The sequence below is a fragment of the Mesorhizobium sp. G2-6-1 genome (assembly GCF_055809095.1).
Genome location: NZ_CM147896.1, coordinates 1439953 through 1497623 on the forward strand (window position 1 = coordinate 1439953; position 57671 = coordinate 1497623).

Here is a 57671-nt window from a genome sequence, read left to right on the forward strand (position 1 = left end):
AGAGCTTCGGACATCTCGCCGAATTGCGATCGCTGTGTTCCGGCATGGATAAGCGCGGTCTCCGGCTTCCAATTGCGTTTGTTACCTGTTGTCATCGCTCAGTCCTCAATACAAAAAACCGGCCGCGAAATCGCAACCGGTCCAAAAGGCTTGTAGCCAGACGGCCCTTTAGCGACTTGTTTAACGTGGCTGCAAGCCGACCGGCCAAATCACCACGGGATAAAGTTCCTTTAGACCTCGCTTCGGCTTGCGTCAATTGCCCGGCCTATTAAGAGATTGATGCAGGGCATTGGAGCCGACTTTTGCGCCATACAGGAATTCTTCCAGATCAGGACATCGCCGCGCTGTTCCAATCCGGTGCGCTCAAGTCGTCGCGCGCACTGGATGACGATCAAATCCAGCCGGCAAGCCTCGATCTTAGATTGGGTGACAAGGCCTGGCGCGTGCGTGCAAGTTTCCTGCCGGGGCCACACCACACTGTTGCAGACAAGCTTGAACGGCTCCAGCTGCATGAAATAGACCTCAGTGCCGGGGCGGTGCTGGAGACAGGGTGCGTTTACATCGTTCCGCTCCTGGAAAGCCTCGCGCTGCCGGATGCCATTTCGGCTTCCGCCAATCCCAAGAGCTCAACCGGGCGGCTCGATATTTTCACGCGCGTCATGACCGATCATGGCCATGAGTTCGACAAGATCGCGGCAGGCTACAAAGGCCCGCTTTTCCTCGAAGTCAGCCCACGCACGTTCCCGATTATTGCGCGCACCGGATCGCGCCTGTCGCAGATCAGGTTTCGTACCGGCAAGGCGGTGTTGTCGGAAAGCGAACTGCATGAACTACATCGAAATGAAATGCTGGTCGCAACCGAGCCCCCCAATATTTCGGGCAATGGCATCGCACTTTCAATCGACCTGATCGGTGATGAAACCGGACTCATCGGTTATCGTGGCAAACACCATACCGGCCTCGTCGATGTCGATAAGCGTGCAGCGCAGGACGTCCTGGATTTCTGGGAGCCGCTTTACAGGCGCGGTGCCGGCGAACTCGTTCTCGATCCAGATGAATTTTACATTCTAGCAAGTCAGGAAGCCGTGCATGTGCCACCACTGCATGCTGCCGAAATGACACCATTCGATCCTCTGGTCGGCGAATTTCGTGTTCACTATGCTGGTTTCTTCGATCCCGGCTTTGGCCATTCGGCAGCGGGCGGCACTGGTAGCCGGGCGGTTCTGGAAGTCCGCAGCCACGAAGTGCCGTTCATCCTCGACCATGGTCAGATCGTCGGACGCCTCATCTATGAACATATGTTGAAACGCCCGAAGGCGCTTTACGGCACAGATCTGGGTTCCAATTATCAGGCTCAGGGCCTGAAGCTTTCCAAACATTTTCGCGCCGCGCGTTGAAGGTGCGCACTCGCATGGAAGCCCTTTGATGACGAATTATGTGCAAGGTGCGGGTTAAAGCGCCTTGACGATTACTTTCGTCGGCGTGGCTATTTCCAGCCGATTGCGCAGAGGTAGCCCGAACTCACTTGCTTCGATCTCAAACACATCGCCTGCTTGCGTGCCAATGCCATCCGCGAATGAAAGCGTCGCTGTTCCAAACATATGGACGTGCACGTCACCTGGCTGGCGAAACGCTGAATATTTGAAATGATGATGCTCAAGGTTGGCGATGCTGTGCGACATGTTCACTTCGCCAGACAGAAATGGCTTTTCCCATAGCGTTTTGTCCGCACGGATGATGCGTGACATGCCATGGATATCGGCAGGCAAATCTCCGATGAGGATTTCAGGGCCGAACGATGCGTTTCGCAACTTGGAGTGGGCAAGCCATAGGTAATTTGCACGCTCGGTGACATGATCTGAAAACTCATTCGACAGGGCAAACCCCACACGAAAAGGCACTCCATCGTCGCCTATCACGTAAATGCCTGCGATCTCTGGTTCCTCGCCTGCATCCTCGGCAAACTCCGGTGACACAAGGGCGGAGCCAGGTGCCACAACCATTGTGCCATTACCCTTGTAGAACCATTCTGGCTGTACCCCGGATTGACCCGCAACCGGCTTGCCGCCTTTCAGCCCCATGCGAAACATTTTCATGGAATCGGTGAGTTGATCCTCGCCAGCAGCGTCTATGGTTTTATGCATGGCATCGCGTGTGGCTGCGGAACCGAGATGGGTAAGCCCCGTGCCTGTCAGATGAAGGTGTGCCGGGTCTGGATGGTTGATCGGAGACAGGATGCGATCTTTCTTGATCGCAGCCTCCAGATCGATGGCTTCGCCAAAACCCTTGCGCTCGATCAGTGTTTCCAAGCCCGTACCGGTTCGTGCCGATTCCATGGCAAGCGAGTAGACACTGCGCGCATTGTTGATGACACGCACCTTGCCATTGGTACGGGCGACAACCTTGATGATGTCGGCATCGTCAAGAACTTGGGAAATCAGCATGTTTCCTACCTTTTCATGTCTCCCCGAAAGAGACCTGAACTGTTGCCATCGCGGCGTGGGACGGCCTGCACAACTGGGTCAAAATCCCAATCGTTCTGCCTGCAGGGCTTACCTGGTGTCCTTATCGAATCTGAAATTCGCACAGCGCCACTCGAAGCCGCTCTCTAGCTTTTGTTCTTGTTGTAGACGTCGAAAACGACGGCTCCCAGTAGCACCAGTCCTTTAATGACCTGCTGCCAATCAATATTGACGCCCATGATCGACATGCCGTTGTTCATAACACCCATGATGAACGCACCGATCACCGCGCCAGCTACCTGCCCGGCACCTCCGGCCATCGATGCGCCACCAATGAACACGGCTGCAATGACATCCAGTTCGAAACCCAACCCAGCCTTGGGTGTCGCGGTGTTCAGGCGTGCTGCAAAGATCAGCCCGGCCAGAGCCGCCAGCATGCCCATGATGATGAACACATAAAATGTCAGCCGCTCGGTCTTGATGCCCGACAAAGATGCAGCCTTTGCATTGCCGCCCACGGCGTAGATGCGCCGCCCGAATGTCATCCGCTTGGTGACGAAGACGAACAGTGCAATCAGGACACCCATAACGATCAGCACGTTGGGCAAACCCTTGTAGGATGCCATCATGTAGATCAGGAAAAGCACGATTGCCGATATGAGAGCATTCTTGACAACGAACAGTGCAAACGGTTCTGCCTCGTAGCCGTGGCTTTCACGATTGCGCCGGCTTGTCAGGCTGAAATAAAGCATGGCTGCGACGATCAGAATACCTATGGCCAAAGTCGTTGAATGCAGCGTTGTTCCAGCAATTGTCATCGGCCCGATGATGTCGGGTATGAAGCCAGCGCTCAGCAATTGGAACTCACGAGGGAACGGTCCAACGGACATGCCTCCGAGCAACCAGAGCGCCAGACCCTTGAACACAAGCATTCCTGCCAGCGTAACGATGAATGAGGGAATTTTGAGATAGGCGATCCAGTACCCCTGAGACGCCCCGATAATACCGCCGGCAATCAGGCAAAGCAGACCTGCCAGGAAGGGGTGCATATGATATTGCACCATCAACACAGCGGCGATAGCGCCGATGAAACCGGATACAGAGCCGACCGACAGGTCGATATGACCGGACACGATGACCAATAACATGCCCAAGGCCATGATGATGATATAGCTGTTTTGCAGGACGATATTTGTCAGATTGACCGGCTTGAACAGCACGCCATTGGTGAAATACTGAAAGAAGAGCATGATCAAAATCAACGCTATCACGAGCCCGTAATCGCGCAGGTTTTCCTTGAGCGCCGTGGCAGCCGAAGCACGGGCATTGCGCTTGGCGTTTGTCATCGTTTCCGTGCTCATGATGCTGCCTTCCCTCCGCGTGGACGATTGCCCGCATGATCTTTTCCTGCGAGGCTTCATGACCGGCCAACTCGCCGACAATGCGTCCCTCGTTCATGACGTATATGCGATCACAGATGCCAAGAAGCTCTGGCATTTCCGACGAGATGACGAGAATGCCTTTTCCTTCGTCAGCAAGTTGATTGATGATCGTATAGATTTCATACTTTGCACCCACGTCGATGCCGCGTGTCGGTTCATCGAGAATGAGCACATCGGGCCCGGCGAACAGCCATTTGGACAAGACGACTTTCTGCTGATTGCCGCCGGAGAGATTGCCGGTGATCTGATACACGCTGGATGAGCGAATATTGGTCTTCTTGCGATATTCGTTTGCGATGTTGAGTTCGCGCATATCGTCAAGAACGCCGACTGACGACACGTTGCCAAGATTGGCAATGGTGATGTTATGCTTGATGTGATCGATGAGGTTTAACCCATAGGTCTTGCGATCCTCGGTCGCGTAAGCAATGCCGTGCGCGACGGCTGCGTCAACGCTGGATGTGTCGATCTTCCTGCCGTCAAGGTAGACCTCCCCGCTGATGCGCTGGCCGTAGCTTTTACCGAAAACGCTCATGGCGAACTCGGTGCGTCCTGCCCCCATCAGACCGGCGATACCGACGACTTCTCCCTTTTTCACGGCAATGTTGACATCCTTGATGATCTGGCGCTCGGCATGAAGCGGGTGGTAAACCACCCAATTCCTGACCTCAAAGAGGGTGTCGCCGATTTTCGGTGTCCGCGTCGGGAAGCGATCTTCGAGCGAGCGCCCTACCATCGAGGTGATGATGCGATCTTCACTGATGTCATGGGTGTCGAGCGTTTCGATGGTACGCCCGTCACGCAGGATCGTGATACGGTCGGCGATCTTGCTGATCTCGTTGAGCTTGTGCGAGATCAGGATCGAAGAAATGCCCCTTTCCTTGAAATCGGCAAGAAGCGAAAGAAGTGCGTCGCTGTCCTTCTCACTCAATGAGGCTGTTGGTTCGTCAAGGATCAATAATTTGACTTCCTTGGAAAGCGCTTTGGCGATCTCGACCAGTTGCTGCTTTCCTACGCCGATATTGGTGATCAGTGTATCCGGGTCTTCACTCAGCCCGACACGCGCAAGAAGCGCGGCCGCGCGTTTGCGCACAAGGTTCCAGTCGATTACGCCTAATTTTGCCTGCTCATTGCCAAGGAAGATATTTTCGGCGATCGACAAGAGCGGAACAAGGGCCAATTCCTGATGAATGATGACAATGCCAACGCGTTCGCTGTCATGGATGCCGCTGAAATGACATTGCTTGCCAAGAAAGTGGATATCGCCTGAGTAACTACCATGCGCATAGACGCCGGAAAGAACCTTCATCAACGTCGATTTGCCGGCACCATTTTCACCTACGACCGCATGGATCTCGGCTTCGCGGACATCAAGGTTTACATCCTGAAGCGCCTTGACGCCCGGAAATGTCTTGGTGATGCTTCGCATCTCCAGAATAGTTGTTTCCATCGTTGAACCCCAGTTCGGCGAGAACGACACCTGCGGGTGCTTCAGGATGCTATGCTACAGAATGGCGAACGCATTCAATAGCGGCCCCGCGCAAGCAAAGCGCGGAGCCTGCAAGTCAGTAGCCTATTGAAGGTCTTCCGCCTTGATGTAGCCGGAGTCGACCACCTTTTCCTTGTAGTTCGACTTGTCGACCTCATAGGGGGTCAAGAGGATCGACGGGACAACCTTGACGCCATTGTTGTAGGTTTTGGTGTCGTTGATCTGCGTGGGCTCCTTGCCCTGCATCACTTCATCCACCAGATTGGCTGCCACCTTGGCCAGTTCGCGCGTGTCCTTGTAGACCGTTGAATACTGTTCGCCAGCGATGATCGCTTTGACCGAGGGAACCTCTGCATCCTGCCCGGAAATGATAGGCCACGGCTGGTCGGCAGTACCGTAACCCACACCACGCAGCGAAGAAATGATACCGCGCGACAATCCGTCGTAAGGCGACAGGACCGCATCGACACGTCCACCATCAGAATAATTGGCCGAGAGCAAATTATCCATTCTGGCCTGTGCAACCGCACCGTCCCAGCGCAGTGTTCCAACCTTGTCCATTCCCATTTGGCCAGATTTCACGACAAAATCACCCTTGTCGATCAAAGGTTGAAATACCGACATGGCGCCGTCGTAGAAAAAGAAGGCATTGTTGTCGTCAGGCGAACCGCCAAACAGTTCAAGATTGAACGGGCCTTTCTTTTCAGGGTAGCCGAGGCCCTTCAAGATCGAGTTGGCTTGCAGTACGCCCACCTGAAAATTGTCGAATGTCGTATAGTAGTCGACATTCGGGCTGTCACGGATAAGACGGTCATATGCGATGACCTTGACGCCATTGTCTGCAGCCTGCTGCAACACAGCAGAAAGCGTGGTGCCGTCGATCGACGCGATGATCAGAGCTTTGGCATCCTTGGTCACCATGTTCTCGATTTGGGCGAGCTGGTTGGGGATATCGTCTTCCGCGAACTGGAGATCGGTCTTGTACCCCTTGGCTTCGAGCGCCTTGACGAGCTCGTTGCCGTCGCTGATCCAGCGCAGCGATGACTTGGTCGGCATTGCGATGCCAATAAGACCCTTGTCCTGCGCTTGCGCCGAATAGGTAGTGGCAGCAAGGCCGACCGACATAACGGCCAGGAGTGTTTTGAGTATTTTCACGTCTGTTCCTCCATGATTAATAGTATCGGCCCGCAAGCCTTGCGGGCTAAGCGATTAAGGCACGAGCGCGAGCGCGCCGTTGCCGCAATAATATCTGCTATCCTCCCATACGCCCCGACGCCTGCTTCAATCGACACGATCATTGATCGGCGAACCTCCCAAAGCGTCAGGCACGTAGAGGTTGTGACTCTTCGCCATAACTGTCAAATGCCAACTGCGACGGTTGATATATCGAAACTGGTATGCCTATTTCTATCCCGCATCATGCCATCGGATTGCCAATATTATCGATCCTCGAAGTGAACTGACGGACGAGCGGAGGCTGAGAAATGAGTGACAGCGGTGCCATTCCAAGAGATTTGACAGACCGGTCAGGCAAAGGCGACCACCTGCTGCGCAGTGGGCTCAGCCTGAGGCATATGCGCATGATGGCGGCACTTGACGAGCATGGCCGTGTCAGCGCTGCCGCGCAGGTGATGAACATTTCCCAGCCGGCAGCTTCACGCATGATTGCCGAGATGGAGGCCATCCTCGACATTTCGCTTTGTGAACGCCTGCCACGAGGCATCTCGCTTACCCCCTATGGCAAGGCACTGGCGAGGCGCGCCCACAGCATCCTGCTTGAAATGCGCGAAGCCGACCGCGAAATTGCGGAGCTGAAAGCGGGCAAGGGTGGCGCGGTTTTTCTCGGCGCCGTCACCGCACCCGCGATCGAACTTGCGGTGCCCGCGATTCGTGAAATCCGCCGGCTTTATCCCCGCATCGAAATTACCATGCAGGTGGAAACCAGCAATGTGCTTGCGCGTGAACTCGTCGCCACGCGCCATGATTTCATCATTGCGCGCATACCCGACGATCTCAATCCGCGCCTGTTTGAAAGCCGCGTGATCGGCATAGAGAAAGCCTGCCTGATCGTGCGCCGTGGCCACCCGTTGCTGCGAGGAAAAACCGTGGCCCTGGAGGAAACGGCGGGCTACGACTGGGTTTTCCAATCGGGAGGTTCACCTCTTAGGCAGGCGATGGAAGCCAATTTCCTCAACCGCAACATTGCGTTGCCGGATCGCATCCTGAACACGAGTTCGCTGCTGCTGACGCTGGTCATGGTCGCGCAATCCGATGCAATCGCACCTGTATCGATTCAGGTCGCGCGATTTATCCAGAGTCCGGAAGGCATGTCGGGTGCCATCGACATTATCCCAACCGAATTCGACATTGAGGTCAGGCCCTACAGCCTCATAACAATCAAGAATCGTGTTTTATCGCCAGCAGCCAAAATGTTGCATGACTTCATCCTGCGTGAAGTCGGCTAAATTTATTTCAGGCGCTGTGAAGTTGGAGCCGGTGTCCGCCCGATGCTTTAAGCGATGCGCAGAATATGGTTGTCCCATACATAGTCAGGTTCCGATAAGGTTTTTCCGCCGGGGCTAACTATATTGCCTGCCCCCGTTGTCGAGACGAACCCCGGCCCATCAGGTGCGATACCGCATACTTCTACAAGCGACTTTGTCGAAACAATATTGCCGCTGCCGGCATCGATCACGGCAAGAGAATTTCCCTGCGGAGACGAAACTGCCACAGTACCCGCAAAAGGATTGGCAGCGACAGAACCGATATAATTGCGAAAACCGGACAACACCTTTTGCGGCATGTCCAACAGTGCCAGATCCTCACCGCGCGCGGCGCGCCCAACCAGCAATGGCTGATCGATCCCCGGCCCTTTGTACTGGCAACCGAACCAGATAGTGCCTGAGGCATCGGCATCCATATGCCGGATCGAAAGTTGATGAAGGCTGGACGGCAACTCATGTTTTTCGATCAGATCGCCATTTGTGCGGTCGATCAGAACATAGGATGGTTTCATGGTCGCAAGGTTGAGTTCTGCGCGGCCATAGTCCGGATGGGTTTCAATACCACCATTGGCCACCGCAATCGTCTTTCCATCGCCCAGCAACAAGAGCTCATGCGGCCCCATGCCATAAGTCGGGAATTCTCCGACCCGTTCGAAATCGGCGCGGGCATCATATATTCCGACCATACCAGCGGCATTGTCGAAGTCGTTCTCGGTGGCATATAGCAGCGTGCCGTCCGGCGAAAACACGCCGTGGCCGAAGAAATGGCGGCCGGGAATGCTGGCAATGGTGTGCGGCACTTTGTGGCCTGTATGGTCGAACACGACCGCAAATGTACCGGGCTGTCGGGCGAAGACGACGGAGCGGCGTGATACCGGATCAAACGTCACGTCATGGCCACGATCAGGCAAGCTGATCGTATGCAATATCTTTCCCGCTTCGGAGAGAACGGCTGCTCCATAGCTTCCATCATGTTTGACGAATGCCGTGGCAAAGACAGCATCTGATGCAAGTGTGCCGGCCCATGCCGCCGGGGTCATGGCTGCAATAAAAGCGGCTCCTGCCGATCGCAAAAAGTCACGTCGGTCGATAAGCGGCGTGCGCATCTCAATCTCCGTCCAGCGAGGAAAAGCCTGCGGTAAGACCGAATTCGGCGCTCAAGCGGTTACCAAACAGATTGGAAAGACTGCTGGTAACCAAAGAAATATAGTCCAGCTTCTTACGCTGTACCGGATCGGCAAGAGCCTTGTTGATTGGTCCGGTCACATTTTTTGCCGCTGCCGCACCGTTGACAAGCTGAATATGAATCGACTCCGCCATCCATCGGGCTTCGGGCGATAAGGCATCGCCGAGCCGGGAGCTTTCAAACAAACGGTCCATGCCCTCGAAATTGGCGGCAAGCGACATGCCCGTGTTTCCCGAGCGCCAATAGAGTGCGCGCTTTGGCTTGTCCCTGGCTGGGTCGCCGGCAAGAAACGCTCGCAAGCGCACGTCGCGCATCATCTCAAGTCCATTGATAAAGACGCCCATCAATTCGGTCACTGCTTCCGATCCATCTCGATAGAGCGGATTGTCAGGACCTGGTTCAGACCAGAGCGCGGCAAAGCCGTCGGGCTTTTTCCATGCAACGTCGACGTCTTTCGCCATGGTTTCGATATTTGCCGCAACCGCCGCGCCGAACGCGCATCTATACGGGTCGCCCTGTCCTGCGAGCGCTTCGGCACCTGTGCCATACAGCGCATATTCCAATGCGCCGAAACCTTGCATGGCAACACTCTTCGCAGCCAGTTGCAACGGATCACTCGCTGTTGGGTCTCCCTCGGAAAGGGCCGCTTGCACCTGCTTCAAGCCAATGCTTTTACGATCCGGCCAGAACAACATGCGTTCAAAACGATTACCTTCCCTGATGGGGCCGAATGTAATGATTTCCACATTGGACCAGGCCTCGGCAGCCTTTACAAATGCGGTGTGGGCGGCTTCAAGATTAGCCGTTGATGGCGTGGCGCAAAGTGCCTTCATGGAGCCATTCAGCGCCGATGCCTGATCGCTCAGATGCGCATAAGCGGGGCGGACAAAGCCTTCGATTGCCTGTTCGATCACACTTGACGCCTTGACTGCGGCGAATGCCGGCGAGGCAAGACCAAAGGCCAGTGGCAGTATCAGAGCCAGCGCATAGCGCTTCGACATCACAAGGACTCCAGGAATTTTATCAAGGCTTCACGGTCGGCTGCATCAGCGGCGGCAAAGCGGTCACGGGCCGCTTGGGCTTCACCTCCATGCCAAAGAATAGCTTCGCTGAAATTGCGCGCTCGACCATCATGCAGGAAGAAGGTGTGACCATTGACCTTTTTGGTCAGCCCAATGCCCCATAGCGGTGGCGTGCGCCACTCATTGCCTGTGGCATCGCCAACTTTCTGGCCATCTGCCAGACCCTCACCCATGTCATGCAAAAGGAAATCCGAATACGGCCAGATCAGCTGAAATTTCTGTGCCTTGTTGGGCGCATCGCGGCGCGTAACAAATTTCGGCGTATGGCACGACGTGCAGCCCATTTCGTAAAATGCCTTCTTGCCCGAAAGCACCTTAGGGTCGGCAAGCGTGCGCCGCGCTGGCACGGCCAAATTCTGCGAATAGAAGGTAATGAGGTCCATAACCGGCGACGGTGCCTCGGTATCGCCGAGACGCTTTTGAACCCCGGTCGGCATGGCGAGGCAGCCGGTTTGCGCCTTGGTACAGTCACCCCAATTGCGCGGTGCCTCTGGTGAGGAAACGCCGATATCGCCCGCAAGGGCATCAGCCGATTGCTGGCGTATGGAGGTTGCCTGCGCCTTCCAGCCGAAACGGCCAAGCGTCAATTCACCAGTGGCACTGTCGCGCACGAACGCGGCTTTGCCCGAAATTCCATCCCCATCCTCATCATCGGGGTCTGCTTGAGCCAGAATATCCGCAGGATGGATCTGTTCGACCAAGCCAAGTCCGATCATTGGCGGCGATATGCGTGGCGACAAAGTGGTTCGCGCATCCATCGGTCCATAAGCAAGATCTTCGACCGCATAGCTTGGCCGGCGAAGCGGCACGACGCTTCCATCACCGAGGGTAACCGGCTCTTCGCGGTAGGTAATGTGCATGCGGCCTTCGCTCGAAAGACCGGGTACCGCAAGATCCTGAAATTGCGTGCCGTATACGGGGTCGGGGAAATTCAATGCCCGGTGATCCCTTACTGCTTCTCTTTCTTCAGCCGTGTCGGCCTCGCGGGCGAGACGCAGAAACATCGACGTGGCGTCAAGACTGTGTTCAGGCGGATGACCCCGGCCATCTTTCAGATGGCAACTTTGACAGGCCCGTGCATTGAACAGCGGGCCGAGCCCGTCGGATGCCTGAGTTGAAGAAGGCGACGACACCCAGTTTTTGCGAAACAATGCATTGCCGAGCTTGAACGTGCCTTCTTCTTCGAATGTAATATTTGCCGACGAATGGGAGAAAGAATCGGCATTGACCCGCTTTCTCGATGTGCCGGCACCGCCTTGCATTAGCTCGAATTTCTCGGGCTTTGAAAAGTCTGTAGTCGGCTTGGTTATTGCCTCGACGCGCGCTCGATCCTTCGGCGTCAGATCGGTGCGCCCCGATGCGCCAGGTTCATTGGCGTAAGCGACGGCAGGCAGTAGAGTGAGTAAGCCCAGCGCCATGAACATGTGCGTTGACCAGCGCGACGCATGGCGCGCACCGATGTTTTGCAAGAGCCTATACCTGCGCAGCCCGATCAATGCAGGGCTGGCAGGAAAGCATCGCACGCGGCGCAAGAATTCTAGTTGGCGCCGCATCCCGGCATATCCTTATTCCGCCTCGTTCGCTGAATCAGCGTTGAGCAGGCCATATTTTTCATCGCCGATCGACGAGAGCAGTTCGAGTTGCGTTTCGAGAAAGTCGATGTGACCTTCTTCATCCGCGAGCAGTTCCTCAAACAGCTTCATGCTCACATAGTCGCCCAGTTCGTTACAAATCTCGCGCGACTTCTTGTAGGCATTGCGCGCCTCGTGTTCCCCGGCAAGATCCGATTCCAGTACTTCTTTCACATTTTGCCCGATGCGCAGCGGCGCAACGGTTTGCAAATTCGGGTGGCCTTCAAGGAAGATAATGCGCGCCACGAGCCGATCAGCATGATGCATCTCCTCAATTGATTCAGCGCGTTCTTTCCGGGCCAGCTTGGTGTATCCCCAATCTTCAAGCAGACGGAAATGCACCCAATATTGATTGACGGCACCAAGCTCCAGAAACAGAGCCTCGTTAAGCCGCTCGATGACCTGCGTTTCGCCTTTCATGGCCTATGCTCCCAAATTGGACGCGCAGTGTCCTGACGCGCTCTATGTGTGAAACGACATCCACACCGTCCACATCTGAACGGGCATGGTATTCCTCCGTTACCCGAATGATCGTTTCGACCACATTTGGAAAACAGCCGCAACAGCGGCCACGCTTATTCATCGAATGATAGACTTTTGCCGGGACAATCATCTGCCATGCATCCTGATCAAGCAGGGCGATAATGGCCTGCTCGACTTCCTTTTGAGTTATGACGTTGCACTGACAGATCAGCATTTCGAACTCTCATCTGGCTCATGGCGCGCGCATTGCGCGCCATATTGCTTGACAATGTTACCTACTGGAAAACCGCGTCCGGAGAATCAAGGCTATCGGAGCCTTCAAAGGCGACAGCATCAATCTTGAGTGATGCAACCGCACGTTCAATCGACTTGGTCTGGTCAACCAAGGCGTCGATGGCCGCCTGCACTGTAGCGTTACCTTCCACATTTCCCTCGGCAATCTGCTGGTCATAGGCTTCACCCGCCAATACGCGAGCTTTTATGGCCTCCATTTTGGCAATGGTCACGTCCAGCTTGCCCGAAAGTTCGGCATCGATGGCCGGATCGGCCGCCTTGACCAAGTCGGCAACAGATGGCCCTTTTACGACTGTGCCGTCGAGACGCACATAGCTGCCATGATAAACATTGCGAATGCCGACTGCATCATAAAGATGGGAGATATGCGTGTTGTCCGAGAAGCAATCATGCTCCTCTTCCGGATCGTGCAGCAGAAGGCCGAGTTTCATGCGCTCGCCGGCAAGTTCGCCATAAGACAATGAGCCCATGCCTGTGAAGATGGTTGAAATGGCAGCCTTCTCGTCTTTGCTATCAAGTGCTGCGCGTGCGGCACCGCCTTCCTTCCAGTCGCCCACCATTTCCTCGATATCCTGTACGAGCAAATCACTTGCGGATTTGAGATATTGTGCACGCCGGTCGCAATTTCCGCCGGTGCAGTTGGCAATGTCATAGTCCGTAAAGGGACGATTGCCGGCACCAGGCCCCGTGCCGTTCAGATCTTGGCCCCAAAGCATGAATTCGATGGCATGGTAACCCGTTGCCACATTTGCTTCGATATCGCCTGCTTCCTGCAATGTTCCAGACAGGAATTCAGGCGTCAGGTCGGTTGCGTCGATCTCCTTGCCGTCGATCTCTATCTTCGGATTGGCAATGATGTTTGCCCTGTAAAGTGAATTTTCATCAGACTCCGTGCCATATGACTGGTCAACATAGTCGATCAGGCCTTCATCCAGCGGCCAGGCATTGACGCGGCCTTCCCACTCGTCAACGATGGGGTTTCCGAAACGGTAAACCTCGGTCTGCTGATAGGGAATACGCGATGCTTTCCAGGCGTCGCGAGCGGCAGTGAGGGCCTCTTCGGAAGGCTTGGCAAGCAGCGCATCAACTGCCGTATCGAGTGCCTTCGCTGTTGTCAGCGAATCTTCGTATTTGGCAAGCGCAATATCGGCGTAGGTCTTGATAACGGCCTTGGTCTCTACATCGGCTTTTGCCGGCAATACAAAAACCGCCGCAGTCAGAACCGCTGTTGCACCGATCGCGGCAATCCGACTACCGGATCGCAAATTTATAGCGCTTCTTCTTGTCATTCTCGTCTCCTCAGGAATTCATTTTACAATCGACAGCGACACAGCCGATGCGGTTTTAAGGGGAATTTGCGGAGAACCCTGGCGGCTTCGACGCGGAAGCCAAGCGTCTGAATTATCGACGCGGCGCATGAACGCCATACACAGGAAACCGCAATAATGCGGCTAGCAGAAATAAGACACGAATGCCTCCAATCGAAAGGGTTAAAGGCCCAAACATCAAAGGAATCGCTGATGGCGCCACGAACTCCATAAATCGAAGAATGGCTTGCGAGTCAACTGTGTTTTCAAAAATTACCTATTTGAAACAATAGTTTAGAACTATTCTAAACTATTACAGTCAAGTTTAATGTGTTCTGCATCCAGATTTACCCGAGAGACATCGCAATGTTTGCCTGTGAGCCTGAAAGTGCGGGGCTGGCAGCATGGTTGGCGGATATTGCCGGGGAAGGCGCTCCGCTTCGCCTGGCACATCTGGCTTGGCGCAGCAAACAGCAGTTTGTTAACGCAGGTGGGCTACGCTGACCGCAATGATTTCAATCGGCCAGCCATGGCGCACCTTACATTCATTAGGCGTCGATTGCCGGAACCGATAGATGCTTGTCCAACCTCAGCAAAGCCTGCATTCCGTGACCCAGCCGAAGGGCGTGGTCATCCTTGGCGGCGCACATGGAACGCTGGCCCTCGCGCGCGGGCTTGGCCAACAGAACATCCCGGTCTTTCTGGTCAGCAACGATACGCCGCTGCCCGGTTGGTCGCGTTACATCACCGCGAAATTCGATTGGCCGGGGGCAAATGATGAAGGCGCGCTTGCGTTCCTGCTTCAACTGACTTCGGTGCATGGCTTGACTGGATGCCTGTTGATCGCAGGTGGTGACAGCGAAGTGCGCCTGGTGTCGCAATCTGTCGACATACTCTCAAGCGTCTACAAAGTTGCGCTGACGCCATGGGAAAAGCTTCGATGGGTCTGTGAAAAACCTCAGCTTTATCGACGCGCGCGTGAACTGGATCTGGCCATACCGGAGACGTATGAACTAACGTCCGTAAAACAGGCGATGGGGGCAGATATAAACTTTCCGGTCGTGCTCAAGCCGAATATGGGCGGTGGGCAAAATCAGCTTTCGCGGGCCAAGGTCGTGCGTGCCGACGACAAGCTTTCATTTGTTGGTGCCTTCAAAGACGCTGCCGACCATATTGGCGCTGAAAATGTCGTTGCGCAGCAATTGATACCCGGCGGCGGGGAAAGCCAATTTTCCTACGCTGCACTGTGGAGTGAAGGCCGACCCGTCGCTGAATTCACGGCACGGCGCACGCGCCAATATCCCGTTGAGTTTGGTTATACGAGTACGTTTGTCGAGATTGTCGATGCCCCCGAGGTCTTGATCGCAGCACACCGCCTGCTTGCGTCAATCGAGTATAACGGGCTTGTAGAGGTCGAGTTCAAACGTGATGTGCGCGACGGTTTGTTGAAACTGCTTGATGTCAACCCGCGGCCATGGTCGTGGTTCGGATTGGCCGCCGCCGCAGGTGTCGACCTTGGCGCGATGTTGTGGGCAATCGCAAACGGTCGCGAAGTCGATGCGGGGCAAGCGCGTCTGGGCACCGCGTGGATGTATCTGGTGCGCGATCTGGTGGCAGGCTCCATTCTTGCCATGCGCGGCAGCCTTCCGGTCAGCGCCTACGTGCGTTCATTTGCTTCGGTACGGGCATGGGCAACGTTTTCGGCCAATGACCCGCTGCCAGGCCTGGTTGACCTGCCCTTGACAGCATGGCGCGTTCTGACGCGGCGTATTCTTCGATAGAACTAATAAATTGATCGGCGTGACTTATTACAATGTCCTTGAAGTCCAATCTAAAACGAGCATTGAAACAGGCGGCAATCCGCACGGGCCTGGAAGGCGTTGCAGCTAGCCGGGCCGGGTCATTTTGGCCTAGCGCCGGCGGGCGTGGCGTTATCTTTACACTTCATCATGTCAGGCCAGATTGCCCGCTGCCGTTCCGACCCAATGCCTTGCTATCGGTTACGCCTGAGTTTCTCGAAGTGGCGATAAAAACCAGCGTCCAATGCGGCCTCACGCCCGTACCATTGGAAGAGTTGCCGCGCCTGCTTGCCGACCGAAATGACACGCGGCGCTTCGTCTCATTTACCCTTGATGACGGCTATCGCAACAATGCAGAACATGCGGCTCCGGTCTTTCGCAAGCATGGCATTCCCTACACGATTTTTATCACCAAGGGATTTGTCGAGCGAACACGGTCATTGTGGTGGGAAACTGCCGAGGCACTCGCTCGAGCAAAAGACGCAATCGAATTCGACTTCGGACATGGCGTCGAGACCGTTCAGATGGCGACTGCCGCCCAAAAACGGGAGGCGTTCGGCCGTATCGACAGTTTCGTCCGATCTATCGAGGAGGACGAAGCAATTGCGCGGCTCGACATGACGGCAAGGGCGCATGGGATCGACCCTTTGGCGATTACCGACGAACTTGTCATGGATGCAAAGGAACTGCAGGCGCTTTCACGCGATCCGCTGGTCCGCTTTGGTGCGCATACCCTTACTCATGTCAACCTCAGGCGCGTGGATGCAACAAGGCTGCGCGACGAGATCACCGGATCGGCGGATGCCGTTGAAGCCTATGTCGAGCGTCGGCCTACGAGCCTTGCCTATCCTTACGGTTACGCCGCAGCGGTCGGAAATCGCGAGTTTGTTGCCGCAACCGATGCCGGCTTCACGATTGCGGTGACGACGCAACCGGGTGTTTTGCGTGCTTCAGATATTGCCCACCCGACTGCGTTTAATCGTGTTTCCTTGAACGGTCTCTACCAGAAGAAGCGTTATGTCGAGGCGCTGATCTCCGGCATCCCGCTAAGGTTCACCTAATGCATGCCGCCCAAAAGTGTGTAGCGGTTTTGGGGTAATGACATGCATGAAAACAGGATGCATGCCGCCCAAAAGTGTGCAGCGGTTTTCCATCTGCCCTAAAGAATGAACCGCGACAGGTCCGTATTGCGCGACAAGTCGCCAACATGCTTTTCCACATAGCTGGCATCTATGGTCACGGACGTGCCGTTTCTGTCAGGCGCGTCGTAGGAAATGTCGTCGAGCACACGCTCCATGACCGTTTGCAAACGCCGTGCGCCGATGTTCTCGACGCTGGAATTCAGATCGACGGCAATGCCGGCCAGTGAATCTATCGCATCTTCAGTGAAGTCGAGCGTGACACCTTCCGTTCCCATCAACGCGATATATTGCTTGATGAGACTGGCTTCCGTCTCGGTGAGGATACGCACGAAATCATCCTTTTCCAGCGCCCGCAATTCGACACGAATCGGCAGTCGACCCTGAAGCTCGGGTAAGAGGTCGGATGGTTTCGAGACGTGAAATGCACCGGATGCAATGAACAATATATGATCGGTTTTCAGCGGCCCATATTTGGTTGCCACTGTCGTGCCCTCAACCAGCGGCAAGAGGTCGCGCTGCACACCTTCACGTGAAGGGCCTCCGGAAATATCGCTACGCGCGGCGATCTTGTCGATCTCGTCGAGGAAGACAATGCCGTCATTTTCAGCCGATTCAAGCGCGCGGCGCACGACCTCATCCTGATCGAGCAATTTGTCGGATTCATCCGAAATCAGGAGTTTGTAAGACTCCTTGACCGTTGTCTTGCGTGTTTTGGTGCGCGTGCCACCCATCGCCTTCGACAGCATATCGTTGATGTTCATGACACCTATATTGGCGCCAGGCATACCGGGGATCTCAAAGCCAGGCATGCCACCGGTGCCGCTATCGGCCACCTCGACCTCGATTTCCTTATCGTCGAGGTCACCTTCGCGTAGTTTCTTGCGGAATGAATCACGCGTCGCGGGGCTCGCTGTCTTGCCCACAAGCGCTTCAAGCACGCGCTCTTCCGCATTGATATGGGCGCGGGCCTTGACATCCTCGCGCATCTTTTCGCGCACAATACCGATTGCAGCTTCGACAAGATCGCGGATGATTTGTTCGACATCGCGACCGACATAGCCAACCTCGGTAAACTTGGTGGCCTCGACCTTGATGAAAGGTGCGCCAGCCAACCTTGCCAGGCGGCGCGAGATCTCGGTCTTGCCGACGCCGGTCGGGCCGATCATCAAGATGTTCTTCGGCATCACCTCTTCGCGCATCTGGCCTTCGAGTTGCTGGCGCCGCCAGCGGTTTCTGAGCGCGATAGCTACGGCCCGTTTGGCATCCTTCTGACCGATGATGAAACGATCGAGTTCCGATACGATTTCTCGGGGGAAAATGTACTCATTATCTACAATCCACTTTGCCACTGCTTGATGAACTCGAACGGATGCAGCAGCATGATCACGTTGAGCGTCAGATTGTCGCGAATGATGTAGGCAGTACCGATCTCGAAAACGAGGGCTATCGTCACGACAACCCATATAGGAAGTTTTCGGGCCAGAACAAAACCGGCGATCATCGCCAGTGTGTCCGATACTGAATTGATGATCGAATCACCGAAATAGTCGAGCGATATGGTAGCCGCACGATAGCGCTCTATAATCATCGGGCTGTTCTCAAGGATTTCCCATCCGCCTTCGATCAGCATTGCAAAACCAAGCCGCAGCCAGATCGAACTGCGCGGAAACAGAAACCATGTCAGCGCATAAAACAGAAACCCGTGGATGATATGTGAAGGCGTGTACCAGTCTGATATATGCTGCGAGTTCTCCGAACTCACCACCACGCCATGCCACAGCTTGACGTAACCGCATTCACAGATTGGAATTCGGCCCATTGCGTAAAGGATCAGCGCCTGGGTTGCGAGAAGCCCGATTACGATCACGACGCCCGCTGGCCACGACAGGCTCTGCCGCCACGATGCCTTGCCCTGGATGGACTGGGTCACGCCTGCACATCTCCATCTTCGCCGTCGCGTGCCATCAATACCGCAGGACCATATTTCGACTGCCGTTGCTCGACCAGCCTGAAGCCTGCTTTTTCATATGCGCGTATGGCCCGGGCATTAGCCGGATGAGGATCGGTGATTACGCGTATTGCGCCCTCCTCGAGCAACTCGTCGCAAAATTGACGGATCAGGCGCGTTCCGTGGCCGAGACCAAGCAACTGTGGCGGGCCGATGAACTGGTCGATGCCAACTGTGCCAAATGGTTGATCGCGATAAGGATGATCGTCTTCCAGATGTGGATCGTAGCTTTGCAGATAGCCGATTGCCTTGCCGTCAAGTTCGACGATCAGCGGTTCAACCGAGATGCTGTCCAAGTGCTCGCGGATGGCGGCAAGCTCCACCTCCGGTGTCTCCCACCATTGGATGACATGTGGCTCGGCCAGCCATGCTGCAAGCTGCGGCATGTCTTTCATTGTAACCGGCCGGAAATCGTAGGTGGGGCCGTCGTCAGGCGGCATCGATCACTTCGACAATGAAGCTGTTGTTGGTGTAGACGCAGATTTCTGAAGCGATCTGCATCGCCTTGCGGGCTATTTCCTCCGCATCCTTGTCGGTATCCATCAAGGCGCTGGCCGCCGCCAGTGCGTAATTGCCGCCGGAACCGATCGCCATGACACCATGCTCCGGTTCCAGCACATCGCCATTGCCTGTCAGCGCCAGCGAAACCGACTTGTCGGCAACCAGCATCATTGCCTCAAGACGGCGCAGATAGCGATCCGTGCGCCAGTCCTTGGCGAGTTCGACGCAAGCGCGTGTCAGCTGATTCGGATATTGCTCAAGCTTGGCTTCGAGTCGTTCCAGAAGAGTGAAAGCGTCGGCAGTCGCACCGGCAAAACCGGCAATAACATTATCATCCTTGCCAATGCGGCGAACCTTGCGGGCGTTGCCTTTCATGATGGTCTGGCCAAGGCTCACCTGGCCGTCACCGGCAATCACCACCTTGCCGCCTTTGCGCACGCTGACGATCGTTGTCGCATGCATGGTTAGATCATTAGCCATATGTTGCTCCGAGTTCGCGCCATCCCTATCAGGCGATTTGCGCGTTACGAGTGTCGTTGTCGCATATGTATGCCCTTGGGGTGCGATTGCAAACAGGTTGAATTCACCCGCGCCTGTTCACTATGCCAACTGGTCATTGCCCGATCATGCTGCTAGAAGGCTCTCGCTTTTTAAAACGCAGGATTTCTGTCATTCCACGTGAATTCAGGGACAAGGATCAGGTCATGTCACCCCGTTCCGCAAAAGTGAGCCGCAAGACGAACGAAACCGATATCGCGGTTTCGCTTCATGTCAATGGAACGGGTGCCCGCGACATCGCGACCGGCATCGGTTTCTTCGATCATATGCTGGACCAGCTTTCGCGCCATTCGCTGATCGATATGACCGTCAAAGCCAAGGGCGACCTTCATATCGACGATCATCACGCGGTCGAAGACACCGGCATTGCGCTCGGTCAGGCCCTGTCGAAAGCGCTTGGCGAGCGGCGCGGCATCATGCGCTACGCCTCTCTGGATCTGGCAATGGACGAGACATTGACACGCGCTGCCATCGACGTGTCGGGGCGTCCGTTCCTCGTCTGGGACGTCAACTTCTCGTCGCCGAAAATTGGGACCTTTGACACGGAACTGGTGCGCGAGTTCTTTCAGGCGCTTTCCCAGCATGCGGGCATTACACTGCATGTCACCAATCACTACGGCGCCAACAACCATCATATCGCAGAGACCTGCTTCAAGGCGGTGGCACGCGTCTTGCGTGCTGCGCTCGAACCCGATCCGCGCCAGCCGGATGCCGTTCCTTCCACCAAAGGATCGCTGAAGGGATAGAAATGGCCACCTATGTCGTTATGGAGCCGCCCGGCGGTGGTCACGAATCCACCGCACAACAATCGGTGTTCATCCGTGACGGATTTACCTGGCTTGGTTTCCTGCTGCCGCCATTGTGGCTTTTATGGCATCGCCTGTGGATCGAAGCAGCATTGGCCTTTCTGGTGGCAGTTCTGTTGTCCGGGCTTGGAGAAGTGGCGGGCTTTGGCCTTTCCAGTTCGCTGCTCGGTCTTCTCGTTTCACTATATGTCGGCTTGGAAGGGCAGGCATTGCGGATCGGTGCATTGCGACGCCGCGGTTGGCGCGAATGGGGTGTGGTCGAAGCCGACAGTCAAGATGATGCGGATATCCGCTATGCATTGGAGGCCGTTGAGGAGCCGCCCGAAATGGATGCTCCGGTCAGGATCGTGCCAGGCATGACCAATGGACGGTCCACACAAGCACAACCGTCGCTTGGACTTGTGCCTTTTTCCGGTGGGCCCTGAACATGCATATTGCCATCGTCGACTATGGCTCAGGCAATCTGCGTTCCGTCACAAAAGCTTTCGAACGCGCGGCACATGAAGCGGGTATTCGCGCTGAGATCGAACTGACTGCAGATGCTGAACGCGTAGGTGGAGCTGACCGCATCGTGTTGCCGGGCGTCGGCGCCTATGCCGATTGCGCTACCGGGCTGCACGGTGTTGACGGCATGTGGGATGCGCTCAAAGAAACGGTTATCGCCAAGGCAAGACCGTTTCTCGGCATTTGCGTGGGAATGCAGCTCATGTCGGAGCGCGGGTTGGAAAAAACAACCACCACCGGCTTTGGCTGGATTGCTGGCGACGTGAAGGAAATCACGCCGGCCGACGTGTCGCTGAAAATCCCGCAAATCGGCTGGAATACGATCAACTTGACGCATGAGCATCCGCTTTTTACAGGCATTCCCACCGGGTCAGATGGTCTTCATGCCTATTTCGTCCATTCCTATCAGCTTGACGCCAGCAAGCCGCACGAGGTTTTGGCGACTACTGACTATGGCGGCCAGATTACGGCAGCAGTAGTGCGTGACAACCTTGCCGGCACGCAGTTTCATCCGGAAAAGAGCCAGACACTGGGTTTGGCTCTGATCGCCAACTTCCTGAAATGGAGCCCATGAAATGGAAACCGCGGTCAAAAAAGGATACTGGATGGCGATGGTTGATGTTCGCGATCCCGAAATCTATCGCAAATATATCGAAGCCAACGCCGCCGCCTTCAGTAAATATGGCGCGAAATTCGTTGTGCGTTCGGGGCAATATTCAAACCCCGAAGGTCCAACCGGGAACCGTCATGTGATGATCGAGTTTGAATCCTACCAGACCGCACTCGCTTGTTATGCTTCACCGGAATACCAGAACGCCTTGCAATACCGGCTTGCGGCATCAAGCGGGCAAGTTGTCATTGTCGAGGGCGCATAATTCATGATCCTGTTCCCTGCCATTGACCTCAAGGATGGAAGCTGTGTGCGGCTCAAGCACGGCGACATGGCAACCGCGACGATCTACAATGACGACCCGGCAGCACAGGCAAAAGCCTTCGAGGAACAAGGGTTTACATGGCTGCACGTTGTGGACCTCAACGGCGCCTTCAAGGGTGAAAGCGTCAACGCCGCCGCAGTCGGTGCCATTCTCAAGGCGACGCATAATCCCGTTCAACTCGGCGGCGGCATCCGCACCACGGCGCAAATCGAGGATTGGCTTGATCGCGGCCTTGCCCGCGTCATTCTCGGTACCGTCGCGGTGCGCGATCCCGATCTCGTCAAAGCCGCCTGCAAAGCCTTTCCCGGCAAAATTGCCGTTGGCATCGACGCCAAGGGAGGGAAAGTGGCGGTCGAAGGATGGGCCAAAGCCTCCAGTCTCGGCGTCATCGAACTGGCGAAGAAGTTCGAGGGAGCCGGAGTTGCGGCTATCATCTATACGGATATCGACCGTGACGGCGTTTTGACCGGTATCAACTGGAACGCCACCATAGATTTGGCGCAAGCCGTGTCGATCCCGGTGATAGCATCGGGCGGGCTTGCCTCGTTGGCCGACATCGTGCGCATGACCATGCCGGACGCCACAAGACTGGAAGGCGCTATTTCCGGACGCGCCATATATGATGGGCGCATTGATCCCGACGAAGCCCTCACAATATTGCGCGATGCGAGGGCCAGAGGAGGCGCACAATGAAAATCGCGATCATCCTCGCGTCCTATGACAGTGGAAATTACCACGAGGGGTTTGGACAGGGGCCGGACGCGCTTATCGCAGGTGGGTTGGTTGAAGCGCTGACCCTGAACGACCACGATGTCACCGTCGAGGATATCGGACAGGTGGGCGAGGCGCAGGAGCGTGAAATAGCAACCGGTTTTGCCGTGTGCAAAGCGGTGGCGACAAAGATCTCGTATTGCCCGTGACGATGATCGTTTTCCGATCGTCCTGTGCGGTAACTGCCTGACCGCGGCTGGTGCTATTGCAGGTGAGATTGCAGATTCTGATTATCTGGTTCGATCAGCATGGCGACATCAACACGCCGGAAACTTCAACCTTCGGCTTTCTCGATGGCATGGCACTGGCCACTACATTGGGCTTATGCTGGCGCCCGATGGCAAATGCCATTCCCGGTTTCAAGCCCATCGATCCGGCGCATTGCATGCTTGTCGGCGCTCGCGACCTCGACGAAAGCGAGAAAGAACTTATGGAAACCTTACCGCTCATTCGCGCAACATGCGCTGAAGCACCAGACAAAGTCGAAAAGCTGAAAGCCACGGGCGTGAAACGGACCCATTTGCACCTCGATCTTGATGTGCATGATCCTGATGCGCTGCAGGTCAATCGCTATACTACACCCGGTGGCCCCGACCCCGCCCAATTGCGTGAAACTGTCAATGGCGTTTCACGTTCGGTGACCATCTCCGGCGTCACCGTTTCCGCCTACAATCCGGCTTTCGATCCACAAGCCGATGTGCCGCCCGTCGTTGGTCGTCTCCTAGCTGACCTCCTCTCCGCGGTTGAGCGTCGCTGATGCGTAAATCTGCTTCAATTCCAGCCGCGCGAAGCGAAGGCGCAAAGAGGTGCAAACAGCAAGAAAGGCCGTCGCTTGACCCTTAAAGCCCGTGTCATTCCATGTCTTGACGTGAAAGACGGCCGCGTCGTCAAAGGCGTCAATTTCGTCGATCTGGTCGATGCTGGCGACCCGGTCGAAGCAGCAAAAGCCTATGATGCGGCGGGCGCTGACGAACTTTGCTTCCTCGACATCACCGCCTCGTCGGATAATCGCGAGACAATTTTCGATGTCATCGCGCGCACGGCCGACCAGTGCTTCATGCCCTTGACCGTGGGCGGCGGGGTGCGCCAGGTCAGTGATATCCGCAGGTTGCTCCTGGCTGGCGCGGACAAGGTGTCGATCAATACTGCCGTGGTCAAAAATCCCGATTTTGTTGCCGAGGCTGCGGACAAATTTGGCAATCAATGCATTGTCGTCGCCATCGACGCCAAGAAGGTGAGCGTTGCTGACGACGCGGATCGCTGGGAAATCTTCACCCATGGCGGGCGTCAGGCCACAGGCATCGACGTCATTGAATTTGCGCAACGGGTCGTCGCACTCGGTGCCGGCGAAATCCTGCTGACTTCGATGGATCGCGACGGCACCAAGGCCGGCTATGATATCGCTTTGACACGGGCGGTTGCGGATGCTGTGCGCGCCCCGGTCATCGCTTCAGGCGGCGTTGGCACGCTTGATCATATGGTTGATGGTATTCGCGATGGCCATGCTACGGCAGTGCTGGCTGCTTCAATTTTCCATTTCGGCACCTATTCCATCACACAGGCCAAAGCTCATATGGCAGCCGCCGGGCTGCCGGTTCGACTCGACACAAGCGGCAAACAATTTTAAACGGCGCCATGACCGAGTTTTCACTTTCAGATCTGGAAACGACAATCCGCGAGCGTGCGCATTCAGGCGATGCGGGGTCATGGACTGCCAAACTCTTTGCCGGGGGCATGGACATGGCAGCCCAGAAGCTTGGCGAAGAAGCCGTCGAAACCGTTATTGCAGCGGTTAAGGGTGAGACCAATTCCGTTGTCTCGGAGAGCGCGGACCTCCTCTATCATTGGCTGGTCGTGCTTGCGATTGCGGGCGTATCGCTCGATGATGTCCTTGCAGAACTTGAGCGGCGCACGCGGCAGTCAGGTATCGCCGAGAAGGCCGGACGCAAGCAGTCGGGTTGACGAAGGCGGACAGAATAGGGCCGGGCAGAACAGGGAACGCGATGGATCAGCTTGCTCCGAGTGCGAAATATTCGCCCTATCTGTTCTTCTCGGCACAAGACTGGGCAAAATTCCGTGCCGATACGCCACTGACGCTGACCGAAGCGGAAATCCAGCGCCTGCGTTCGCTAAACGACCCGGTCGATCTGGATGAGGTGCGCCGCATCTATCTTTCCATGTCACGAATTCTGTCGGCTCATGTCGAAGCCAGCCAATTATTGTTTACTCAGCGACGCGCCTTCTTCAATGTGAAGGGCACGACAAAGACGCCCTTTATCATCGGCATTGCCGGGTCGGTTGCGGTGGGCAAATCCACCACCGCGCGCGTTTTGAAAGAGCTGCTGGCTCGCTGGCCATCCAGCCCGAAAGTCGACCTCATCACCACTGACGGTTTTCTGCTATCCAACGAGACCCTGCGTCGATCAAACCTCATGGAACGAAAAGGGTTCCCCGAAAGTTATGACGTCGGAGGACTTCTGAGGTTTCTGTCAAGCATCAAATCCGGTGAGCACGACGTGCGTGCGCCGGTCTATTCGCATCTCACCTATGACGTCGTTCCCGACGAATTCACCATCATTGATCGCCCCGATATTTTGATTTTCGAAGGTATCAATGTGTTGCAACCGGGCAAACTTCCAAAGGATGGCAAGATCGTGCCGTTCCTGTCGGATTTTTTCGACTTCGCAATTTATATCGACGCCGATGAAAACCAGATCCACGACTGGTATATTGCGCGTTTCATGCGCCTGCGGGAAACCGCATTCCGCAATCCGGAATCGTTCTTCCATCGCTATTCGCAACTCTCGGAAGATGCCGCTCGCGCCATCGCGGAAGGCTTGTGGGCCAATATCAATCTCAAGAACCTGCGCGAAAACATTATCCCGACTCGCGCGCGCGCCGACCTCATCTTGCGTAAAGGTGCCAACCATTTGGTCGAGGAGGTGGCGCTCCGCAAGCTTTGACTTGTCGGATCAAGAAACGATCTATCAGTTTTTCTTTGCTAAGGGTGACTGTCGCGAATTATCGGAGCTGAATAAAAATTCATGCAGTCGTTCGAGTCATTGCCCAAATCCTTCAAGCTGGTTTTTTCTCTTACCATTGTCATGGGGATTATCGTTGCATGTACAACGATTTTGTCGCTTGTCACTCCCGGCATACGCCCGAGTTTTGCTGACAAGGATTTTGCGAATTACTGGATTGCTGCACACATGCTCTTTGACGGGAATGCCAAAGATCTTTTTGGACCCCAGTCAATTTATTTCGGGTATCTGCATGAAGCATTCGGCGATGCGATTCCGTGGCATAATTGGAGTTATCCTCCGCATTTCCTGCTCCTGATCTGGCCGCTCGGCTTTTTTGGGTACAAGGTTGCGATGCTGCTTTTTCTCGCAACAACTGGCCTCTTTTTCTTCTGGGCATATCGTGATTTCGTGGGGCGACACAATCTCGTGGCCCAGATTGCAGCCGGTCCCTTCATCGTTCACAATTTCTGGGTAGCTCAAAATGGCTATCTTAGCGCCTCTTTCGCGCTTGGTGCGCTCGCCCTGCGAGAGCGAAGGCCGATTGTAGCCGGTATACTTCTTGGGTTTCTAACGATAAAGCCGCAACTGGGCTTTCTGTTTCCGGTATTGCTCCTTGCGGAGCGACGATGGAGTGTGATCATCAGCGCCATCGTAACCACCGTGGTGCTCGTGACGGCGTCGGCGGCTGTCTTCGGTTTGCAAGCCTGGCATTGCTATATCTACGAGGTGCTCCCTTATCAGGCTCTGGTGATGAGAGAACTTGGCGGCACGTTTCTGGCCATGTTGCCGTCGCTCTATGGTGCTTTGCGCAACTGGGGCGTTGGACCGGATTTGGCTCTGGCTGTGCACCTATCGTTCGCCATACCAATAGCGCTAATTTCGATCATCCTGCTTTTCCGCGCACCTACCGATACGCTTCGCAGTATCATTTTGCTGGTAGCGACTTTCCTGATCACACCCTACGCTTTGACCTATGATCTCGGTATGTTCGTTGCTGCTTTGGCGTTGCTTGGAACGGGCGTCAGTCGGCCAAATCACGGCAGCGGCCTGCAATCAGCCATTCTGGCGGTGGCCATGGCGCTTCCAGTCGTCATGATGCCTTTCGGCGATTTAAAATTATCTATCGCGCCGCTGGTCATGCTTGCCGTTTTTATCATGACGCTTCGACAAGTTGGCTCCGCACGAGCGGCGAACCGGAAACTCGTGGAGATCAAGACAGAATAGAACTGGCACAAACAGCATTGTGCGCTCCATCATAGGTCAACCCGAAAATCTGCCGAGGAGAGTTGAGGGCGAACCGTGAACGGTTGAGACGTCAGCATCGTTGGCATTATTTTTCCAAATTCGCCACAGCAACCACGCAGACGTGCTCAAAAGAATTCCCCGCCCAAAGGAATACGTTCATTATTGAATAGGTGGATAAAATAAGGGGCAATCCAGATAATTGCCAATAAGAGTATCGGCGGTTTCGCTATTGTTTGGAAAAGCAACACGACGACGATCGCAAGTGCGATAGCGTCATATGTGTACCTGTATGGCGTAGCAACGATCGCAAGGAGCGCAGTTGCAACGACTCGATCTCGATGGTCGATTTTTCGACAAGGAAGCCACAGCCATATCGCTGAAGTAATCGCGGCGACTGTCGTGATACCCTGTAACAGATAGGCAATTGAGACATCCATTCCAACGATACGAGCCATGAAAAACACCGTCATGGCGTTGGAATGGTAGGGCTGAGGAAATGGCGCTTCGAGGATTGCTGTCATGAGTGGTCGCGTTTGTGTCCAGAAAGATATCCAGGTATCGAACCCGAATATCAGTCCGGTGGCCGCAAACAGCGCTACGGAAGTGATAGCAGCCGTGGCAAAGGCCCGCCAGTTTCGGCTAGCAATGAGACAAAATGGTACGAGCAAACCAAGATGAGGTTTGAGTGTAAGTAGACCAAACAGCAAGCCGGCAATCACCGGTCGGCGCGGAGCCGCAGCAAGTCCGCCGATGAGGAGCGCCGAGGTGAGGGCGCCATTTTGGCCAAACAAAACATTCATGAATATGGCGGGCGACAAAATCAGCGCAGCTTGCGCAGCGGGTGTGAACCCCAATGGTCGCATAGCCAGCCAGAGAAACAGGATCGTTCCTAGAGTCCAGATCACATAGGCATGGAAAATTGGCAATACAGATAGGGGCGCGCCTAATAGGAGCATACTAGGTGGGTAGCTCCATTCCTGAGCAGGAAGTTGCGGGGAAAACATCGCGCGTAGTGAAGCACGATAGAGATCGACGTCAGGCAGGATGGCGACCTGGCCATCAAGTGCCATTCTCCCCCCGCCCACAAATTGGTGAAATCCCAATATGGTAAACGCCGCGAAACAAGGGAAAAACCGTCGGGACCAATGGTCCAGAGGTTTTGCATATACATGATGCCGATGAACACACCGAGCATGAGTCCGACTAGGACAAAAATTGACCTCAGATGGGAATACATTGGAGCGTGTGGCTTCTTGGTCGAGGTGAAGCATCAAGTGTCACACACGTTACTCAAGCGCGGTTAAGATGACGTTATGCGCTTTGCAGCTAACTGGGCACCGTCACACGCCGTAACGTCAGGTTGATCCGTCCGCCATTCTTCAACAGCGTGGATGTTCCCGGGTAGATGCGGTCGACGCCATGAAATGCAAGCCGAGCCTCGCCACCCAGCACGACTACATCGCCACTTTGTAACCTGAACGAGACGGTCTTGCCGCTGCGTTCAGGTGGACCCACACGAAACAGGCATTCGTCACCCAGCGAAACGGACACGACCGGAGCTGTAAAGTCGGCCTCGTCGCGATCCTGATGAAGCCCCATTCTGGCATCCGGCGAATAGAAATTGACGAGGCAAGCCTGTGGTGGATGCGGATAGGCCGCCACGTCCCGCCATAGATCCAGTAGTGTTTCCGGCAAAGCTGGCCAGGGCTTGCCAGTCACAGGGTGTGTTGGCTGATAACGATAGCCGTGCTGCTTGTCTGTAACCCAGCCAAGCGAACCGCAATTGGTCATGCGCACACTCATTTCCTTGCCTGTGCGCGGCATGGTTGGGACAAACAGCGGGGCGTCTTCAACAACAGCTCTGATGTCCTCTACCAATGCCTTCTGGGCTTCCTTCGTCAGAAAGCCCAGCATGTGGCGAACACCTTCGGGTAGAACAAACATCAGCCGCTTCCACCTCGCCGGAAAAAGATCAGTGACCACACATTGCCACCTGACAACAAAAACGGCGACCCGAAAGCCGCCATTCGATATTCCAGATCATGAAGGTGATCGGTTCCAATCGTCTAGGAAAGAAAACCGGCCATCATTTTTTCTCACCCCGATCCAGCAAGAAATGCGCCTCAGGCTGTGCCTATGTCGGGAATGCGCAAAACCTGACCCGGATAGATTTTGTCCGGATGGGACAGCATCGGCTTGTTGGCTTCGAAGATGACGGGGTATTTTGACGCCTTGCCATATTGGGCCTGCGCAATTTTTGACAGATTGTCACCTTTCTTGACGGTATAGAAAACTGGCTGCTTTGCTGGCGTTGCAGCTTTGACCAGGGCAGTCATGTCGACATTTTGATCCAGCTTCAGGCCCGATTCGGGTGCGACGATCTTCAATTCACCTGCTTCGACTTTTGAAATGCCAAGTGTATTTCCCACTGCAATCACTGCTTTTTCAAAGATTGACTGATCTTCGACGACCCCGTCAGTACCGCCGTATCGCCCTTGACGACGATATCCACCTTATCGGTGCCGAGCTTATGCGACTCCAGTTCCTTTTTGAGCGAGTCCGCCGCTGGAGCGGCCTCTTCGTCGCCGAAACCCAGTTTCTTGCCGACGTTCTTGACGAAATCGAATACACCCATGCTTGGCCTCCTTGCGGTCGCTGCCGACCAAATTCTGTCATATGCAGCCATAAACTGGAGGAAGCTGCAGTCAGCTTCAATCGTTTTCTATCTTGCCGCGCAATTTCTTCACGTTTGAGCGGCCAGCCTTGGCTTTGAGCCGCCGTTCGACCGAACCTTTTGATGGACGGGTCTTGCGCCGTACAGGCGGCGGCGGTTCGGCCGCCCTGGCAACAAGTTCGGCAAGCCGCGTGCGGGCATCTGCGCGGTTCTGCTCCTGTGTTCGGAAGCGCCCGGCCTCGATGACAACGACGCCTTCCTTGGTCGCGCGTTGGCCGGCAAATTTCAAGGTCCGCTCGCGCACACGCTGCGAGAGCCCTGCCGCGTTTGCTGCGTCGAAGCGCAATTGCACAGCAGTTGCGACCTTGTTGACATTCTGGCCTCCCGGACCTGAGGAACGGATAAAGGTCTCCGTCAGGTCATCGGAATGGATAATCGCATCGGCAGCGATTACGATCTTGTCGTCGGCACTCATGATTCAGTCATGCCGTTTTGGCGACAAAAGAAAAGACCCGATCCAAATCGGGCCTTCAAAACGTTCCGGGACTGCGGTGGCCGCTTATTCTGCGGCGTCTTGCATGCGCGGCGCGGCGCCCAGAACGATCGCGTCGACATGGCTTTCGAACTTGCCAAAATTATCGATAAACATGGTGACCAGCTTGGCGGCCTGGCGGTCATAAGCATGTTTATCGACCCAGGTCGCGCGCGGGTCCAATATGGCTGGATCGAGAATGGCAGCACCAACGCCGGGGACGCCCACAGGCACCTCAAAGCCGAAATTGACGTCGGTACGGAATTCAGCTTTTTTCAAAGAGCCATCCAATGCAGCGGCAAGCAGGGCCCGTGTTGCCTTGATCGGCATGCGTTTTCCAGTGCCGTAAGCACCACCCGTCCAGCCGGTATTTACCAACCAGCAATCGACATTGTGGCGGGCAATCAATTCACGCAGCAGATTGCCATATTCCGAGGGATGACGCGGCATGAACGGTGCCCCGAAGCATGTCGAGAATGTCGCCTCTGGTTCGATCACGCCTTTTTCTGTACCCGCCACCTTGGCTGTGTAGCCAGAGAGGAAGTGATACATCGCCTGCGCTGGCGTCATCCGGGCAATCGGCGGCATCACGCCGAAAGCATCGGCGGTCAGCATGATGATGTTCTTCGGGTGGCTTGCGCTTCCGCTGCTGCTCGCGTTTGGAATGAAATCCAGCGGATAGGCGCAACGTGTGTTTTCGGTCAGCCGCCCATCGTCGAAATCGGGGATACGGTTGTCGTCGAGAATGACATTTTCCAGCACTGTGCCAAAGCGCTGCGTGGTGGCAAATATCTCGGGCTCGGCTTCAGCAGAAAGCCTTATCGTCTTGGCGTAGCACCCACCTTCAAAGTTGAAAATTCCTTGCGGCCCCCAGCCATGCTCATCATCGCCGATCAAGGTACGAGCCGGATTGGCCGAAAGTGTCGTCTTGCCGGTTCCCGAAAGGCCGAAGAAAACCGCTGCGTCGCCGCTTGCACCCTCATTGGCCGAGCAATGCATCGGCATGACGCCTTTTTGGGGCAGAAGATAGTTCAGCGCGGTGAACACCGATTTCTTCATCTCGCCGGCATAGGAGGTGCCACCGATCAGGACAATCATGCGTGTCAGGTCAAGCGCAACCACCGTCTCCGTGCGCGTACCGTGGCGTGCGGGGTCGGCACGAAACGACGGCAGGTCGATGATGGTCATCCCGGCAACGAAAGCATCAAGGCTGTCGGCGTCGGGACGAATCAGCAGATTGCGGATGAACATCGAATGCCAGGCAAATTCGGTGATAACCCGGGTGGGCAAATTGAGATCGCGGTCCGCACCGCCTATCAAATCTTGTACATACAGGTCCTTGTCGGCGGCATGGGCAAGGAAATCGGCAAGCAACATGCCAAATTGAGCAGGTGAGATTGCCTTGTTATTGTCCCACCACACATGCGGTTCGGTATTGGCGTCTCGCACAACGAACTTGTCCTTGGCCGAACGACCGGTGTGCTGGCCGGTTTCGGCAACCAAAGCACCGTGAGCGCTCAAGCGTGCCTCGCCGCGACGGATCGCTTCTTCGGTCAGGCAAACCGCAGTGAAATTGTAGCGCACCATCCCCGACGTACCGATCCCGACCGCATCAATTCCGAATGCGGGGTTACGTCTGCCCAGTTCCGACATGCGAATCCTTTCACATCGTACATTCGCGATCGCTCTTGCAGCGTCGCATTTTTCGTGACCTGAAATCGTCAGAAACAGAAAAACCAAGCAATATCAAATCATTAATCGATTTAAAAATTTTGAAAGTTGTTTAAATCGTTTATATGTGCAAAAACTTTCACGTCTGCCCAAAGGATTGGTACATTTAAGACGCCTGAGTCATTGTGAAGGTGCGATGTGGCTGTTCGCATATGGTATTGAGCAGTGCCACATTTTGTACCTAATTTGTCCTGCACAAGCCCCTTCTGTTAGCATCGAAGGGACACCGGTCTATGAGGGAGCCGCTAGAAATGGCAACAATCGCGCTTGTCGATGACGACCGCAATATTCTGACCTCGGTATCGATTGCGCTGGAATCCGAAGGCTATCGTGTCGAGACCTATACCGACGGGGCATCGGCGCTGGAAGGTCTTTCGGCTCGCCCGCCGAACCTTGCCATACTCGACATCAAGATGCCGCGTATGGATGGCATGGAGCTTTTGCGCCGAATGCGACAAAAGACCGACCTGCCTGTGATTTTCCTGACCTCGAAAGATGACGAGATTGACGAATTGTTCGGCCTCAAGATGGGGGCTGACGATTTCATCAGGAAGCCATTTTCCCAGCGTTTGCTGGTCGAGCGCGTGCGGGCAGTTCTGCGCCGCGCCGGCGCGCGCGAAGCTGCCGCCAAGACACCAAATCAGCAGACCCGTTCGCTGGAGCGCGGCCAGTTGGTGATGGATCAGGAACGTCACACCTGTACATGGAAAGGTGAGCCGGTCACGCTTACCGTTACCGAATTTCTGATCCTGCATTCTCTTGCGCAGCGCCCAGGCGTGGTCAAAAGTCGTGACGCGCTGATGGATTCGGCCTATGATGAACAGGTCTATGTCGATGATCGGACCATTGATAGCCACATCAAGCGGCTGCGCAAGAAATTCAAGACTGTCGACGATGATTTCGAGATGATCGAAACGCTTTACGGAGTCGGCTACCGGTTCCGCGAAAATTAGGGTCCATGACGGCGGGTGCGGACATGAAAAAGACGGGGAGTGGGGCAAAGAGCCCATCCCGGCTCATGGCGCTGCCGCTTTCAAGGATAACGGTGCCGATGCGCCGTTTCCTTGGCCACCACATCTTTTCCAGCCTCACCCGGCGCATCCTGTTCCTCAATCTCGCGGGACTGGCTGTTCTCGTTAGCGGGATACTTTATCTCAACACGTTCCGGGATGGCCTTATCGACGCGCGCGTTGAAAGCCTGATGACGCAAGGCGAGATCATCGCCGGCGCCATTGCCGCGTCGGCGACGGTCGAAACGGATTCGATCAGCATCGACCCGGAAAAGCTTCTGGAATTGCAGGCAGGCGAAAGTCTTGCCCCGGGCAGTGACCAGTTGGACAATCTCGATTTCCCGATCAACCCGGAACGCGTCGCGCCTGTGTTGCGTCGATTGATTTCACCGACACGCACGCGCGCGCGCATTTATGACCGTGACGCCAACCTGCTTCTCGATTCACGCCACCTCTATTCTCGGGGCCAGATCCTTCGTTACGACCTGCCCTCGGTTGACGAAGAAACGCCGAATTTGCTGGAGCGTTTGCAAAACTTCATCTTTGGTCTTTTCCGCAACACCGAATTGCCGGTCTACCATGAGCAGCCGGGTGGCAACGGTGCTGCTTTTCCCGAAGTCGTCAAGGCGTTGACCGGCAGCCCTTCGACCATCGTTCGCATAAGCGAGCAGGGCGAGCAAATCGTGTCCGTTGCCGTCCCGATCCAGCGCTTTCGGGCCGTTTTGGGTGTTTTGATGCTGTCCACCGAAGGCGGTGACATCGACAAGATCGTCACTGCCGAACGCAAGGCAATTCTGCGTGTCTTTGGCGTTGCCGCCCTTGTGACCGCGCTGCTATCGCTCTTGCTTGCCTCGACCATTGCCAATCCGCTGCGCCGCCTGTCGGCGGCGGCGGTGCGGGTGCGCCGCGGCGTCAAGAATCGCGAGGAGATCCCCGATTTCTCCGACCGGCAAGACGAGATTGGCAACCTGTCGGTTGCGGTGCGCGATATGACCAATGCGCTCTATGCCCGCATCGAGGCCATCGAGAGTTTTGCCGCCGATGTCAGCCATGAACTGAAAAACCCGCTGACATCATTGCGCAGCGCAGTAGAAACGCTGCCGCTGGCACGCAATGAGGACTCGCAAAAGCGGTTGATGGACGTCATTCAGCATGATGTGCGGCGGTTGGACCGCCTGATTTCCGATATTTCCGACGCATCGCGTCTGGATGCAGAATTGGCCCGCGAGGATGCGGGCAAGGTCGATTTGAAAGCCTTCGTTACCGATCTCGTCGCCGTTTCCCGCGAAGTGTCACGCCACAAGAAGTCCGCCGACATCGAGTTGAATGTGGCAAAACTACCGCAGGGAGCCAAGGGGTATCTGGTTGCCGGTCACGATTTGCGCCTTGGTCAAGTCATTACCAACCTGATCGAAAATGCCCGTTCGTTCCTTCCCGAGGAACACGGTCGCATTACGATCTCGTTGATGCGCGCAGGCAAGTTCAATCTGATCACGGTTGACGACAATGGGCCGGGCATCCGGCCCGATACGATCCACCGCATTTTCGAGCGTTTCTATACAGACCGTCCCGCGGGCGAGGCCTTCGGTCAGAATTCGGGTCTTGGTCTGTCGATCAGCCGCCAGATTGTTGAAGCTCATGGTGGCACGCTGACGGCCGAGAACATTCCCGGCGCCAAGCCCGGGGACATCAGGGGCGCGCGCTTCGTCATCACGTTGCCGGCCGAAGATTGAACGACGAACAGGACAGGCGATGGCGTATCAGCAAGAAGAGAATGCCCGCTCAGGGGTTAATCCTCGCAACCTCCATGCCACCGCTATCCTGCTCGCGGATCGTGGCGTTCTCATCATGGGGCCATCCGGCTCGGGAAAGACGACGCTGGGGCTTGCCCTCATCGACTGTTTTCATAGACAAGGCCGGTTTTCCCGGATTGTCTCGGACGATCAGGTGCTGGTCGAAACTTACGCCGGCAGACTGATCTGCCAGGCACCTGCCTCGATTGCCGGACTTGTCGAGGTTGCGGGTATCGGCCCGCAGCCAATCATTCATGAGCCTCGTGCGGCTGTAGATTTATGTCTATCTCTGGTTGAGGGAAGTGTTGAACGCTTTCAGGAAGAGGCATCTGAGACGATTGCGGGGTGCCGGGTGCCCTTGCTTCGACTGGCTGCACGCAATGTAGCCGCAGCGGTGCCAATGGTGATTGCCACGCAAAAGTTCGGGATTTTCGCCTGATTTTCGCTCAATTTCTCTCGCAATGCGTCAAAATGGCTTGTGAAGCAATTTTGGGCTTGTCAACGCGCTGTGCGTCGACAAGATAGCGCTCCCGCCGTCCCGAGAGGTTGGCGACCATAAATTGCGCTTGTGAAGGGGCCATGACGAAAGTCTGCGAAGAATGATCGGACTCGTGCTTGTCACGCACGGTCAGTTGGCCAGTGAGTTCCGCCATGCCGTCGAGCATGTCGTGGGACCGCAGGAAAACTTTGAAACCGTAGCGATCGGTGCTGACGATGATATGGAGCAGCGTCGCCGCGACATCGTTGACGCTGTTGCGCGTGTCGATACCGGCGCGGGCGTCATTGTGCTGACGGATATGTTCGGCGGAACCCCCTCCAATCTTGCTATTTCCGTTATGGAATCGGGTCGCACCGAAGTCATTGCCGGCATGAACCTGCCGATGCTGATCAAGCTGTCCAGCGTGCGCAAAAACGATGACATGCTTGCAGCGATCGAGGAAGCGCAGGCGGCAGGCCGCAAATATATCAATGTCGCCAGCCAATTGCTTTCCAGCAAATGACCGCCGCGTCCACTAAGTCAGATGAACTGGTAAGAGACGTGCAAATCGTCAATCAACGTGGTTTGCATGCGCGCGCCTCGGCAAAGTTCGTTCAGATTGCCAGCGGTTTCGATGCCGCAATCAATGTGGAAAAAGATGGCGTCAAAGTCGGTGGCACCTCGATCATGGGCTTGATGATGTTGGCGGCAAGTCCTGGCTGTTCGGTCAGGGTCTTTGCCAGCGGGCCGGATGCCGCAGCGGCCATGGAAGCCCTCGAGCAACTCATCGCTTCCCGGTTCGGCGAAGAGATGTGATGCATACTCCCAATATGCACGAATAAAGATTTCTTTATATCCCGTTGTCGTATCCGTTCCGATCTGCTACGCAGGCGGCCAAATCGCGCCCATCACCGCGCTACTGCATGGGGGGACGCTTGCCAACATATTGCATTGGAGCTCTGCCATGACAGGAAGCAAGGACTACGTCGTCGCCGATATTTCGCTGGCTGACTGGGGTCGCAAGGAAATTGAAATTGCCGAAACGGAAATGCCGGGCCTGATGGCCTGCCGGGATGAATTTGGCTCCCAGAAGCCGCTCAAGGGCGCGCGCATCACTGGTTCGTTGCACATGACCATTCAAACGGCGGTGTTGATTGAAACACTGAAGGTGCTCGGAGCCGATATCCGCTGGGCCTCATGCAACATCTTCTCGACGCAGGATCAGGCAGCCGCGGCAATTGCCGATTCAGGCGTACCAGTGTTTGCCGTCAAAGGTGAGTCGCTGGAGGAATACTGGACCTATACCGACCGTATTTTCCAGTGGTCCGACGGTGGCGTTTCCAACATGATCCTCGACGATGGCGGCGATGCCACCATGTACATATTGATCGGCGCGCGCGCGGAAGCCGGCGAGGATGTACTGTCCAATCCCGAAAGCGAGGAGGAAGAAATCCTGTTTGCCCAGATCAAGAAGCGCATGGCGGCAACACCGGGCTTCTTTACCAAGCAAAAAGACGCAATCCGCGGCGTGACGGAAGAGACGACAACCGGCGTTAATCGTCTCTATCAATTGCAGAAAAAGGGCCTGCTGCCCTTCCCTGCAATCAACGTCAATGACTCGGTGACGAAGTCGAAATTCGACAATAAATATGGCTGCAAGGAATCGCTGGTTGATGGCATTCGTCGCGGCACAGACGTGATGATGGCTGGCAAGGTCGCCGTTATTTGCGGCTATGGCGACGTCGGCAAAGGATCTGCCGCATCGCTCAATGGCGCCGGTGCGCGCGTCAAAGTCACCGAGGTCGACCCGATCTGCGCGCTACAGGCGGCAATGGACGGCTTCGAGGTTGTCACGTTGGAAGATGCTGCGCCGAACGCCGACATCATTATCACCACAACCGGCAACAAGGATGTCATCACACTCGATCATATGCGCGCCATGAAAGACATGGTGATCGTCGGCAATATCGGGCATTTCGACAATGAAATTCAGGTGGCGTCGCTGCGCAACCTGAAGTGGACCAACGTCAAACCACAGGTCGACATGATCACCTTCGCCGATGGCAAGCGCATGATTTTGCTGTCGGAAGGCCGCTTGCTCAATCTCGGCAATGCCACCGGCCATCCGAGCTTTGTCATGTCGGCATCCTTCACCAATCAGGTCCTCGCCCAGATCGAGTTGTTCACCAAGCCCGACGCATATGAAAATCAGGTCTATGTGCTGCCCAAACATCTCGATGAAAAGGTTGCGCGCCTCCATCTCGACAAGCTCGGCGCAAAACTGACGGAACTCTCAGGTGAACAGGCTGCCTATATCGGGGTAACTCCGCAGGGGCCGTTCAAGTCGGAACACTACCGCTATTAACCACAAAGAATAATGCCACAATATGTAGAGCCGGGCGATTGACATTTCGCCCGGCTTTATTTTTGCGCACCAAGCGCCTTCACGGCGATTCGGTGAAACGGTATGGTGGGGTGATTCGCGATGCTTTGGGCCGGGCGCGAGGTGCGAGGCTCGCGCCAAGGTGGTCTTGAAAGTCGGGCAGCGGAGAGGACCAGACCATGCCGGGGGAAAACCCGCTTATCGCGGGACAGGCCGTTTCCGGCGGCCATAGCGATTCGATAGACAAGCGACCCGCCAATCTGGTGGGGAGCGCGGTGCGTTTTTGCCGCCTGAAAACGCTTTTGAGAGGCTCGGCGTTTTCTTTGCCATTTGCGCCGCTCTCGACACAGGCCCAGGAAAGGGCTGTTGCAGCAGGAACGTCCCTCGGCACTGCTGAAGTTATCCAACTGGCCGTTTCGGTCGGTGTCATGGGTGCGGCTTTGCTATCGGCCATATTCCTTATCAGAGAGCGCGCACGAACGGCTGCGGAAAACCTCAAACTGCGCGATCGTGTCGCTGACATCAATGCAGCGTTGCAACGCTCGGAAGCACTGCTGAACCTGCGTGACCAGCGTATCATCGTGTGGGGTTTGGACAACAAGAAGCCTGAACTCATCGGAACCCTGCCGACGCAAAGCGGCGCACCTGACGATCGAGCGGCTTTTCTTGCCTTTGGACGCTGGCTGATGCCGCGATCAGCGGCAGCACTGGAACATGGGGTGACGGCCTTGCGAGAGAAGGGCGAACTCTTCGACCTCGTTGCAGAATCGTTAGCGGGTGCGCCGATGGAAATCCACGGTCGTAAGACGGCTGCCCATACAATCGTCAGGTTCATGTCCTTGTCCGAGACACAGCGCATGCAGGCTCGGCTGATGTTGGAGAACCAGCGACTTGAAGCAGAACATGATACCATTGTCGGCCTGCTGAACGCTCTGCGCATGCCGGTCTGGATGCGCTCCGGTGACGGTCGATTGAAATGGGCAAACCATGCCTATGCCACGGCAGTCGAGGTTGCGAATACGGATGCGGCCATCCGCGATGGCAAGGAATTCCTGGGTAGCCAGTCACGCCAGACGATAAGCGAAACGCACAAAGCCCACCCGGTCTTCGACCAGATGCTTTCGACTGTAATCGAAGGTGACCGGCGCAAATTTGCAGTAACCGATTTTGCAGGCCCGGAAGGTTCGGCGGGCATCGCATGTGACATGAGTGCAATCGAGACCATCCGCGAGGAATATGAACGCACGGTGCGCAGCCACGCCGACACACTCGATCAACTCAACACAGCGGTCGCGACTTTCGACACGGACGAGAAGTTGCGATTCTTCAATCAGGCGTTCCAGAAGCTGTGGGGCCTCGATAGTGCTTTCCTTCATAGCGCGCCCGAAAATGCGCTACTCCTCGACCGACTGCGCAGCGAGGGTAAAATTGCCGAGCAACCGGAATGGCGGCGCTGGAAGGAAACGCTGCTCGGCGCCTACAGAGCTGTCGAACCGCAAGAACACTGGTGGCATCTGCCCGATGGCAAGACCATCCGCGTCGTGGCAAATCCGCAACCCAAGGGCGGCGTTACATGGGTGTTCGAAAACCTGACGGAAAAGATCGATCTGGAAAGCCGCTACCAGACGGCTGTGCGGGTTCAGGGAGAAACGCTCGACAACCTTGCCGAAGGTGTCGTGGTGTTCGGACCGGACGGACGTCTGCGCCTCTCGAATCCGGCATTTGCAGCATTGTGGAACGTATCCCCCGACATCGCCACGCAAAACATCCATGTTTCAGCCATTCGTGATGTCTGTGACAGACTTGCCAAGGACAGCCCCTGGAATGATTTCGTCGCGGCGATCACCGGCTTCGACGAGGAACGCCGCGACAGGCACGGCCAGACGGAACTGAAAGAGGGCAGCGTGTTGCGCTACGCGGTCATTCACTTGCCCAACGGGCAGGTCATGATCACCTTTGTCGATATATCCGACAGCGTTAATGTCGAGCGGGCGCTGAAAGACAAGAACGAGGCGCTGCTGAAATCCGACCAGTTGAAGAACGAGTTCGTACAGCATGTTTCCTACGAATTGCGCTCGCCGCTCACCAATATCATCGGCTTCACCGAATTGCTGTCGCTGCCGGCCACCGGACCGCTTTCGACGCGTCAACGCGAATATGTCGAGCATATCGGCTCTTCGTCCTCGGTCTTGTTGACCATCGTCAATGACATTCTCGATCTGGCGACCGTCGATGCAGGCATCATGGAGCTAGAAATCGCTGAAGTGCATGTCGAGCGTGCCATTCATGCCGCTGCCGATCTGGTGAGTGAGCGACTGGCAGAACATGAGATCAAGCTTGAGATCGACGCCGACAGCGCGCCAAAAAGCTTTCATGGCGACGAGACGCGTATCCGTCAGATTCTCTATAATTTGCTGGTCAATGCCGCCAATTATGCGCCGGAAGCGAGCACCATCATGCTTAGTTGCCGGCAGTCGCCAGATGGAATCGAATTCCTCGTTCATGATGACGGCCCAGGAATGCCTCCCGAGGTGCTGGACCTTGTGTTTCACCGCTTTGAATCGCGGGTCAATGGTGGGCGTCGGCGCGGTGCCGGGCTTGGCCTTTCCATCGTCAAAAGCTTTGTCGAATTGCACGGCGGGAAGGTTCGCATTGAAACCGGCGATGACAAGGGCACCACCGTTATCTGCGTGTTCCCGCAAGTGCCGTCGGGTATCCGTGCGGCAGCCGAGTAGCCTGGCGCATGTCGGGGTCTGTTCTGGAGCTTTTTCTCGCGAATGACGCGGCAACCGCCCAGCTTGGCGAAGATTTGGCCATGGCGCTGCGCCCCGGTGATGTACTCGCGCTCTCGGGCGATCTCGGAACTGGCAAGTCGACACTGGCGCGGGCTCTTATCAGGACGTTGGCTGACGATGATGCGCTCGATGTTCCAAGCCCGACCTTCACGCTCGTACAAAGCTACGATGCACGCATCCCGGTTCATCACTTTGATCTCTATCGTATCGCATCGCATGAGGAACTCGACGAGTTGGGCCTCAACGATGTGTTGAGCGATGGTGCTGCACTTATCGAATGGCCGGAACGGGCGGAAGGTCATTTGCCTCCAGTAGCAGTGTTGGTCGAACTTTCTCACAAGGAGGATGGGCGTGCGGTCCATCTATCTGGGCAAGGTGATGGTTTTACGCGGATGGCACGGTCGCTGGCCATGCGTGCATTTCTTGGCACGTGCGAGTGGGGTCGCGCCCGGCGCCGGCTGTTCACTGGCGATGCTTCTGCGCGCTCCTATGAGATAGTGACGCTGGAGGGTCAGGCGCCACGAATACTGATGAATTCGCCCCGTCTGGTGATGGGGCCGGTTGTGCGCGATGGAAAGCCATATGCCGAAATCGCCCATACGGCGCAATCCGTTTCGGCTTTTGTCACCATCGCCCATTCGCTGAAGAAAAATGGTGTCAGCGCGCCTGAAATTTACGCAAAAGACCTCGATCAGGGCTTTGTTCTGCTTGAAAACCTGGGTTCGCAAGGCATCGTCGATGCGCAGGGCAAGCCCATTGCCGAACGCTATATTGCGGCGGCGCAATTGCTGGCGATGATGCATGGAAAATCATGGCCGGTATATTCAGGAGCCGTATCAGGCGCAAGCCATACAGTGCCGCCATTCGACCGCGACGCACTATTGATCGAAGCGGATCTCCTCGTTGACTGGTATGTTCCAGCCGTTACCGGCGAACTAACCAGCGATGCGATGCGCGCGGATTATCGGCGTCGCTGGAACGTTGCCCTCGACCGGCTTTCCCGGCGAGACGACACGCTGATGCTGCGCGATTTCCATTCCCCAAACATCATATGGCGCGCAGACCTCTCAGGTCACGACCGGCTTGGCATTATCGATTTCCAGGACGCGTTGATCGGACCACCGGCCTATGATTTGGCCTCGCTCGCAATGGATGCCCGCGTCACCATTGCACCGGAGATCGAGAAAGCGACGCTTGACGCCTATATCGCCGCGCGTCATGCATCGGGAAATTTCGATGAAACGGCTTTTCGTGAAGCCTATGCGTTGATGGCTGCTCAGCGCAATTCAAAGATCCTCGGCATTTTCGTGCGGCTGGATCGACGCGACGGCAAGCCGTCATATCTGAAACATCTGCCACGCATTCGCGCCTATCTCCGCCGCGCGCTGGCCCACCCGGCCCTTGCTGATCTTCGCACTTTCTATGCCGATCATGGCCTGCTTGAGGAGCGCCCATTGTGACTTACAGGCCAGATACTGCGATGGTGCTCGCGGCGGGCCTCGGCAAGCGCATGCGGCCAATCACCGACACGATACCGAAGCCGCTGGTCAAGGTCGCGGGCAAGACGCTGCTTGACTGGGGGCTGGATAGTTTGGCTGCTGCCGGGGTGGGCAAGGCGGTGGTCAATGTCCATTATCTGCCGGAGCAGATCGTCGCCCACACAGCCACGCGTAAAGCCCCGCAAATCACCATTTCCGATGAAAGCGAGCGCCTTCTTGATTCCGCCGGGGGTATCGTCAAGGTATTGCCGCAACTTGGTGACGACGCATTCTATGTCATCAACGCCGACACGTTCTGGATCGACAAGGGGCCGCCCAATCTGGCGCGTCTTGCGCTGGCATGGAATGCCGATGCGATGGACATTTTGCTGATGCTCGTGGACGCTGCTTCAGCTACCGGTCACAGCGGGGGTGGCGACTTCCTTATGCAGCCGGATGGCAGTTTGCGTCGCGCACATGACGATCCGGCGGGTTTGATTTATGCGGGCGCGGCTATCGTTCATTCCCGCATTTTCAATAATGCGCCAGAAGGCCCCCATTCGCTCAATGTCTATTTCGACCGCGCCATCACTGCTGGCCGCTTGTTCGGCATGGCCATGCACGGGTGCTGGATCACGGTCGGCACGCCGGATGCGATCGCACTTGCTGAAGCTGCGGTGGCTAAGGCACAGGCTCAAGCACAGGCCGACACGCCATGAACAAGGCTGCCAATGTCTACTCGATCCCCTCGGGAGCGCGTTTCTTGCCAACGCTGGTCGACGCGCTGCTTTCAGGCAATCTCGTTCCGGGTTTTCGCTTCGATGGCGATGCCCTGACGCTCGCCGGTGCGACCATCTACGTGCCGACACGGCGCGCCGCGCGTGCTTTGCGTGCCACGTTCGTTGAAAAAATAGGTCACGGTTCGGCAATCCTGCCGATCATTCGCCCACTTGGCGAATTCGACGAAGACGAGGCATTGTTTGAGGTCGATCCACCTCAGACCACCACAGCTCTGGAGCTTGCGCCACCCATCGCGGCAAGCGAGCGCCTGTTATTTCTCGGCACTCTGGTGCGGGCGTGGAAGCAGCGCCTGCCCGCCGAAGTCGCGGAACGTTTCAACGAAGAGGTTTTCGTCCCGGCTTCCGCCACCGACGCCATTTGGCTGGCCCGCGATCTTGCAGGCCTGATGGACGAAGTCGAGACTGAAGGCTCCGACTGGGCGAAACTCGCTGATCTTGTTACCGGCAATCTGGCCGGGTGGTGGCAGGTAACACTCGATTTTCTCGGCATCGCCACCGAGAATTGGCCAATGGTCCTTGCCGAGCAGGATCGCTCCAACCCCGCTGCACATCGCAGCGCGTTATTGCGTCAGGAAGCTGCCCGGCTGCAACGCAATCCGCCACCGGGGCCAGTCATTGCCGCAGGGTCAACGGGCTCCATTCCTGCAACGGCAGAATTGTTGAAAGTCATTGCCGCTCTGCCGCTTGGTGCCGTTGTCCTGCCGGGCCTCGATCGAACGCTCGATGATGGTGCATTTGCTGCTATTGCGGCACATAACGCCCCCCTGCGCTGCTTGGGCATCCACAATACGGACTGGCAAAGCTGATCGGCAAAATCGGTGCATTGCGCCACGATGTCAGAGAAATCGGAAATCTCGATGCAGCACTTGGCTTGCGCGCCCAAATTGTCAGCGAAGCGCTTCGTCCGGCCGAAACCACCGAATTATGGATAGAAACGCGCAAACGCTTCGGCGCTGACCAATTCACCGCAGCGCTGGCTGATGTCACAGTTCTGGAAGCCGCCAATGAGCGTGACGAAGCGGTCGCCATCGCCATTGCGCTGCGCTGCGCCGTCGGTAATCCGGGCGAACGCGCAGCACTTGTCACCGGCGACCGGGCACTGGCGCGCCGTGTTGCAGCAGAACTGTTACGTTTCGGAGTGGTGGCTGACGATTCGGGCGGCACGCCGCTTGTCAACACGCCACCTGCGATTCTGCTCAAGCTGATGGTCCAGGCCGTGTTCCGAGCGGGAGAGCCGGTTACACTTCTGGCACTTATCAAGCATCCATTGTTGAAGCTTGGCCTTGAACGCAGCATCGTTCGCCATGCTGCCGAGTTGATCGAACTTGTCGCACTGCGCGGCGGCACCGGTCGACCTGATATCGCAACGATCACCGCGTTGTTCAACGAGCGGCTTGTGAATCGGGATACTGGGAAAAGGGAACCATTCTGGTTCAAACGATACCCGGTTCACCGATTTGAACAGGCAATCGACCTGCTCCAACGCCTCGAAGCAGCATTGGCGCCATTGGTGGCATTGCGCGGCCAGCGCGATCTCAGCGTCGCCGGTCTGACATCGGTTAGCGTGCTGGCCTTTGAGGCTCTTGGCCGGAATTTGGGCGGCTCTTTGAACGATCTCTATGACGAAGATGCCGGCACCAAGCTTGCGCAGGTGCTGCGCGATCTGGTTTCGGCTAAAGCTCCGTTCCATTTTGCGGCTCATGAGTGGCCGGACGTGCTGGAGGCGTTGTTGATGCCGGAGACGGTCAAGCCCGCCCGCGGCACCGACAAGGCCATCGCCATCTGGGGTGCATTGGAAGCGCGTTTACAGCACGTCGATACGCTGGTTATTGGCGGGCTGAATGAAGGCGTGTGGCCGCGCCAGCCGCAAAGCGATCGGTTCATGTCGAGGTTGATGAAAACGGGTATCGACCTTGAACCGCCCGAGAGACGTATCGGTCTAGCGGCACACGATTTCCAGATGGCAATGGGTGCGAAGAAAGTGGTGCTGTCGCGCGCACTTCGTTCGGGCGACGCACCTGCCGTCCCGTCACGCTGGTTACAGCGAATCTTGACTTTCGTCGGCAAGGATCATGCTGGCATTTTGCGTCGCCGCGGCGACCAGTTGCTGGCATGGGCGCGAATGCTGGATACTGGCAAACAGGTCGGCTTCGCACCACGTCCAAACCCCAAACCGCCACTTGCCGCGCGGCCTGCCAAGTTCTCTGTCACCGAAATCGAGACGTTGCGTCGCGACCCTTACGCCATCTACGCCCGGCGCATTCTAGCCCTCATCGCGCTCGATCCTGTCATCCGCGATCCGGGGGCTGCCGAACGCGGCACATTGTTTCATGCCATTTTGCATCACTTCACCAAGGCAAATGCCGATCCGTGCCAACCGGGGGCATTGGATGCACTCCTTGCCTCGGGCCGCACCTGCTTTGCCAACGCAGCGCTTCCCGAAGATGTCGAGGCTGTATGGTGGCCGCGTTTTGAAAAACTTGCCCCGGAACTGATCGACTGGGAACGCCAGCGGGCAGATAGCGTGATACAACGCTTCCCTGAGGAACGCGCCGACAAAACGGCCATTGGCCAAACCGGTGTTACCTTGTCAGGCTATGCCGACCGTGTCGATTTGCTGGCCGGAGGCATGGCCGATATTCTCGACTACAAGACCGGCTCATCACCCTCCAAAGCTCAGGCGCATACATTGCTTGCACCGCAACTGGCGCTCGAAGGTGCACTATTGCGACGCGGTGCATTCAAGGGATTGGGTGCCCGTGAACCATCGCAACTGGCCTATGTGCGCCTGAAGCCCAATGGCAAAGTTTTCGAGGAATCGATTCTCGAAATCAGGAACAGTCTGAGCTCTGCCGCTGATCTGGGGGAAGACGCATGGGCGCGCCTGGAAAAACTGGTACTCCATTATGCGAATGTCGATGCCGGTTATCTCTCCCGTGCACTACCGTTTCGCGAAGGTGAAACCGACGGCGACTACGACCATCTTGCGCGCGTTCTCGAATGGTCGGCAGGTGGCGACGGTGCAAATGAGGCAGCGGAGGGATGACGAAAATTCTCTACATCCCCACCGAGACGGCGACCAATCAGGCAAGTGCTGCCGATCCGCTGAATTCAGCCTGGGTGTCAGCCAATGCCGGCTCCGGCAAGACCCATGTTCTGGCGCAGCGCGTCATCCGGTTGCTTCTGCGTGGCACCGATCCTTCCAAAATCCTGTGCCTGACCTATACGCGCGCTGCCGCCGCCAATATGTCGAACCGCGTTTTTTCCACATTGTCGGAGTGGACGGCACTACCGGAACAAGAGTTGGCAGAGCGCATAGAGCAATTGGAAGGCAAAAGGCCAAATGCCGATATCATGCGCCGGGCACGCCGCCTGTTTGCCGAAGCCCTGGAAACGCCGGGCGGCCTGAAAATCCAGACCATCCACGCATTTTGTGAATCCGTACTGCACCAGTTCCCCCTAGAGGCCAATATCGCAGCACATTTCGAACTGCTCGATCCGCAAATGGAACAGGCGCTGTTTGCTGCTGCCAAGCGTGACATGATTGGTGCAACCGGGGCCAACCCGGAACTTTCACAAGCCTTTGCGTCGGTTCTCGAACGGGCCGGTGAAACGGGGCTGGATGCTCTGCTTGGCGAAATAATGCGCAAACGTGACAGCCTGCGCGATTTTATCACCCAAATCGGCGGCGATGGAACGGGTTTTCGCCCGTTGTTCGAGGAATTCGGCTTCCAGGCCGATGAGACAGTGCAAAGCATCGCTGCATCCGTCTGGCCGCTTCCCGATCTATCTCCCGCCTATCTCGCCCAGCTTGGCGATACATGCAGCAGAGTCGGTGCCAATCGTGCATTGGACATGATAGCGAAAACAACCGCCGCATTCGCCGAACAAGATCCATCGGCCCGGCTTGTCCTGCTGTCCGAGGCACTGTTGAGCACCAAGGGTGAGGCATACAAACCGGGCTGGCTGTTTGGCAAGGCATTGCTCAACCAGATGCCCGATTTGCCGGAGCGCTATCTGGCGACCACCGAGACGATCATTGCGGCGGGAAACCGGCTGGCGCTTCTCGAAATGCTTGAAGCGACGAGTGCCGCGCTGACCATCGCTGACTGGCTCATTGTGCGCTATGAGCAAGCAAAGCGCGGGCGTGGATTTCTTGATTTCAACGACCTGATCGTTCGCACCGTCAATCTCCTGAAGCGACCCGATGCGGGGGCTTGGGTGCAATACAAGCTCGATCAGGGTATCGACCACATATTGCTTGATGAAGCGCAAGACACCAGCCCGGATCAATGGGATGTGGTCAAGAGACTTGCCGAGGAGTTTTTTGCCGGACAAGGTGCGCGTGACAATGTTCTGCGCACGATATTTGCAGTCGGCGACGAGAAGCAGTCGATCTACTCATTCCAGGGTGCCGCGCCCGATTCGTTTGCCGACAGCAAACAGGAATTCGCCGCGAAAGTGCGCAACGCCAATCGCCCCTTTGCCGATCTCGAGCTTAAATGGTCGTTTCGTTCGACGGACGACGTTCTGGCCGCTGTCGACCGGGTCTTTGCCGACCCGGAGGTGCGGCGCGGCATCAGCCACGAACCCGCCGCTTTGGAGCACAAGGCGATCCGCAGCAATGCACCCGGCTATGTCGAACTATGGCCGTCACTTGGAGCCGATGAGGTGCAGGAGGAAGACGACTGGACCAAACCAGTCGATCACACCCAGGCACCGGCGGTAAAAATCGCCGAGCAGGTAGCCGCGACCATTGAAAGCTGGATTGCAACTGGTGAAATTATCGAAGGCACGGGTCGCAAGCTTAAAGCTGGAGACATTCTTGTTCTGGTAAGAAAGCGCGACCGTTTCGTCCATGCTTTGTCGCGCAGTCTGAAAAACCGGCACATCCCTGTCGCCGGCGCAGACCGGTTAAGCCTGCCGGGCCACATTGCCGTGAAAGACCTTGCAGCACTTGGCCGCTTTATCGTCCAGCCGCAAGACGATCTGTCACTGGCGGCGGTTCTGCGCTCTCCCATTTTCGATGTCAGCGAAGACAAATTGTTTGATCTGGCCGGGAATCGAGACCCCAGCCTGTCGCTGATCGCAGCGCTGCGCCTTCACGGCAAATCCGATGCGGCGCTGGCGAAAATCGCCACGAAGCTTGATAAATGGTCGGACGAGGCGGCCTACAAGCCGGTTTTCGAGTTTTATGCCGGGCTTTTGGCACGTGACGGCGTGCGCAAGGCGATGATTGCACGGCTCGGTCCCGAAGCGGGTGATATTCTCGACGAATTCCTGAATTTCAGCCTCGCCGAGGAGCGTACCGGTTTGCCCGGCCTCGATTCCTTTCTGTCGACGCTTGAAAATGCGGGCCCGGAAATCAAGCGCGAGATGGATCAGACCCGCAATGAGGTCCGCATCATGACGGTGCATGCGGCCAAGGGCCTGGAAGCTCCGGTGGTATTTCTGGTCGATGGTGGGTCACGCCCCTTCAGCGACCAGCATCTGCCGCGCCTGATGCCATTCGATGCTTCCGGTGATAACTGGAACGGCAAGGGTTATCTCTGGCGTTCGGGCAGCGACGTTGCCAACAGTATTTCAAAAACCGCTGCCGAGCACGCCCGCGAATTGGCAGAAAATGAATACCGCCGGCTCCTCTATGTGGGAATGACGCGAGCAGAAGACCGTCTCATCGTCTGCGGTTATCACGGCAAGCGGGCACCCAACGATGGCACCTGGCACTCGATTGTCAGTCGCGCACTTGCCAACGCGCCGGAGAGTGAGGAGCGTCCGCATCCTGTTAGTGGCGAAGCCGTGTATCGTTTCAAAATCACGGACCTGCCGCCAGTTGTCGCGGAGGTGGCAGATGAAGAGCAACAAGATGATAATCACATCTCATCGCTGCCCGATGGCCTTTTCGAGGAATTGCCGATATTCGAGGAATTGCCAAGACCGCTGTCGCCATCCGGAGCGTCGGCGCTCATCGAGGAAGCAAGCGAAATCGGTATCGACACGGGGTCACCTGTTCTGGATGAAGAGGCCGAACCGGGCTTCGCGATCTTGCGGGGGCTGGCCTTGCACAGATTGCTCCAGATGTTACCCGGAACCCCGGAAGGCGAACGCCACGCGGTAGCTTCGCGCTATCTTGCGCGCGCCGGTGCATCATGGACACAAGCCCAGAAGGACACAGCACTCGCATCCGTTGAGCTTATCTTGAACGATATGCAATTTGCGCCGCTTTTTGCTGAAGGTTCGTGTGCTGAAGTCGCAATCATGGGCAGCCTCGACGTCAAGGGAAAGGAACGCTCCGTTTCCGGCAAGATCGACCGGTTGGCGGTGACCTCGGACAAGGTACTGATTGTCGACTACAAAACCAATCGCACCATGCCCGCAACGTTTGAAACCATTCAACCCGCCTATGTGCTTCAGTTGGCGCTTTATCGCGCCCTGCTGCAACCACTCTATCCGGGGCGGGAGGTGACAGCCGCACTTTTGTTTACCGAAGCGCCCCGGTTGATCGAACTACCAGCCGCCGCAATGGATGATGCTCTTGCCCGACTCACTTCATCGTGACACAAGACCTGCTTGAATTTGCTTGAGGTCCCCACCACATTTGGTGCGGCAAATCGAACCTGAAAGGAACTCCGCATGGCCACCGTCAAGGTCGACAATAACAATTTCAAGGCAGATGTACTCGATGCCAAGGAACCCGTCGTGGTTGATTTCTGGGCAGAGTGGTGCGGCCCCTGCAAGATGATCGGCCCATCGTTGGAAGAAATCGCCACCGAACTCGGCGGCAAGGTCAAGATCGCCAAGCTCAATATCGACGAGAACCCTGAACTTGCTGCTCAATTTGGCGTCCGCTCGATCCCGACTTTGATGATCTTCAAGGCCGGCGAAGTCGCGGATACGAAAGTTGGCGCATCACCCAAGACCGTACTTTCGCAATGGATCAACGGCGCAGTCGCCTGATCTCGCAATGATCTTGATAAAAGCCCGGCCTTTTGCGCCGGGCTTTTTTCTGGCACCACGGGCCGCCGTAACTGGCGCTCGTTGATTTTGCATTCCATATTCTTTCCGTTGCCAAACAGGAGGAATGCATGACCGGAACCGCAAAGGCCACCGTCTTTATCGACAATGAACGCGTGATCGTTACCGAATACCGTTTCGGGCCTGGTGCCAGTACGGGGTGGCATCGTCACGAGCACGATTATGTCGTGGTGCCGCTCATGGATGGCAAAGTGAAATTGCAAACGAAGGACGGGGAAAGCGTCGCCGAGATGAAAAAGGGCGTTCCCTATTTTCGCAATGAAGGCGTGGAGCACGATGTCATCAATGCCAATGAAGGTGACTATGCCTTCATCGAAATAGAACTGAAATAAGTCACGCTGGCGAAACAGGCGAACGGCGCTGGTCGGTCGCGGATTTACGGGAGATTCAGGTCGGCGGCGTGCCGTTTTCGGCCAACACGGCTCCCGCCAGGTAGAGCGAGCCGCCAATCAGAATGCGAGGCGGTGTCTCAGCCTCGTTCCAGGTGTCGCGCAACAGCATGAGGGCACTGGCAACCGAACTTACCGGCTCAGCCGACAGACCCGCCTCTGCTGCCCGAATGGCGAGTTCATCATTGGGAACACCCGATTCACTGAAATTGACCGGTACGGTATAAACATGGCGAACCAGACCCTTGAAGGCCTCGAAATAGCCGCTCTGGTCCTTGGTGTTGATCATCCCGGCAATTAGAAAAAGCGGGCGTGCACTCTTTTCTTCCTGTTCGACCATTGCCTCGGCGACAACCAAACCAGCGCCGGGATTATGCCCGCCATCCAGCCAAATGTCAGTGCCCGCCGGTGCCAATTCGGTGAGTTTGCCTTGCGCCAACTTCTGCATGCGACCCGGCCAGACGACACTTGTCATGGCATGCGCGGCAGCCGGCTCATCAATCTCGAACCCGGCCGCCTTGACGGCGGCGATAGCTGCAGCGGCATTGGCAAATTGATGACGACCGGGCAGGCACGGCGACGGCAAGTCCATCAAGCCGTCATCGTCTTGATAGACCATGCGGCCATTCTCCTCGAATGCGAGGAAATCCTGACCGTAAATCGATAGTGGGCACGAAAGCCGATTTGCGGTTTCGACGAGTACCTCAAGGGCCGCTCCATGCTCTTGCGCGCTAATGACGACAGGACGGCCGCGCTTGATAATCCCGGCCTTTTCGGCAGCTATCAGTTCGATGCGGTCGCCAAGATAGGCTTCGTGGTCGAGTGACACAGGCATGATGACCGACACAGCCGGTCTGGCGATGACATTGGTGGCATCGAAGCGCCCGCCAAGACCGACTTCAAGAATCGCGACGTCGGCGGGGTGTTCGGCAAACAGCACAAAGCTGACAGCCGTCAGGATCTCGAAAACGGTTATCATCTGCCCGTCATTGGCCTTGGCCACGCGCGCAATCGCGTCGGCGAGAACCGCGTCGTCCACCAATTTTCCACCGCCATCGGCAGCAAGCCGGTAGCGTTCATGCCAATTCACCAGATGTGGCGAGGTGTGCGTGTGGACGCGATAGCCTGCCGCCTCCAGCAAGGCGCGCGCAAACGCAGCGCAGGAACCCTTGCCATTGGTGCCAGCAATATGAATGACCGGCGCTATCCGGTCCTGCGGATTGCCCAGCCGCTCAAGCAGCCGCGACACACGCTCAAGAGAAAGATCGAAACCCTTCGGATGCAGCGCCATCAAGCGCTCAATTTCCCGATCTGCGGTCAAAACTGTCATCTATTGGTATCCCTGCCTCAGCGCTATCAGCTTCCAATTGGCTCCCTATAACGAAGCGATTGGAGGGCATCCTTGCCTCCACCGGCGAGCGGCTTGGCTGGTTTGACGCTGGGCTAAAGTATTTATTCTACATAGATTTGCGGTTTAGGTGCCTGCCTGAGATTCTGCCGCTTTCTGCGAGGGTTTTTCAACCTGCAATTCTTCGGTCGCCGGGATATCCGGCATCTTCAGCAATATCTTGAGCAGATTGGCCACCGTTTTCTTCATTTCCAGCCGCGACACGACCATATCGACCATGCCATGTTCCATCAGATATTCAGCGCGCTGAAAGCCTTCAGGAAGTTTTTCGCGGATTGTCTGCTCGATGACGCGAGGGCCGGCAAAACCGATCAGCGCGCCGGGCTCGGCTATATGAACGTCTCCCAGCATGGCATAAGATGCTGTAACGCCGCCTGTGGTCGGGTTGGTCAGCACCACGATATAGGGCAGTCCCGCCTCCTTCAGCCGATCGACCGCAACAGTGGTGCGCGGCAATTGCATCAGTGACAGGATACCTTCCTGCATGCGTGCGCCACCGGAGGCGGCAAACAGGATCATTGGCCGTTTGCGTTGCAACGCCGTATTGAATGCATTGATGATCGCCTCGCCGGCAGCCATGCCCAGCGACCCACCCATAAAGGCGAAATCCTGCACTGTCGCCACAATGGGCAGGCCGTCTATAGCGCCCAATCCACTGACGATAGCATCCTCCAGCCCGGTCTTTGCCTTGGCATCCTTCAACCGGTCCGTATAGCGTTTCTCGTCGCGGAATTTTAGCGGATCCAGAACAACCTTCGGATTCTCAAGAACATCATATTGACCGTCGTCGAAGAAAAACTTCAGCCGCTCCTTGGCTGAAATTTTCATGTGATAGCCGGAAGCGGGAATAACGAACTGGTTGCCTTCGAGATCCTTATGAAACACCATTTCGCCGGTCTCGGGATCCTTGATCCAGAGGTTCTCAGGCATTTCGCGCCGGCCAAGCATCGAATTGATTCTCGGGCGGACGTAGTTGGTGATCCAGTTCATTGCTCGGTTCCTAAACTCTCGAAGAGGTAGAGATTTTATTCGGCGGCAGCAAGGCGCGCGGCCTGCACACCCGATGCGAGCCCTCTGACAAGGGTGGCAACGGCCTCAGCAGGGTCCACGGTCCGTTCCCCGTCGGCTCCCAGCACATCGGCAACCGCGTTGACGATGGCTGTTCCCACCACCACACCATCGGCCGAAGCGCCGATGGTGCGCGCCTGCTCCGCCGTCTTGACGCCAAAGCCCACACAAACGGGCAAATCCGTGTGTCCCTTGATGCGCTTTACCGCCTCTGCAACCTTGCCGGTGTCAGCCAGAGCCGAACCTGTAATCCCGGTCATCGACACATAGTAGACGAAGCCCGATGTGTTCTGCAAAACTTTGGGCAGGCGCTTGTCGTCCGTGGTCGGCGTGGCAAGACGAATGAAATTGATTCCAGCTTTCAGTGCAGGAATGCACAATTCCTCATCCATTTCCGGGGGAGATCGACAACGATCAAGCCATCGATTCCCGAGGCCTTTGCATCAGTCAGGAAGCGATCAACGCCGTAAATATAGATCGGGTTGTAGTAACCCATCAGCACGATTGGCGTATCATTGTCGGTCTTGCGGAAATCGGCGGCCATTTCCAATGTTTTTGCGAGTGTCTGCCCCCCTTCAAGGCGCGCAGGCCAGCCGCCTGGATTGCCGGGCCATCGGCCATCGGATCGGAAAACGGCATGCCAAGCTCGATGACATCGGCGCCTGATCGCGCCAAAGCCCTCATGATCGACAGCGAGGTGTCATAGTCGGGGTCACCACCCATGAAATAGGTAACGAGCCCGGGGCGGCCATCTGCTTTCAGTTTCGCCATACGGCGGTCGATGCGGGTGACGGTCATCTCAAATCTCCATACCCATCATCGAGGCGACGGTGTGGACGTCCTTGTCTCCACGACCTGACAGATTGACAATGACGATCTGGTCCTTGGCCATGCCCGGTACGATCTTGATCGCATGGGCAATGGCATGCGCCGATTCCAGCGCCGGGATGATGCCTTCTACCCGTGTCGTCAGCTGGAAGGCTTCCAGTGCCTCGTCATCGAGGATCGGCACATATTCGACGCGCCCGCTGTCGCGCAGCCATGAATGCTCGGGACCGACACCTGGGTAGTCAAGGCCCGCAGAGATCGAGTGGCCATCGAGAATCTGGCCGTCGTCGTTTTGCAACAAATAAGTCCGGTTGCCGTGCAAAACGCCCGGCTTGCCAGCGCTCATCGAAGCACAATGCTCGACGCCTTCAAGGCCACGCCCCCCGCTTCGATACCGATGATGCGCACCTGCCCATCGTCAAGGAATGGATGGAACATGCCGATAGCGTTGGAACCACCGCCTACGGCGGCGATGATGGTATCGGGCAACCTGCCTTCCTGTTCAAGGATCTGGGCGCGCGCCTCGCTACCGATGACCGATTGGAAGTCGCGCACCAGTTCGGGATAAGGATGCGGTCCGGCAGCCGTGCCTATCAGATAATAGGTATCTTCGACATTGGTGACCCAATCGCGAAGCGCTTCATTCATTGCGTCCTTCAACGTTCCGTGCCCCGCCGATACCGGGCGCACCTCCGCGCCGAGCAGTTTCATGCGAAAGACATTGGGGCTTTGGCGGGCAACGTCGGTGGCCCCCATATAAACGACGCATGGAAAGCCGAAGCGGGCCGCAACTGTTGCCGAAGCGACGCCGTGCTGGCCAGCGCCGGTCTCGGCAATGATGCGTTTCTTGCCCATGCGTTTGGCAAGCAGGATCTGGCCAAGGCAGTTGTTGATCTTATGCGACCCGGTGTGATTGAGGTCTTCGCGTTTGAAGTAGACCTTGGCACCTCCGAGATGGCGGGTAAGACCTTCCGCGAAATAAAGCTTGGATGGCCGCCCGGCATAGTGCGTGGACAGATTTTGCAATTCGGCCTTGAACTCTGGATCGTCCTTGACCTCGTTCCAGTTTTTTTCGAGTTCAAGAATGAGCGGCATCAACGTTTCGGCAACGAAACGGCCACCGAAAATGCCGAACATCCCCTGTTCATCAGGGCCGGTTCGGAAGGAATTTGGCATCGCCGGCGTGTTCATTGCCGATCTCCTGTCTTTCCATCTGACGCATGTTCCGGGCCGGAAAACCGATTTCCGCATTGCCTGAACATGCCATTGACTGATCCGTCAGGCGGCACGATTTTCACGGGCTGCTGCAACGGCTGCAAAGAATTCGCCGATCAATGCGGCATCCTTGACGCCTGGCGCGCTTTCCACACCTGACGATATGTCGATGCCGGGTGGATTCGCAAGCTTCAAGGCGTCACGGATATTGGCCGCATTGAGCCCGCCCGAAAGCATGTAATCGAGGTCAGCGTCAAGTCCGGCAAGGATCGTCCAGTCGAAAGATACGCCGTTGCCTCCGGGAAGTTCGGAATCTTTCGGTGGCTTGGCATCGAATAAGAAGCGGTCGGCAATGCCGCGATAAGGCGCAACAGCATCAATATCCCCGCTATCGTGCACGGAAAATGCCTTGATTGCGGGCAGCCCGTAGCGAGCTTTCAGTTCCGCAACCCTGGCCGGGCTTTCCTGGCCGTGAAGTTGCAGCATGTCAGGGGCCATCGCAGTAACGATCTGGTCAATAAAATCGTCGTCTGCATCGACGGTAACGGCAACAGCCTTTGCTCGACCATTGGCCGCCTGCCGTAGCTGCCCAGCCTGCGCCGGTTCGACGTTGCGCGGGCTTTTGGAAAAAAGATGAAGCCCACATGGCTGGCACCGCCGGCCAGTGCGCCGGCCAGTGCGTCGTCGGTCTTCAACCCACAAATCTTGATGTCGAGTGCCATGACGGGGGATTGCCATGAAAAAGCGGCGAAGTCGAGGAAAAGCGCTTGTTGCCCTGGCAGGCAAGCCGCTACGTTTCACTGACAATGAAGATGGAGCTACGCATGGAAGCTGAAACGGTTGCCCAGTACAAGGAAAAGATGGCGCAGGCGCACGCCGTCATTGCTCATATCATGGAAAAGGCGAACCTTAGCGGCACCGAGGCGCAGCGCGCGCTGGCTTATTTTGCCGGCGGTACTTTCGATGCGGATTTCCTGCCATGGCCGCGCCACCCGGATGAAGGGTTGCGCCCGGAAGAGCTCAATGCCGCCAATGACGACTGAATTGCATTTTGGCGCGCTGCGTTCGCGCGTCAAAATGCAATCGTTCTATTCGAACCTGATTGCCTGAAGCGCGCTGCCATTTTTTTCAGCCACGCCTTGCAACGCTCGGTGTCCGGGCACAGCTCCTCGCATAACTTCCAGAATTTGGGGCCATGATTCATCTCTTTCAGATGCGCCACCTCATGCGCAACGAGATAATTGATGACTGGACGCGGTGCCATCATGATGCGCCAGGAAAAAGAAAGATTGCCTTGTGACGTACAAGAGCCCCATCGGCTCGATGTATCGCGAAAACGGATCGCCTTCGCCTGTTTTCCAAGATTTGCCGTGTGTGTTGCTACCAGCGCTCCGATCTCACGCTTGGCCTCGCGTTTCAGAAAGTCAGCGACACGGCGTGGCAAATGCACCCGTTCACCGTGGACGACAAGCGTCGGGCCATTTTCGTCGGTGCTGATCGAAACGGTGCCACGCCGACCCGGCTCATGCACGATCAGATGCGCCACGCCACGCAGAGGAAGTTTTATGCCGGGGCGCACCTGCGGGCGATCCGGCACCTTGGCAAGACGCTGTTCCAACCAACCCTGATGACGGTCGAGAAACTTTTCAACCTCACCCCGGCGCAATCCCGGTGGCACGGTGATACGCAGACCCTGCCCGCCAGCGTCGATTCTCAGCGTCAGGCGACGTGTCCGGTCGTTTTCAACAATGCGCAAAGGCAATGTGCGCCCGGCGACCGAATGCTCTCGCACCGTAACAGGGGGCACGGTTGATTTTGTAACGTTGCGCAGAAAGCCGAAAGACATGCTCGAACGATACGCGATTCGCCGTTTATCGGAAGGTCAATAAAGCAACGGCGCCGCTTTTGCGACGCCGTTGGAATTTCAGCTCAATACCCGATCGGGCTTTGAATCTTGATGCTCAATCGTCAAGCAAATTGTCCGTTGACTTTCCCGGACGCGATTTCGAGCCGGTTTTCGTCGGAGCCGTCGCCTTGTTGCGATTTGCCATGAAGCGATCGAACTCGTCCTGATCCTTGGCGCGGCGCAATTCACGCGCATAATCGTCAAATTCGGTCAGCATCTCATCGAGTTTCCTGCGCTCTTCGGCAAGGCGCTCAAGTTCCTTTTCGCGCCAGTCGTCGAAGGCGACATTGCCAGTACGAGCGGCACTATGGCCCCAGCGCGCTGCCCTGTCGGAACCACGGCGGCAGCCAGCGAAAATGCCGTCTGTTGCACGGTTCATGTCACGCTTGAAACCGTCGAGCCGGTCGCCCCAGATGATATAGGCGAGCATGGCAAGGCCGAGTGGCCAGAATACCATGAAGCCGATAACCATCATTGCGATGGTCGCCGGTGTCCAGGCCGGGCGGATCAATGCAGAAGTGTTCATTGTCTCCTGTTCCTTCCGTTGGTGGCAGCCAAACGTGCTGCGTCACTTCGAAATGGGAACAGAAAAACGGCGATTCAAGACAAGCCCGCCCGAAACCGGACAAACTTTTGTAATAGCTATGTTTTTTTGAAGCGATCCAAAGCGAGAACAAGTAGACCGCCGATCAGGCCCCAGAATGCAGAACCTATTCCGAACACGGTAAGCGCCGAAGCGGTCACGGCAAATGTAACTGTCGCAGCCATCCGCTCCGCCTCGTCTTTCAGCGCAATGGTCAGCGCATTGGCCAGCGGTCCCATCAATGCCAACCCGGCAACCAGTACAATGAGGCTTTGTGGCAATACGGCAAAAATTGCCACCAAAGACGCGCCGAATATCGCGAAAATGAGATAGGCCAGCGCATAAAACGGCCCGGTTTTCCAACGCTCAGTTGGATCTGGATGAACGTCGGCC

General features: G+C 56.3%; 49 protein-coding genes, 8 pseudogenes and 1 riboswitch (2 of these 58 only partly in view). Of the genes and pseudogenes, 29 read left to right on the forward strand and 28 right to left on the reverse strand.

Annotated elements, in window-relative coordinates; genetic code table 11:
- Positions 1-95 carry the beginning of an O-succinylhomoserine sulfhydrylase gene (locus AC0L7S_RS06830; RefSeq protein ID WP_473473655.1) on the reverse strand. The gene continues 1105 nt to the left of window position 1, outside the view, so only the first 95 of its 1200 coding nucleotides appear in the window; its start codon is at positions 93-95; its stop codon lies beyond the left edge, outside the window.
- 53 nt (positions 96-148) lie between these two features.
- Positions 149-226: riboswitch (SAM riboswitch) on the reverse strand.
- Between the two features lie 76 nt (positions 227-302).
- On the opposite strand from AC0L7S_RS06830, the gene AC0L7S_RS06835 reads away from it, so the two are divergent.
- The gene (locus AC0L7S_RS06835) at positions 303-1397 is read left to right on the forward strand and encodes a 2'-deoxycytidine 5'-triphosphate deaminase (RefSeq protein WP_473473656.1); all 1095 of its coding nucleotides are present in this window, start codon (positions 303-305) and stop codon (positions 1395-1397) included.
- 54 nt (positions 1398-1451) lie between these two features.
- Here the strand turns inward: AC0L7S_RS06835 and araD1 are convergent, their stop codons facing one another.
- From araD1 to chvE, 4 genes and pseudogenes are all read right to left on the reverse strand, one after another.
- The gene (gene araD1 / locus AC0L7S_RS06840) at positions 1452-2444 is read right to left on the reverse strand and encodes an AraD1 family protein (protein WP_473473657.1); all 993 of its coding nucleotides are present in this window, start codon (positions 2442-2444) and stop codon (positions 1452-1454) included.
- A gap of 164 nt (positions 2445-2608) precedes the next feature.
- A complete protein-coding gene (mmsB, locus tag AC0L7S_RS06845) occupies positions 2609-3808 on the reverse strand; it encodes a multiple monosaccharide ABC transporter permease (protein WP_473473658.1) in 1200 nt (399 codons plus the stop codon).
- Positions 3809-3830: 22 nt separating this feature from the next.
- Positions 3831-5354: pseudogene (gene mmsA / locus AC0L7S_RS06850) on the reverse strand (multiple monosaccharide ABC transporter ATP-binding protein); the annotation flags it as partial.
- A gap of 123 nt (positions 5355-5477) precedes the next feature.
- Complete coding sequence (gene chvE / locus AC0L7S_RS06855) at positions 5478-6518, reverse strand: multiple monosaccharide ABC transporter substrate-binding protein (protein WP_473474205.1); 1041 nt, start codon at positions 6516-6518, stop codon at positions 5478-5480.
- 359 nt (positions 6519-6877) lie between these two features.
- Between chvE and AC0L7S_RS06860 the strand changes: the two genes are divergently transcribed.
- The gene (locus AC0L7S_RS06860; RefSeq protein ID WP_473473659.1) at positions 6878-7858 is read left to right on the forward strand and encodes a LysR family transcriptional regulator; all 981 of its coding nucleotides are present in this window, start codon (positions 6878-6880) and stop codon (positions 7856-7858) included.
- Positions 7859-7905: 47 nt separating this feature from the next.
- On the opposite strand, the gene AC0L7S_RS06865 is transcribed toward AC0L7S_RS06860, so the two are convergent.
- The 6 genes from AC0L7S_RS06865 to AC0L7S_RS06890 form a co-directional block, all read right to left on the reverse strand.
- Positions 7906-9003: a DUF1513 domain-containing protein gene (locus tag AC0L7S_RS06865; protein WP_473473660.1), complete on the reverse strand. Its 1098-nt coding sequence runs from the start codon at positions 9001-9003 to the stop codon at positions 7906-7908.
- Position 9004: 1 nt separating this feature from the next.
- A complete protein-coding gene (locus AC0L7S_RS06870; RefSeq protein ID WP_473473661.1) occupies positions 9005-10084 on the reverse strand; it encodes an imelysin family protein in 1080 nt (359 codons plus the stop codon).
- Entirely contained in the window at positions 10084-11718 is a 1635-nt protein-coding gene (locus AC0L7S_RS06875) for a di-heme oxidoreductase family protein (RefSeq protein ID WP_473473662.1), read from the reverse strand. The genes AC0L7S_RS06870 and AC0L7S_RS06875 overlap by 1 nt, the downstream gene beginning before the upstream one ends.
- Positions 11719-11730: 12 nt before the next feature.
- On the reverse strand, positions 11731-12216 hold the full coding sequence (gene bfr, locus AC0L7S_RS06880) for a bacterioferritin (protein ID WP_473473663.1): 486 nt from the start codon (positions 12214-12216) through the stop codon (positions 11731-11733).
- Positions 12182-12493, reverse strand: coding sequence for a (2Fe-2S)-binding protein (locus AC0L7S_RS06885; RefSeq protein ID WP_473473664.1), 312 nt, complete (start codon positions 12491-12493; stop codon positions 12182-12184). The genes bfr and AC0L7S_RS06885 overlap by 35 nt, the downstream gene beginning before the upstream one ends.
- A 61-nt stretch (positions 12494-12554) precedes the next feature.
- Complete coding sequence (locus tag AC0L7S_RS06890) at positions 12555-13862, reverse strand: imelysin family protein (protein WP_473473665.1); 1308 nt, start codon at positions 13860-13862, stop codon at positions 12555-12557.
- A 593-nt stretch (positions 13863-14455) separates the two neighbouring features.
- On the opposite strand from AC0L7S_RS06890, the gene AC0L7S_RS06895 reads away from it, so the two are divergent.
- Together AC0L7S_RS06895 and AC0L7S_RS06900 are read left to right on the forward strand one after the other, a co-directional pair.
- Entirely contained in the window at positions 14456-15661 is a 1206-nt protein-coding gene (locus AC0L7S_RS06895; RefSeq protein WP_473473666.1) for a carboxylate--amine ligase, read from the forward strand.
- Positions 15662-15693: 32 nt separating this feature from the next.
- On the forward strand, positions 15694-16740 hold the full coding sequence (locus AC0L7S_RS06900) for a polysaccharide deacetylase family protein (RefSeq protein WP_473473667.1): 1047 nt from the start codon (positions 15694-15696) through the stop codon (positions 16738-16740).
- A 98-nt stretch (positions 16741-16838) separates the two neighbouring features.
- Here AC0L7S_RS06900 and hslU read toward each other — a convergent pair whose 3' ends face one another.
- From hslU to hslV, 4 genes are read right to left on the reverse strand one after another with little or no spacing between them, the layout of a single operon-like run.
- Entirely contained in the window at positions 16839-18170 is a 1332-nt protein-coding gene (gene hslU / locus AC0L7S_RS06905; protein ID WP_473473668.1) for an ATP-dependent protease ATPase subunit HslU, read from the reverse strand.
- Positions 18152-18709 carry a DUF2585 domain-containing protein gene (locus AC0L7S_RS06910; RefSeq protein WP_473474206.1) on the reverse strand — a complete coding sequence of 186 codons (558 nt, stop codon included), beginning with the start codon at positions 18707-18709 and terminating at the stop codon, positions 18152-18154. The genes hslU and AC0L7S_RS06910 overlap by 19 nt, the downstream gene beginning before the upstream one ends.
- 38 nt (positions 18710-18747) lie before the next feature.
- On the reverse strand, positions 18748-19269 hold the full coding sequence (locus AC0L7S_RS06915; RefSeq protein ID WP_473473669.1) for a GNAT family N-acetyltransferase: 522 nt from the start codon (positions 19267-19269) through the stop codon (positions 18748-18750).
- On the reverse strand, positions 19259-19810 hold the full coding sequence (gene hslV / locus AC0L7S_RS06920) for an ATP-dependent protease subunit HslV (protein WP_473473670.1): 552 nt from the start codon (positions 19808-19810) through the stop codon (positions 19259-19261). The genes AC0L7S_RS06915 and hslV overlap by 11 nt, the downstream gene beginning before the upstream one ends.
- 224 nt (positions 19811-20034) lie before the next feature.
- Between hslV and hisB the strand changes: the two genes are divergently transcribed.
- From hisB to AC0L7S_RS06975, 11 genes are all read left to right on the forward strand, one after another.
- Complete coding sequence (hisB, locus tag AC0L7S_RS06925; protein ID WP_473473671.1) at positions 20035-20634, forward strand: imidazoleglycerol-phosphate dehydratase HisB; 600 nt, start codon at positions 20035-20037, stop codon at positions 20632-20634.
- Positions 20635-20636: 2 nt separating this feature from the next.
- Positions 20637-21119 carry a DUF2628 domain-containing protein gene (locus tag AC0L7S_RS06930; protein WP_473473672.1) on the forward strand — a complete coding sequence of 161 codons (483 nt, stop codon included), beginning with the start codon at positions 20637-20639 and terminating at the stop codon, positions 21117-21119.
- 2 nt (positions 21120-21121) lie between these two features.
- Positions 21122-21772: an imidazole glycerol phosphate synthase subunit HisH gene (hisH, locus tag AC0L7S_RS06935; protein WP_473473673.1), complete on the forward strand. Its 651-nt coding sequence runs from the start codon at positions 21122-21124 to the stop codon at positions 21770-21772.
- A gap of 1 nt (position 21773) precedes the next feature.
- Positions 21774-22073: a DUF1330 domain-containing protein gene (locus AC0L7S_RS06940; protein ID WP_473473674.1), complete on the forward strand. Its 300-nt coding sequence runs from the start codon at positions 21774-21776 to the stop codon at positions 22071-22073.
- Between the two features lie 3 nt (positions 22074-22076).
- Positions 22077-22826, forward strand: a complete 750-nt coding sequence (hisA, locus tag AC0L7S_RS06945; protein WP_473473675.1) for a 1-(5-phosphoribosyl)-5-[(5-phosphoribosylamino)methylideneamino]imidazole-4-carboxamide isomerase — start codon at positions 22077-22079, stop codon at positions 22824-22826.
- The gene (locus tag AC0L7S_RS06950; protein WP_473473676.1) at positions 22823-23053 is read left to right on the forward strand and encodes a hypothetical protein; all 231 of its coding nucleotides are present in this window, start codon (positions 22823-22825) and stop codon (positions 23051-23053) included. The genes hisA and AC0L7S_RS06950 overlap by 4 nt, the downstream gene beginning before the upstream one ends.
- 62 nt (positions 23054-23115) lie before the next feature.
- The gene (locus tag AC0L7S_RS06955) at positions 23116-23661 is read left to right on the forward strand and encodes an arginase family protein (RefSeq protein WP_473473677.1); all 546 of its coding nucleotides are present in this window, start codon (positions 23116-23118) and stop codon (positions 23659-23661) included.
- Between the two features lie 75 nt (positions 23662-23736).
- On the forward strand, positions 23737-24531 hold the full coding sequence (gene hisF, locus AC0L7S_RS06960; protein WP_473473678.1) for an imidazole glycerol phosphate synthase subunit HisF: 795 nt from the start codon (positions 23737-23739) through the stop codon (positions 24529-24531).
- 8 nt (positions 24532-24539) lie between these two features.
- Positions 24540-24866, forward strand: a complete 327-nt coding sequence (locus AC0L7S_RS06965; RefSeq protein ID WP_473473679.1) for a phosphoribosyl-ATP diphosphatase — start codon at positions 24540-24542, stop codon at positions 24864-24866.
- 41 nt (positions 24867-24907) lie between these two features.
- On the forward strand, positions 24908-25867 hold the full coding sequence (gene coaA / locus AC0L7S_RS06970; RefSeq protein ID WP_473473680.1) for a type I pantothenate kinase: 960 nt from the start codon (positions 24908-24910) through the stop codon (positions 25865-25867).
- 81 nt (positions 25868-25948) lie between these two features.
- The gene (locus AC0L7S_RS06975) at positions 25949-27151 is read left to right on the forward strand and encodes a glycosyltransferase family 87 protein (RefSeq protein ID WP_473473681.1); all 1203 of its coding nucleotides are present in this window, start codon (positions 25949-25951) and stop codon (positions 27149-27151) included.
- 146 nt (positions 27152-27297) lie between these two features.
- On the opposite strand, the gene AC0L7S_RS06980 is transcribed toward AC0L7S_RS06975, so the two are convergent.
- The 5 genes and pseudogenes from AC0L7S_RS06980 to AC0L7S_RS07000 form a co-directional block, all read right to left on the reverse strand.
- On the reverse strand, positions 27298-28275 hold the full coding sequence (locus tag AC0L7S_RS06980; RefSeq protein ID WP_473473682.1) for a glycosyltransferase family 87 protein: 978 nt from the start codon (positions 28273-28275) through the stop codon (positions 27298-27300).
- 223 nt (positions 28276-28498) lie between these two features.
- Positions 28499-29116, reverse strand: a complete 618-nt coding sequence (locus AC0L7S_RS06985) for an alpha-ketoglutarate-dependent dioxygenase AlkB family protein (protein WP_473473683.1) — start codon at positions 29114-29116, stop codon at positions 28499-28501.
- Positions 29117-29295: 179 nt separating this feature from the next.
- Positions 29296-29807 (reverse strand): annotated as a pseudogene (gene lysM / locus AC0L7S_RS06990) (peptidoglycan-binding protein LysM).
- A 76-nt stretch (positions 29808-29883) separates the two neighbouring features.
- The gene (gene arfB / locus AC0L7S_RS06995; RefSeq protein ID WP_473473684.1) at positions 29884-30321 is read right to left on the reverse strand and encodes an alternative ribosome rescue aminoacyl-tRNA hydrolase ArfB; all 438 of its coding nucleotides are present in this window, start codon (positions 30319-30321) and stop codon (positions 29884-29886) included.
- A gap of 84 nt (positions 30322-30405) precedes the next feature.
- Entirely contained in the window at positions 30406-32031 is a 1626-nt protein-coding gene (locus AC0L7S_RS07000; protein ID WP_473473685.1) for a phosphoenolpyruvate carboxykinase, read from the reverse strand.
- A 329-nt stretch (positions 32032-32360) separates the two neighbouring features.
- Between AC0L7S_RS07000 and AC0L7S_RS07005 the strand changes: the two genes are divergently transcribed.
- The 13 genes and pseudogenes from AC0L7S_RS07005 (at position 32361) to AC0L7S_RS07065 (ending at position 50213) form a co-directional block, all read left to right on the forward strand.
- On the forward strand, positions 32361-33062 hold the full coding sequence (locus tag AC0L7S_RS07005; protein WP_473473686.1) for a response regulator transcription factor: 702 nt from the start codon (positions 32361-32363) through the stop codon (positions 33060-33062).
- 65 nt (positions 33063-33127) lie between these two features.
- Positions 33128-34852, forward strand: a complete 1725-nt coding sequence (locus tag AC0L7S_RS07010; RefSeq protein ID WP_473474207.1) for a stimulus-sensing domain-containing protein — start codon at positions 33128-33130, stop codon at positions 34850-34852.
- A 19-nt stretch (positions 34853-34871) separates the two neighbouring features.
- Positions 34872-35351, forward strand: a complete 480-nt coding sequence (locus AC0L7S_RS07015; RefSeq protein ID WP_473473687.1) for an HPr kinase/phosphorylase — start codon at positions 34872-34874, stop codon at positions 35349-35351.
- A 160-nt stretch (positions 35352-35511) separates the two neighbouring features.
- A complete protein-coding gene (locus tag AC0L7S_RS07020; RefSeq protein WP_473473688.1) occupies positions 35512-35913 on the forward strand; it encodes a PTS sugar transporter subunit IIA in 402 nt (133 codons plus the stop codon).
- Complete coding sequence (locus tag AC0L7S_RS07025) at positions 35910-36206, forward strand: HPr family phosphocarrier protein (RefSeq protein WP_473473689.1); 297 nt, start codon at positions 35910-35912, stop codon at positions 36204-36206. Before AC0L7S_RS07020 ends, AC0L7S_RS07025 begins: the two co-directional genes overlap by 4 nt.
- Positions 36207-36354: 148 nt before the next feature.
- The gene (ahcY, locus tag AC0L7S_RS07030; protein ID WP_473473690.1) at positions 36355-37755 is read left to right on the forward strand and encodes an adenosylhomocysteinase; all 1401 of its coding nucleotides are present in this window, start codon (positions 36355-36357) and stop codon (positions 37753-37755) included.
- 197 nt (positions 37756-37952) lie between these two features.
- Complete coding sequence (locus tag AC0L7S_RS07035) at positions 37953-40508, forward strand: sensor histidine kinase (protein ID WP_473473691.1); 2556 nt, start codon at positions 37953-37955, stop codon at positions 40506-40508.
- 8 nt (positions 40509-40516) lie between these two features.
- Positions 40517-42028 carry a tRNA (adenosine(37)-N6)-threonylcarbamoyltransferase complex ATPase subunit type 1 TsaE gene (tsaE, locus tag AC0L7S_RS07040; RefSeq protein ID WP_473473692.1) on the forward strand — a complete coding sequence of 504 codons (1512 nt, stop codon included), beginning with the start codon at positions 40517-40519 and terminating at the stop codon, positions 42026-42028.
- 20 nt (positions 42029-42048) lie between these two features.
- Entirely contained in the window at positions 42049-42765 is a 717-nt protein-coding gene (locus AC0L7S_RS07045) for a nucleotidyltransferase family protein (protein WP_473474208.1), read from the forward strand.
- A pseudogene (gene addB / locus AC0L7S_RS07050) lies at positions 42762-45892 on the forward strand (double-strand break repair protein AddB). The gene AC0L7S_RS07045 and the pseudogene addB overlap by 4 nt, the downstream one beginning before the upstream one ends.
- Positions 45889-49404 (forward strand): double-strand break repair helicase AddA, encoded by a 3516-nt coding sequence (addA, locus tag AC0L7S_RS07055; RefSeq protein ID WP_473473693.1) that lies wholly within the window; start codon positions 45889-45891, stop codon positions 49402-49404. The pseudogene addB and the gene addA overlap by 4 nt, the downstream one beginning before the upstream one ends.
- A gap of 75 nt (positions 49405-49479) precedes the next feature.
- Positions 49480-49803, forward strand: coding sequence for a thioredoxin (trxA, locus tag AC0L7S_RS07060; protein ID WP_473473694.1), 324 nt, complete (start codon positions 49480-49482; stop codon positions 49801-49803).
- 128 nt (positions 49804-49931) lie between these two features.
- A complete protein-coding gene (locus AC0L7S_RS07065) occupies positions 49932-50213 on the forward strand; it encodes a cupin domain-containing protein (protein WP_473473695.1) in 282 nt (93 codons plus the stop codon).
- A 55-nt stretch (positions 50214-50268) separates the two neighbouring features.
- Here AC0L7S_RS07065 and AC0L7S_RS07070 read toward each other — a convergent pair whose 3' ends face one another.
- The 5 genes and pseudogenes from AC0L7S_RS07070 to AC0L7S_RS07090 all read right to left on the reverse strand — a co-directional run bounded on the left by AC0L7S_RS07070 (position 50269) and on the right by AC0L7S_RS07090 (position 55511).
- Positions 50269-51600, reverse strand: coding sequence for a bifunctional folylpolyglutamate synthase/dihydrofolate synthase (locus AC0L7S_RS07070; protein ID WP_473473696.1), 1332 nt, complete (start codon positions 51598-51600; stop codon positions 50269-50271).
- Between the two features lie 144 nt (positions 51601-51744).
- Positions 51745-52668 carry an acetyl-CoA carboxylase, carboxyltransferase subunit beta gene (accD, locus tag AC0L7S_RS07075; protein ID WP_473473697.1) on the reverse strand — a complete coding sequence of 308 codons (924 nt, stop codon included), beginning with the start codon at positions 52666-52668 and terminating at the stop codon, positions 51745-51747.
- A gap of 35 nt (positions 52669-52703) precedes the next feature.
- Positions 52704-53469: pseudogene (gene trpA / locus AC0L7S_RS07080) on the reverse strand (tryptophan synthase subunit alpha).
- A gap of 76 nt (positions 53470-53545) precedes the next feature.
- A pseudogene (trpB, locus tag AC0L7S_RS07085) lies at positions 53546-54765 on the reverse strand (tryptophan synthase subunit beta).
- A gap of 87 nt (positions 54766-54852) precedes the next feature.
- Positions 54853-55511 (reverse strand): annotated as a pseudogene (locus tag AC0L7S_RS07090) (phosphoribosylanthranilate isomerase).
- 45 nt (positions 55512-55556) lie between these two features.
- Here AC0L7S_RS07090 and AC0L7S_RS07095 point away from each other — a divergent pair.
- Entirely contained in the window at positions 55557-55832 is a 276-nt protein-coding gene (locus AC0L7S_RS07095; RefSeq protein WP_473473698.1) for a hypothetical protein, read from the forward strand.
- A gap of 45 nt (positions 55833-55877) precedes the next feature.
- Here AC0L7S_RS07095 and AC0L7S_RS07100 read toward each other — a convergent pair.
- The 3 genes and pseudogenes from AC0L7S_RS07100 to AC0L7S_RS07110 all read right to left on the reverse strand — a co-directional run.
- Positions 55878-56635 (reverse strand): annotated as a pseudogene (locus AC0L7S_RS07100) (M48 family metallopeptidase).
- A gap of 115 nt (positions 56636-56750) precedes the next feature.
- The gene (locus tag AC0L7S_RS07105; RefSeq protein WP_473473699.1) at positions 56751-57221 is read right to left on the reverse strand and encodes a DUF2852 domain-containing protein; all 471 of its coding nucleotides are present in this window, start codon (positions 57219-57221) and stop codon (positions 56751-56753) included.
- A gap of 116 nt (positions 57222-57337) precedes the next feature.
- A pseudogene (locus tag AC0L7S_RS07110) lies at positions 57338-57671 on the reverse strand (benzoate/H(+) symporter BenE family transporter) (it continues 808 nt past the right edge of the window).

Excerpts from the sequence above, each read along its gene's own strand:
- araD1 (WP_473473657.1), bottom strand. The coding sequence starts at position 2,444 with ATGCTGATTTCCCAAGTTCTTGACGATGCCGACATCATCAAGGTTGTC.
- mmsB (WP_473473658.1), bottom strand. The coding sequence starts at position 3,808 with ATGACAAACGCCAAGCGCAATGCCCGTGCTTCGGCTGCCACGGCGCTC.
- chvE (WP_473474205.1), bottom strand. The coding sequence starts at position 6,518 with ATGTCGGTCGGCCTTGCTGCCACTACCTATTCGGCGCAAGCGCAGGAC.
- AC0L7S_RS06860 (WP_473473659.1), top strand. The coding sequence starts at position 6,878 with ATGAGTGACAGCGGTGCCATTCCAAGAGATTTGACAGACCGGTCAGGC.
- AC0L7S_RS06865 (WP_473473660.1), bottom strand. The coding sequence starts at position 9,003 with ATGCGCACGCCGCTTATCGACCGACGTGACTTTTTGCGATCGGCAGGA.
- AC0L7S_RS06870 (WP_473473661.1), bottom strand. The coding sequence starts at position 10,084 with ATGTCGAAGCGCTATGCGCTGGCTCTGATACTGCCACTGGCCTTTGGT.
- AC0L7S_RS06875 (WP_473473662.1), bottom strand. The coding sequence starts at position 11,718 with ATGCGGCGCCAACTAGAATTCTTGCGCCGCGTGCGATGCTTTCCTGCC.
- bfr (WP_473473663.1), bottom strand. The coding sequence starts at position 12,216 with ATGAAAGGCGAAACGCAGGTCATCGAGCGGCTTAACGAGGCTCTGTTT.
- AC0L7S_RS06885 (WP_473473664.1), bottom strand. The coding sequence starts at position 12,493 with ATGCTGATCTGTCAGTGCAACGTCATAACTCAAAAGGAAGTCGAGCAG.
- AC0L7S_RS06890 (WP_473473665.1), bottom strand. The coding sequence starts at position 13,862 with ATGACAAGAAGAAGCGCTATAAATTTGCGATCCGGTAGTCGGATTGCC.
- AC0L7S_RS06895 (WP_473473666.1), top strand. The coding sequence starts at position 14,456 with ATGCTTGTCCAACCTCAGCAAAGCCTGCATTCCGTGACCCAGCCGAAG.
- AC0L7S_RS06900 (WP_473473667.1), top strand. The coding sequence starts at position 15,694 with ATGTCCTTGAAGTCCAATCTAAAACGAGCATTGAAACAGGCGGCAATC.
- AC0L7S_RS06915 (WP_473473669.1), bottom strand. The coding sequence starts at position 19,269 with ATGCCGCCTGACGACGGCCCCACCTACGATTTCCGGCCGGTTACAATG.
- hslV (WP_473473670.1), bottom strand. The coding sequence starts at position 19,810 with ATGGCTAATGATCTAACCATGCATGCGACAACGATCGTCAGCGTGCGC.
- hisB (WP_473473671.1), top strand. The coding sequence starts at position 20,035 with ATGTCACCCCGTTCCGCAAAAGTGAGCCGCAAGACGAACGAAACCGAT.
- AC0L7S_RS06930 (WP_473473672.1), top strand. The coding sequence starts at position 20,637 with ATGGCCACCTATGTCGTTATGGAGCCGCCCGGCGGTGGTCACGAATCC.
- hisH (WP_473473673.1), top strand. The coding sequence starts at position 21,122 with ATGCATATTGCCATCGTCGACTATGGCTCAGGCAATCTGCGTTCCGTC.
- AC0L7S_RS06940 (WP_473473674.1), top strand. The coding sequence starts at position 21,774 with ATGGAAACCGCGGTCAAAAAAGGATACTGGATGGCGATGGTTGATGTT.
- hisA (WP_473473675.1), top strand. The coding sequence starts at position 22,077 with ATGATCCTGTTCCCTGCCATTGACCTCAAGGATGGAAGCTGTGTGCGG.
- AC0L7S_RS06950 (WP_473473676.1), top strand. The coding sequence starts at position 22,823 with ATGAAAATCGCGATCATCCTCGCGTCCTATGACAGTGGAAATTACCAC.
- AC0L7S_RS06965 (WP_473473679.1), top strand. The coding sequence starts at position 24,540 with ATGACCGAGTTTTCACTTTCAGATCTGGAAACGACAATCCGCGAGCGT.
- coaA (WP_473473680.1), top strand. The coding sequence starts at position 24,908 with ATGGATCAGCTTGCTCCGAGTGCGAAATATTCGCCCTATCTGTTCTTC.
- AC0L7S_RS06975 (WP_473473681.1), top strand. The coding sequence starts at position 25,949 with ATGCAGTCGTTCGAGTCATTGCCCAAATCCTTCAAGCTGGTTTTTTCT.
- AC0L7S_RS06985 (WP_473473683.1), bottom strand. The coding sequence starts at position 29,116 with ATGTTTGTTCTACCCGAAGGTGTTCGCCACATGCTGGGCTTTCTGACG.
- arfB (WP_473473684.1), bottom strand. The coding sequence starts at position 30,321 with ATGAGTGCCGACGACAAGATCGTAATCGCTGCCGATGCGATTATCCAT.
- AC0L7S_RS07000 (WP_473473685.1), bottom strand. The coding sequence starts at position 32,031 with ATGTCGGAACTGGGCAGACGTAACCCCGCATTCGGAATTGATGCGGTC.
- AC0L7S_RS07005 (WP_473473686.1), top strand. The coding sequence starts at position 32,361 with ATGGCAACAATCGCGCTTGTCGATGACGACCGCAATATTCTGACCTCG.
- AC0L7S_RS07010 (WP_473474207.1), top strand. The coding sequence starts at position 33,128 with ATGGCGCTGCCGCTTTCAAGGATAACGGTGCCGATGCGCCGTTTCCTT.
- AC0L7S_RS07015 (WP_473473687.1), top strand. The coding sequence starts at position 34,872 with ATGGCGTATCAGCAAGAAGAGAATGCCCGCTCAGGGGTTAATCCTCGC.
- AC0L7S_RS07020 (WP_473473688.1), top strand. The coding sequence starts at position 35,512 with ATGATCGGACTCGTGCTTGTCACGCACGGTCAGTTGGCCAGTGAGTTC.
- AC0L7S_RS07025 (WP_473473689.1), top strand. The coding sequence starts at position 35,910 with ATGACCGCCGCGTCCACTAAGTCAGATGAACTGGTAAGAGACGTGCAA.
- ahcY (WP_473473690.1), top strand. The coding sequence starts at position 36,355 with ATGACAGGAAGCAAGGACTACGTCGTCGCCGATATTTCGCTGGCTGAC.
- AC0L7S_RS07035 (WP_473473691.1), top strand. The coding sequence starts at position 37,953 with ATGCCGGGGGAAAACCCGCTTATCGCGGGACAGGCCGTTTCCGGCGGC.
- tsaE (WP_473473692.1), top strand. The coding sequence starts at position 40,517 with ATGTCGGGGTCTGTTCTGGAGCTTTTTCTCGCGAATGACGCGGCAACC.
- AC0L7S_RS07045 (WP_473474208.1), top strand. The coding sequence starts at position 42,049 with ATGGTGCTCGCGGCGGGCCTCGGCAAGCGCATGCGGCCAATCACCGAC.
- addA (WP_473473693.1), top strand. The coding sequence starts at position 45,889 with ATGACGAAAATTCTCTACATCCCCACCGAGACGGCGACCAATCAGGCA.
- trxA (WP_473473694.1), top strand. The coding sequence starts at position 49,480 with ATGGCCACCGTCAAGGTCGACAATAACAATTTCAAGGCAGATGTACTC.
- AC0L7S_RS07065 (WP_473473695.1), top strand. The coding sequence starts at position 49,932 with ATGACCGGAACCGCAAAGGCCACCGTCTTTATCGACAATGAACGCGTG.
- AC0L7S_RS07070 (WP_473473696.1), bottom strand. The coding sequence starts at position 51,600 with ATGACAGTTTTGACCGCAGATCGGGAAATTGAGCGCTTGATGGCGCTG.
- accD (WP_473473697.1), bottom strand. The coding sequence starts at position 52,668 with ATGAACTGGATCACCAACTACGTCCGCCCGAGAATCAATTCGATGCTT.
- AC0L7S_RS07105 (WP_473473699.1), bottom strand. The coding sequence starts at position 57,221 with ATGAACACTTCTGCATTGATCCGCCCGGCCTGGACACCGGCGACCATC.